This is a genomic window from Eikenella sp. HMSC061C02 (assembly GCF_001809035.1).
Classification (GTDB): domain Bacteria; phylum Pseudomonadota; class Gammaproteobacteria; order Burkholderiales; family Neisseriaceae; genus Eikenella; species Eikenella corrodens.
On the sequence record NZ_KV795559.1, the window covers coordinates 1 to 44,529 of the forward strand.

Consider the following 44,529-nt stretch of genomic DNA (forward strand, 5'->3'; position numbering starts at 1 on the left):
CAAAAAAAACTTTGTCAAATACCTAAAAACAAAATATCCAACAAATAAGATTAAGCCTCTAACACAAAACAAAATTTCATTAGCAGAAAATTGCGCAGCATCTCTACCGCCCATCTTACTCACCCATTCCCCTGCTAAGCAGCGTAAAATATACTCCGTTAAAACTCCCGATAGGTTTTCAGTATGAATTTCCCATTCCGCCAAGTTCCCTTCATCCGCCCGCGCAGGATGCGTAGAGACGATTTTTCCCGCCGCCTCATGCGTGAGCATACCCTCAGCGTTGATGATTTAATCTACCCCGTATTCGTGTTGGAGCAAGGTTCTAGCAACGAACCTATCCCCTCCATGCCCGGCATTGAGCGGCAAACCTTGGATAATCTGCTGCGCCAAGCTGAGCAAGCTTGCGAACTGGGCGTCCCGATGCTGGCCTTATTTCCTGCTTCCGTGCCACACAAAGATTTGACCGCCAGTGAAGCCTACAACCCGGAAGGCATCGTACCACGCACCGTGCGCGCTTTGCGCGAGCGCTTCCCGGAGCTGGGCGTGATGACTGATGTGGCGCTCGACCCCTACACCAGCCACGGGCAAGACGGCCTGATTGACGAAAATGGCTACGTATTAAATGATGAAACCGTGGAAGTTCTAATCAAACAAGCGCTATGCCACGCCGAAGCCGGAGCACAAGTGATTGCCCCATCCGACATGATGGACGGCCGCATCGGCGCCATCCGTGAAGCCTTGGAAGATGACGGCCACATCCACACCCGGCTGATGGCCTATTCTGCCAAATACGCTTCCGCCTTCTATGGCCCGTTCCGCGATGCAGTGGGCAGCAGCACCAACTTAGGCAAGGCCGACAAACGCACTTATCAAATGGACCCAGCCAACAGCAATGAAGCCTTACACGAAATCGCGCTCGACCTACAGGAAGGCGCAGATATGGTGATGGTGAAGCCCGGCCTGCCCTATCTCGACGTTATCCGCCGTGTGAAAGACCAATTCGGCGTGCCCACCTATGCCTACCAAGTGTCCGGCGAATACGCCATGCTCCAAGCTGCGATCCAAAACGGCTGGCTGGAAGGCAACAAAGTTATCCTTGAAAGCCTGCTCGCCTTCAAACGCGCCGGTGCCGACGGCATTCTCACCTACTACGCCATCGAAGCGGCCAAACAGCTGAAGCAGCAAAGCTAACTGCCCAGCCATATTAAAGGCTACCTGAAAACTGGTACACCGCTTTCAGGTAGCCTTTTATTGGCAGAATTACTCACTTCAAACAAACTTCAGGCAGCCTCTATATAGTAGATTAACAAAAATCAGGACAAGGCGGCGAGCCGCCAGACAGTACACACAGTACGGCAAGGCGAGGCAACGCTGTACTGGTTTAAGTTAATTCACTATACATGCACTCAGGCTACCTGAAACCCCTATTCCCCAGCCAATCTATTCTGCCGCCGATTGATTTCGCCCACCAGCCGCAGCAAAGCATAAGCACTTGCCGCCGTTAGCCAAGCCAACAGCGTAAACAGTAACAGCCTGATGCCCCATTCGCCGCCCTGTGTTTCCCAGCCTGCCGATATATCGGCAAATCGGCTCAGTGCCATGCTGCCAAGCAGGCAGAACCACCAAATTCTCAACCATATGCTATCCGGCTCACTATCCACCGGCCCGTTTACCCAGATTTCCTTCACCGCCTGATAGGGCAGAAACAGATGGATAATCGGCACGAAAAAACCGCCCACCGCCCAAGCCGGGCTCACCTGCATTCCCTGCGCCCCCAAAGCCCGTGCATTGCGGGCCGCTCGGTACAGCCAACATAAAAACACCAAACCCGAACACAACAGCAAACCCATCAGCACCCAAGCGCCAAACTCCGCCACCCCGCCAGGCTGTCAAGCACCTCGTCCGATATTTCCAGCCAACCCAATGCTTTCGGCAAAGCTGTTCCTGCCAGCAGCAGCCAGCTCAATAATTGGCTCAGACATACCAAGGCTGCCAGCAGCTGCACCAGCTGGGTAAGGCTGTCGGCTGGGCGAAACGTATATTCGCATTGTCGTTTGGTCATCATGTTGTCTTTCGGATTAAACAGTTGAGGCTACCTGAAAATCCTGCTTACACTTTTCAGGTAGCCTGAGCTTTTGCAAACCCCACTCTCCCATCGGCTTCGGCAGTTCGCATGCCAATCGTGCTATTTTCGCCGGGCAAGTAAAGGCTACCTGAAACCTATCTAAATCTTTTTCAGGTAGCCTTTTGCGTTCAATTTGCTGAGGCGGTAATCACACGCCCTGCTTCAGGCTGGCTTCGATAAAGTCGTCCAAATCGCCGTCGAGCACGGCTTTGGTGTTGCCGGTTTCGTGGCTGGTGCGCAAGTCTTTGATGCGGGAAGAGTCGAGCACGTAGGAGCGGATTTGGCTGCCCCAGCCCACGTCTGATTTGCCTTCTTCCAGCGCCTGTTTTTCTTCGTTGCGTTTGCGCATTTCCAGCTCAAACAGTTTGGCGCGCAGCATTTCTTCACACACGCGACGGTTGTCGTGCTGCGATCGACTATTTTGCGACTGCACCACGATGCCGGTGGGGATATGCGTCATGCGCACGGCGGAATCGGTTTTGTTGATGTGCTGCCCGCCGGCACCGGATGCGCGGAAGGTGTCGGTGCGCACGTCTGCCGGGTTGATTTCCACTTCGAAGCTGTCGTCCACTTCGGGATAGACAAACACGGAGGCGAAGGAGGTGTGGCGTTTGTTGTTGGAATCGAATGGGGAGTGGCGCACGAGGCGGTGCACGCCGGTTTCGGTGCGCAACAGGCCGTAGGCGTACTCGCCTTCCAAGCGGATGGTGGCGCGATTGATACCGGCAATTTCGCCGTCGTCCTGCTCCATGATTTCCACTTTGAAGCCTTTGCGCTCGCCATAGCGCACATACATGCGCAGCAGCATGCCGGCCCAGTCTTCGGCTTCGGTGCCGCCGGCACCGGCCGTGATGTCGATGAAGCAGTTGTTCACGTCGGCAGGCTGGTTGAACATGCGCTTGAATTCAAGCTCGGCCATTTGTTTTTCCAGCTCGGCTACGTCTTCCTCAATCGCGGCAAAGCTGTCTTCATCGCCCTCTTCCAGCGCCATATCGATGAGCAGGCGGTTGTCGTCGATGCCGCCGGCGATGTTGTCGAGCGTGAGCACAATGCCTTCGAGCACTTTGCGCTCTTTGCCGATTTCTTGGGCACGTTTGGGATCGTTCCAAAGCTCGGGGTCTTCAGAGAGGCCGACCACTTCCTCCAGTCGGTCTTTTTTGCCGTCGTAATCGAGATACACGCGAATTTCGCCGCTGCGTTTTTCTAAATCGGCGAGGGTGTTGTTGAGCAAGTTGATGCGTTCGGCTTCCATGATTATTGTCTTGGTGTTTAATGCGTTAAATTCAGGGGGCGTATTGTAACAGATTCAGGAAGAACGCCCGAAAAGCAGTGGTAGTATTTTTCAGGTAGCCTTTAATCCATGAGGCTACCTGAAAAAGCGCAGCCCCCGAATTCTCCTCTATTTAGAATTCGGGGGCTGCTTTTAGCAGATTTGTCTAAACTGTGTTCAGACCGGTTTGCTGCAACCGATTAGTACGGCTGTTTCAGGTCGAATTTTTTACCAGCAACTTGGCCGTAAATTACCCAACCGAAGAAGGTTACCAAACCGCCGCCGAGCATAGCTTCAGCACCTGAACCATACAGAGCGTAGAAGCTGTAGATGTTACCAATCAGGGCAACGAAAGTGGTTACTTTCATTTCACCTGCCGGCACGCTGCTAACTTTCTGCATTACATACAGGGCAGACATAGACAGTACGTAGGGCACAAGGTTGGTTACCACAGCGAGGTTCACCAATACGTCGAACTGTTCGCTCAAGCTCGGGCTCATGGTCATCAGAGAGAGCAGGGTTTGCACCACGCACAAGATGATCATACCTACCAGCGGAGTGTTAGATTTGGTAACAGAGCTGAATACTTTCGGGAAGTAGCCTTCGTCAGCACTGGATTTAAACACTTGAGCCACAGTGAACTGCCAACCCAACAGAGAACCAGTACAAGCCAGCACCATCAAACCCATTACCACTTTACCGATGGTTGGATTAAAGATTTGGGCAAATACCAAACCGAACGGGCCATCAGAAGCAGCCAAAGCAGGATTGTCTACAATACCGGCTACTACGTTGGTAGAAACGATATAGATTACCGCAGTCATCAGGGTACCGCCCAATACAGCGATCGGTACGTTTTTCTCGGGGTTTTCTACAGCATCGGAGTTTGCACAAGCAGATTCCAAGCCAAGGAATGACCACAGAGTGATTGAGATGGATTTCGGCAGAGCTTCAAACACACCGTAGTTATGCGGGTTCCAAGCAGCAGCGTATTTAGCGCCATCAAACCAGAACCAACCGATAATGGAGATACCAACCACCGGGATCACCACGCCCCACACAGTGAAGCTACCAATCTTACCGGTAATTGACGCACCACCAAAGTTAGCCACTGTGGTAACCCATACGAAGATAATGGTCCACATGGTTACTTGTTGCGGAGAAAGGTGCCAGTCCATCAACTGAGCAAGATAGCCCACTGCAGTGATGGCGATAGCGATGTTGGCGATTACCAGAGAAACGGCATAAGTATAGTTGGCAATAAAGTTACCGGATTTACCGAAGGCATACTCGGCATAACCACCCATACCACCGGGGTTTTTACTAAAGCGGCCGCACTTAGCGAACGCATACGCCAAGGCCAGAGAACCGCCAGCGGTAACCAGCCATGACAAAATAGAAATCGTACCAACCTGAGCCAATTTGGTCGGCAACATGATGATGCCTGAGCCCATCATATTTACCATGGTGAGAATGGTCAGTTGTACCACACCCATCTTGTTTTGAGAGGTTGACATAATACTTAATCCTTCTTAATGCGGCAGGCGGGTCTGGCCAATATTCCGGCAAAGCCTGCGCTGCCGCGCAATCAAATTTATCTAACAAAGGCTACCTGAAACCGTTTCAGGTAGCCTGATACGGCTTATTAGCCTTTAACCACTACGTGACCGAAGGCACGGCGGCTGCCGTCTTCCACGGTCTGCAGATATACACCTTGCAGCTCGGGTTCGAAACCAGGCAAGCAGTTGATGCCTTCTTCGAGAGCCAGGAAGTATTTCTGCACTGCACCGCCCCAAACTTCGCCCGGGATGGTACACAGTACGCCCGGAGGATAAGGCAGAGCACCTTCAGCAGCGATTTGACCAGCGATTTCGCTCAAGCGAACCAATTTCACTTCGTTGCGGATGAAGGCTTGCTGTGCATCGTAGGGCAGCATGGCTTGTTTCGGCCAGCCGTCGGCACGGAACATCTCGCTCTGCAACTGTTTCATGTTGTTGCGTTTGTAGAAGTCGTGCATTTCTTGGCACAGGCGACGGATGGTGTAGCCTTTGTAGTACTCGGCGTTGCGGCCGTATACAGTGGGCACCACTTCGCTCATCGGGCTGTCGGCTTCGATGTGTTTTTCGAAGCGAGAGATCAGAGCAACCAAGTGTTCCATCTTAGCCAGGTCTTCGGCCGGGGTCATCAGGAACAGAATGGAGTTCAAGTCGCATTTTTCTGGAACGATACCGTTATCGCGCAGGAAGTTAGCCAAAATGGTAGCAGGTACACCGAAGTCTTCGTATTCACCGGTTTCTACGTTGATACCAGGAGTGGTCAACAGGAATTTGCACGGGTCAACAAAGTATTGGCCTTTACCGTAGCCGGGGAAGGAGTGCCATTTAGCGCCCGGTTCAAATTCGAAGAAGCGCAGGTCGTTGGCAATCTTCTCGGTCGGGTAAGATTCCCACGGTTTGCCGTCGATGGTTTCCGGAATAAACGGTTTGATCAGCTTGCAGCTTGCACGCAGCATCTTACGAGCTTCAATACCTACGGTTACGCAGTCGCGCCACAGGTTGCGGCCTACCTCGCCATCCAAAACTCGAGCGTTCACATCCAGAGAAGCGAACATCGGGTAGAACGGGCTGGTAGAAGCATGAATCATGAACGCATTGTTGAAGCGTTTGTGGCTGCAATAGCGTTTCTGGCCTTTAATGTGGCTGTCTTTTTTGTGAATCTGAGAAGCTTGAGAGAAGCCGGCCAGTTGTTTGTGTACGGATTGGGTAACGAAGATGCCAGGATCGTTTTCGTTCAGTTCCAGCAGCATCGGTGAGCAGTCGCGCATCATCGGGATGAATTGCTCGTAACCTACCCAAGCAGAGTCGAACAGGATGTAGTCGCACAAGTGACCGATGCGATCTACTACTTGGCGAGCATTGTAGATGGTACCGTCGTAAGTACCCAACTGAATAATAGCCAAGCGGAACGGACGTTCTTCTTTAGCACGTTCCGGAGCAACTTTAGCCAGCTGTTCGCGGATGTAGGCTTCTTCGAAGCAAGCGTTGTCGATACCGCCGATGAAGCCGTAAGGATTACGAGTAGTTTGCAGATAAACCGGAATAGCACCGCCAGTGATCAGCGCGCCAATGGTGTTAGATTTGTGGTTGTTACGGTCGAACAATACCAAGTCGCCTTTAGCCAGCAGGGCGTTGGTTACCACTTTGTTAGAAGAGGAAGTACCGTTCAGAACGAAGTAGGTCTTGTCGGCATTGAACACTTTAGCAGCGTGTTGTTGAGCTGCACAGGCAGGACCTTCATGAATCAGCAAGTCGCCCAAGCGAACGTCGGCGTTGCACAAGTCAGCGCGGAATACGTTTTCACCGAAGAATTCGTAGAATTCGCGACCGGCAGGATGTTTACGGTAGAACTGACCACCTTGGTGTCCGGGGCAGTCGAACTGAGCGTTACCGATACCTACATACTGCTTCAGTGCGCCGAAGAAGGGAGGAGCAAGTTTAGAACCATATTGGTTTACGGCAGTGTCTACTTGGCGGCCGTAGTACTCTTCGTTGCCGCGGCCCAATTGAATCACACCGTTCACACGGGTCAACAGGCTTTCAGGTACGCTTTCACCAGGTTGCAGAGCAACAAATACCGGAATGCCGAAGCCGGTGGCTTCAACCTGCTCTACAGCCTTAGCTGCATCAGCAGTAGAAGCAACAACAGCACCAATACCTGCGAGGTCGGCACCTTGCACATCCACCACATCTAACTGAGTGGTGAAGCCCTGTTGAACAGACGGGCTAGCTGCTACTTTCAAAAACGTCATATCAAACTCCTATATGTTAAAAACACCACCGCCAAACCACAGCGGCAGCAATGGGAAAAACTCTTTATTTGGAGTGATGAGTGTATGTTTTGCGTTTTTTGTGTAGTTTTGTGAATCGGCCTTCTGGCTCTGCACCTCATCTAAACAAATTTTAGCACTTTGCTTTTTATTAACCAAGTAACAAACTGCTGAATTCCAATGCGTTTAAATGAATGTGGCTCACATCTCTATTTCTTCTATTGCTAACATAGCGCAATTCTTAAAATTTTTTTCTTACTGCGCGGCGAAATAGTAGCATAACTGCCAAACAACTGCCAAATGTTTTTCACTAGAAAAACAGCAGAAAACGCCTCTATTGGCCGTAAGTCTATTATTTGTAAAAATAAGTTATGTAAAAATTTCTTTACATGAAATAGGAAATATTCCTGTTCAGAAGGAAAATCCGGCTGAAAAAGCTAAAAAGGCTACCTGAAATTTCAGGTAGCCTTTTTATTAGCGCATTATTAAAACCATGTTATCAAATGGGCTGGGTATTTCTTTCCAGCCATTCTTTGGCTGCGCCTTCAGTGTGCGGAGCAAGTTTTTCGCGTACAAGAGCATGATAGTCATTGAGCCAAGCAGCTTCTTCATCACTCAGCATACTGCGTTCAATTAACTGCGTATCAATCGGGCACAGGGTAAGCTGCTCAAAGCATAGGTATTGGCCAAATTCGGTTTCCTTCGGCTGTTTCACGCGGCGATGCACCACCAGGTTTTCAATACGAATACCCCATTTGCCTGGACGGTACAAACCAGGCTCATTGGAGGTAATCATATTTTCTTTCATGTTATTGCACTTGAGGCCGGAGGTATTGTAGGCAATTTTCTGTGGGCCTTGGTGCACATTGAGGAAATAGCCCACACCATGTCCGGTACCGTGGCCATAGTCGCACTGCTCCTTCCATAGCGGTGCACGGCAGATGGCATCCAAAATCTGGCCAGATAGATTTTCCGGGAATATGGCTTCAGCCAATGCGATATGCGCTTTGAGCACGAGGGTGTAGTCGCGCTTCTGCTCGGCAGTAGGCTTGCCGATGGGGATAACGCGGGTAATATCAGTCGTGCCATCCAGATAGTGTGCGCCGGAGTCGATCAGCAGAATGCCCTGCCCTTTGATGGTGCTATGGTATTCGGGGGTGGCAGCATAATGCGGTAAGGCAGCATTTTCATTGAAGCCGGCAATAGTATCGAAGCTGAGCGAAATGTAATCGGCCTGACGGCTGCGATGGTCGATTAACATGGTGTCAATATCCAGCTCGGTAACGGTTTCACCCGCAGCCAGTTTCTGCTCTAGCTCAGCAAAGAAGCCGCATAGAGCCACGCCGTCGCGCACCATGGCATTTTTGGTGTGTTCGATTTCAGCTTCAGGCTTGCAGGCTTTAAACAGAGTGCTGGGATTGATGTTTTCAATAACACGTACGCCAGCGGGTAGTTTACCTAAAGTGTAAACGGCGGTGCGATCGGGATCGACCAGGAGGCTGCCACTGAGTTTACCCACGGCATCCACCACGCTGCGGTATTCGGCCACATCGATTTTGGCTTCGCTCAGCACTTTGTGGCAGGCATCGGTAAGTTTGGCGGGATTCACAAACAGAGTGGCCCGTTCAGCATCAATCAGCAAATAGGAGATAAACAGCGGATTGAACGGCACGTCGTTGCAGCGCAGATTGGTAATCCACACGATATCGTCGAGCGAAGAAACCAAATGGTGATCTGCGCCAAGTTCTTTCATGGCAGCACGCACACGTGCAAGTTTTTCCGACACGCTCTCGGGCTCGAAACGGGCTTCATGCACGAAAATCAGATTCTCCGGCAAGCCCGGGCGGTCGTGCCAGAAGCTGTTGAGCAGATCAATATCAAGCCGCAGATGGATGTTCTTCTTCGCAAAATCGGCTTGCATTTCATGCTTGAACGAGAGTGATAGACCATCTGCCGGGATACCGACTACAGAGTTTTCAGGTAGCCTTTCAGCCAGAGATTCAATCATAGTAGGATAGCCCTGGCCCAGTTTTTGCAACACAAAACCGCTGCCTTCAAGCTGGCGTTTAGACTGTTCCCAATAGCGGCTGTCCACCCACAATTCGGCAAAATCGGCGCTCACGGCCAGCGTACCAACCGAGCCGTCAAAGCCGGACAGCCAAGTGCGGCCGCGCCAATGTTCGGGTAGGTATTCGGAAATATGCGGGTCGGCGGAGGGCGCGATCCAAACATCGATCTTCTGTTCTTTCATCGCTTGCCGCAGTGCGGCGAGACGTTGCGCGTGAATATTACTCATAGCTTACTCCTTTGACAGTTGCTGGAAAGATGCTGCTGATGCAAGGTGTTGCTGCTTTAAACTTGCCCGGTTGAAGTGTGTATGGCTGCCGGTTATTGTTTTCATATTAAGTACTGCCGGCAGCTGTAAGGCTACCTGAAAATGGCTCGCTTGCAAAGCAGCAAATACGATTTTTCAGGTGCAAAGTTCACACTTCATCTTACTCAACAAAAAATATGAAAACCGCCATGGCAACCTGTACCAATAGCGGTTTTCATGATTGGATAGCTTCAAGCTACCTGAAAATTATTTCATCACAAATATTCTTCACAACCCATCCCGGCCAAACCCGGCTGGTGAAGAAAAATAATTCGTTTGAAATGATTTAATCCACATCACGCAGCATGCGGTTCAACATCGGCATCATCACCATCAGCAACACGCCACCGCCGATACCCAATGCGCCGAGCAGGACGTAAAACTCTACAGCTTTTTCCGGCACATAGCACTCGTCCACCAACACCCCGCCCAGAGTGAAACCCAGCGACAAGGTCAGGAAATTGAACGACACCATCTGTGTTTTAAACGATTGCGGTGCGATTTTTGTGGCAAACGACAGCGAAATCGGCGAAAGCAGCAATTCAGAAATGGTGATGGTGAGCAGCAGCAGCGCCATGATGATGAGCGGCATTACTTTTCCGGTGGACAAAAACGGGATAAAACACAGATATGACACGCCCAGAATGATCATGGCCATGGTGAATTTCATCGGCGTTCTTGGCTGACGGTAGCCCATTTTGGTCCACAAAGCCGCCATCACACCGGCAAACACAATTACCCACAAGCTCTGCAAAGCGCTCAGCCAAGCCACGGGGATTTCAAACCCGCCCACCACGCGCTGTGAAGTTTGGTCGAAATACACGGTAACCACCGTGAACACCTGCGACCATACCGCCCAGAACAAACACATTACAATAAACAGCGGCACATAGGCCAGCATATGCTGTTTCTCGGTTTTGGTAACCTGGGAATCGCAAAACAGACGTACGAAATACAGCAGGCTGGTGAGAATTACGGTACCCAACAGAACTTGTGAGAAGTTATCCAAGCGCAGCAGGCCAGTAGCGATGCAGCCACCGATTACTGCCAACCCGGCAGCAGCCACGCCCAGCGCAACGCCGTATTTCTGTTTGGGCAGCGGATTGGCCGGCGGCGTGTGAGGCAGGGAAACACGGCCACGCCAGTATTGCCACAAACCAAAAGCCATGCCCACGGCAGCAGCACCAAAGCCGTAGTGGAAACCGAATTGTACCTGCAATACGCCCACAATCAGCGGGCCGACAAAGCCGCCGATATTGATGGCAGTGTAGAAAATAGAAAAACCGGCATCGCGCAAATCACGAGTAGATTCAGTCTCATACAGCGAACCCACCATCGCACCGGCGGAAGATTTCACCCCACCGCTGCCCAAAGCAATCAGCAACAGGCCGATCACCAAACCGCTCATATTGGGCAAGGCAGACAATACAACGTGCCCCAGCATCACCACCACGCCAGACAAAAACAGCGTTTTTTCTGCGCCCAAGATGCGGTCAGACAGCCAACCGCTCAGGATGGTGGCCAGATAGATACTGCCGTTATACGCACCCACGATGCCGGCAGCCTTGGTTTCATCCATGCCCAAGCCGCCCTTGGAGACCTCGTAATACAGATAAATCAGCAGGATGGCCTGCATGCCGTAAAACGAGAAACGTTCCCACAGCTCAATGTGGAATAAAGTACCCAGCTGGCGCGGGTGGCCGAAAAATTTGCCTTGATCTTCTCCGCCTGTGGGGGAAGGAGTGGCAAGCTGCTCATTGGTTGGTGTAGTCATAAGGTGTTCCTTACTAATGATCTGTTTTTCTATGCCTGCATGCAGGCTACCTGAAAAATGCTGCGTTGCGCCCATCCAACCATGGCAAGCCTGCTTCCGGCCAAGCGGCGCTGTTGCAACAAAAAAAATAATTCCTCCTTTGGCAGAAAAATACGGGCGGTATCCAAATGAAAGCCGCATCCGTTTTCTCTTGCACAAAGGGGGACTTGGTGCGACAAATATTAGTATGCACTGCGCCTGTGTGCAAGCATAAATTTGCATTTCCCAACATTTATTTTCCCAGCGGCCAAACCAAAATGCTTTACAAGCGCCGAATACCGTGCCTTTCGGGGATTTTCGGGCAAACCAGATAGAGTGTGCGGCCTAGTGATTTTCTCGTTCTTAATATAGCGGTAAAGGCTACCTGAAAATGTGCGTTGGGGTTTTCAGGTAGCCTCTTCCAGCAGTATGGTGATGCCGCCCTATCCTATTTGGAAAATGGCGAAGCCGCGTTGCTGCGCCCAAACCGATTGGGGCGGCACGGCCCAATTTTCAGGTAGCCTTTGGCATGGTTGCGGACGGACACCAAGCCCGCAGTAGCAAACTATTGTCTGCCCTTTCGCTGCAAGCTGTGTAGCGGCCTGTTTCATCCCCGCCGGCTGCAATAGAAAGGCTACCTGAAAACTTTCAGGTAGCCTTTCTTGCGCCAACTATTTCAACTTGGCTGATTTATCCAATAAGCCAACCGATTAAATCGGCTGGGTATTTCTTTCCAGCCATTCCCTGGCCGCGCCTTGGGTGCGTGGGGCGAGTTTTTCGCGCACGAGGGCGTGGTAGTCATTCAGCCATTGGATTTCGTCTTCGGTCATCAGGCTGCGGTCGATGAGTTTGGTGTCGATCGGGCAGAAGGTGATCGGTTCCATGCACAAATAGCTGCCGAACTGGGTTTCTTCTGGGTTTTTCACTTTGCGGGTAACCAGCAGGTTTTCAATGCGGATGCCCCATTTGCCCGGACGGTAGAGGCCGGGCTCGTCTGAGGTGAGCATACCGGCTTTCATCACGTTTTGGCCGTTCACGGGCTTGAAGTAGGAAATAATCTGCGGGCCTTGGTGCACGTTGAGGAAGTAGCCCACACCGTGGCCGGTGCCGTGGTTGTAGTCGCGCATGGTGCGCCACATGGGGGCGCGGGTAATCACGTCGAGCAGCACGCCGCTGAGGTTTTCGGGGAAGATAGCCTGTTCGAGGGCGATGTGGGCTTTGAGCACGAGGGTGTAGTCGCGCTGTTGCTCGGGGGTGGGCTCGCCCACGCACACCATGCGGGTAATGTCGGTGGTGCCGTTGTGGTAGTGCGCGCCGGAGTCCACCAAGAGCAGGCCTTGGCCTTCGATATAGCTGAATTTTTCCTTGGTGGCGATGTAGTGCGGCAAGGAGCCGTTGGCGTTGAAACCGGCATGAGTACCGAAGCAGAGGCCGACAAAGTTGGGCTGCTGTTGGCGGTGTTTGAGCTGCATATCGTCAATATCCAGCTCGCTGATGCGCTCGCCGGCAGCCAGTTTTTGCTCGAGTTCGGCAAAGAAGCCGCACAAAGCCACGCCGTCTTGCACCATGGCTTCGATGTTGTGCTCGATTTCGGCATCGCTCTTGCAGGCTTTGAATTCGGTGCTGGGGTTGAGGCCTTCAATCAGTTTTACGCCGGCAGGCAGGTTGCCAAGGGTGGACACGGCGGTGCGGTCGGGGTTGATGAGAAGGCTACCTGAAAGTTTGGCCACGGCTTTGCCCACGTCGGCATAAGGGGCAACGGCCACATGGGCATCGGCCAATACTTTTTTGCTGTCGGCATCGAGCTTGGCTTCATCCACAAACAGGGTGGCTTCTTTGCCGCTAATCAGCAGATAAGACAGGAAAATCGGGTCGTATGGCACGTCGCTGCCGCGCAGGTTGGTAATCCAGGCGATATCGTCCAGGCCGGATACCAGGTGGTGGTCGGCACCGGCTGCCTGCATGGCTTGGCGGATACGCTCGATTTTCTGGGCGGTGCTTTCGGGCACAAACTGGGCTTTTTGGGCGAAGACGGGCTTATCGGATGCGCCGGGGCGGTCGGTCCAGATGTCGTCCAGCAAATCGATGTCGTGGCGCAGGCTGATTCCGGCTTTGCCCAGCTGGCTTTCCAAATAGCGTTTTTCGCTCAGCGACAATACATCGGGGGCAATGCCGACCACGGCGCCGGATTTCAGGTTTTTAATCAGGGAATCCACATGGGGCGTGCCGGTAACGAGCTTGCCCAGTACGGTGCCGGTGCCGGCTAGGCAATCTTCCGCGTGCTCCCAATAGCGGCCGTCCACCCACAATTCGGAAATATCGGCGGTGGTAATCAGCGTGCCGGCGGTGCCGCCGAAGCCGGTGAGCCAATAGCGGCCTTCCCAGCGGGCAGGCAGGTATTCGGAAAGATGCGGGTCGGCGGTAGGGATAATCCAGGCGTCGATATTTTTTGCTTTCATGGCGGCGCGCAAGGCAGCCAAGCGTTGGGCATAAGATGTGGTCATTTCAATTACTCCTTGTATCATCTGTATTTTTTAATTTCCCACTGCAACAGTAGGCGCAGCTACCCCGCCGGCCTGCAATTGGGTGCAATCGGATACGGGCGGAAGTGTGGAAAATTAAGTTTGAATCAGTTGAATGAGCGTCGCTCCGCAGAAACTTCGCTCCATGATGCTTTCGCTATGTTGAAGTTGCGTTTTCAGGTAGCCTCACTTGGGAGTCTGTTGAGGCTACCTGAAAAACGCTAGGCTTTAATCTACGTCGTGTAGCAATTGGTTGAGTTTTGGCAGCAATAGCAGCAAAATCGCAAAGGAACCGATGCCCAAACCGGCCAAGATGATGAAATACTGGGTAGCTGTATCATCCGTGTAGAGTTGGTCACCCAGCACCCCGCCCAGCGTGAAACCCAGGGAAAGGGTGAGGAAGTTGAATGCAACCATTTGGGTTTTAAACGCTTTAGGCGCAACCTTGGTGGCAAACGAAAGGGAAATCGGCGACAGCAGCAGCTCGGAGATGGTAATCACCAGCAACAGCAACATTAAGACAAAAAACGGCATCGGCGTACCGGAAGAGAGGAAGGGTACGAAGCCTAAGTAACCTAAACCAAGCAGCAACATGGCCAAAGTAAATTTCATCTGAGATTTCGGCTGACGCGTGCCCATTCTAGTCCACAAGGCAGCCATCACACTGGCCAGCACAATCACCACCAAACTTTGGTAAGTAACTAACCAAGCCACTGGTACAGTAAAGCTACCGAAAGTGCGCGGCACGGTTTTATCGAAATACAGGGTTACAGAGCTATAAACTTGGGAATAAATTGCCCAGAACAGGCACATGGCGATAAACAGTGGCACATACGCAATAATATGGCGTTTGTCGGCCTCGGTAGCCTGTTTATCATTAAACATCATAAAGAAATAACCAATACTGATGCAGCTTATTGCTCCCAGCAAAATACTGGAGAAATTGTCCAGACGCAGGATTTTGGTTGCAATCAGACCTCCAACAACAGCCACAATAGCCAAGGCCATACCGATGGCTTTCCCACGTTGCTCTTTAGGCAGCGGGTTGGGTAAGGGTAAGTCCGGCAGTTTGCTTTTACCTTTAATAAAAAGTGTCAAGCCAATTGCCATACCCACCACTGCACCGGCAAATGCCATGCGAAAACCCATATTGGATTGCAGGTAGCCTGCCACTAGCGAGCCACAGAAACTGCCGATATTAATGCCTGTATAGAAAATGGAGAAACCGGCATCGCGCAGATTACGGGTAGATTCATCTTCATACAGAGAGCCGACCAAGGTGCTACAGGCAGATTTCACACCACCGCTACCCAAGGCGATAAAAGGCAGACCGGCCAAACTACCCACACCGGAAATCATCACCAACAGGATATGCCCCACCAGCATGGTGGCAACTGCAAAGAATAAAGTATTTTTAGGCCCGATCACGCGGTCGGCCAACCAACCGCCGATAATGGTGGAAAGATAGATACTGCCGCTATAGGCGCCAACAATACCCACAGCCAGCGCCTTCGGCATAGCCAAACCACCTTGGCTCAATTGATAAGACAGATAAATTACCAGAATGGCCTGCATGCTGTAGAACGAGAACCGTTCCCACAGCTCAACTTGGAATAGTGTTCCCAGCTGATGCGGATGGCCGAAGAATTTTTTTTCGGTCGACGTATTCATTTTAACGCCCTTAAACATTACCTATATTCGTAAATACAGCAACATCCATCCAAATCATCTGTGCAGCACGGGGCTTTTGGCCATACTACTCCGGCACATCAAATCGTCTTTTTTACAAACCAACCCCATGCTTCACACAACGACCTTGCAAACTGTTGCTGTTTCGGGAACCTGCCCGAAGGCAGATTCCCGGGTCGCTCTTAAACACAAAGCTAGCTGATACATTAGTCAACATCGTGCAACAGGCGTTTGAGCATAGGCATCATTACGAACAGCACTACGGCTGAACCAATACCCATACCGGCCAGCATGATGTAGTAGCTGGTGGCCGTATCGGCAGTATAAAGTTTGTCACCCAACACACCGCCCAAGGTAAAGCCTAAAGACAAGCTTAGGAAGTTGAACGATACCATCTGGGTTTTAAACGCTTCAGGTGCAACTTTGGTAGCGAATGACAAGGAAATCGGTGAGAGCAGGAGCTCGGCCACAGTCAGCAGTACCAATATAACCATCAACACAACAATCGGCATTGGAGTACCAGTAGACAGGAAGGGAACGAAAGCCAAGTAAGCGATCCCTGCTACCAATGCGGCCAAGGCGAATTTCATCTGAGATGAGGGCTGGCGTTTACCCATTTTTGTCCACAATGCAGCCATGGTACTGGCCAGCACGATAACGCTTAAGCTCTGGAAAGTAACCAACCAAGCAATCGGCACTTCAAAACTACCAAACTTGCGCGGTACAGTTTCTTCAAAATATACAGTTACCACACTATACATCTGCAAATACATCGCCCAGAACAAGCACATCACCACGAACAGGGGAACATAGGCAAGCAGATGGCGTTTGTCGGCCTCGGTGGAGTTTTTGTCACCGAACATCACGAAGAAGTAACCAATACTGATCACGCACACCAACCCCAACATCACGCTGGAGAAATTGCTCAAATTGACCAAGCCTGAGCCGATTGCACCAGCAATTACGGCCAAAATAGCCGCCACGATGCCAATCACTTTACCGCGTTGTTCTTTAGGCAGAGGATTAGGAATCGGCGTTTCCGGCAATTTGCTGCGACCTTGCAACAGGGTAATCAAGCAGAGCACCATGCCACCCATGGCAGCGGCAAAAGCTACACGGAACCCGTATTTAGGCTGCAGATAGCCCACCAACAATGTACCAATAAAGATACCCACATTAATGGCTGTATAGAAAATAGAGAAGCCAGCATCGCGTAGCTCACGTTCTGATTCATCCTCATAGAGTGAACCCACCATGGCACTGGCCGTAGCTTTGAAACTACCACTACCCAAGGAGATGAACGGCAAGCCAACCAAACTGGCATAGCCGGGCAGCAATACGAGGAGGACAGTACCGCCAAGCATCACAACGGTGGCCAACAGCAGGGTATTTTTGGTGCCGAGCACACGGTCAGCCAACCAACCGCCCACGATGGTGGTCAAATAAATACTACCACCATACACGCCCACAATACCTGCGGCGAGTGATTGATCCATACCCAAGCCACCGCCTTGGGTAGCCTTGTAATACAGATAAATCATCAAGAGAGATTGCCCGCCGTAGAAGGCAAAGCGCTCCCACATCTCAATGTAGAACAGCGTACCCAACTGTCGCGGGTGGCCGAAGAATCTTTTTTCGGTCGACGTAGTCATCATAGCGTCCTCTTTAAATAGGGTTCACTTGAAAATCCGGCCAACCCGCCGAGTTACCTGGCGTTACAGCACTGAAACATTTGCCTTACAACATGAAAATGCCAGTGTCGGTATTCGTTGAATCGGCCATACTCTGTACAACGGCCACTTGCCGTTGCCGTTACAGTACCGCCGTCGGGTGATAAAGCTGCCGCCGAGCGGCACATGTTTTGACATCCCAGTTGGGGCAATACAGCACAATTGCTGCATCAACCGGGAAAATTTGTTAATGCAATCTTAATATTCGCAATAATATTCGTCAAGAAACATTAACTTTTTTCGTTGATGCAAGTCAAAAATGCCACAAGAACCGACATATCATGGTTGATGGCGTGCAAATAACCAGACCGCACATGAAAGATTTCTTTTATTAAATTATGTATTTACATTAACCATATTTATATACAAATCTTCCACAGACTGTCTTGGCAGCACACGCTATTTTTGAAAACTTTTGTAAACACGAAATGATAATAACCTTAAAGCCATGCTAACAAAATAAATCTAATCTTGTACTTCCGATGCATTCACCACCCAATGATATAAGCTTGATTACAATATTTTGGGTTCTCATACTGTTAGATGGCTATTCTACTTTTCAGGCAGCCTTTCTCTTGAAAAACTGACCGTTTGCCTGATATGTATACCATCTATCCACACCATAAGAGGAAAACCAACCATGATCAGCACCATCATTATCGGCTTCATCATCGGTATTTTGGCCAAATTCCTGTATCCGGGCGGGCAACGCTTGGGCATCATTATGACTACGCTGCTCGGCATCGGCGGTTCGGTGCTGGCCAGCTGGGTTGGGCAAACGATGGGCTGGTATGCCATCGGGCAGCCCGCAGGCTGGATTGCCTCCACGCTGGGTGCCATGGGTATTTTGGCTATCTTTGCAAGCCTGCGGAAATAAGGTCTCTGTCTCACCAAACAAACGAAAGCAGCCTCAACCGATAGCGGTTGGTAGGCTGCTTTTTTCGTGTTGGCGTGGTGTAGTAATTGTATTTGAGACCTATAGTGTTCACTCACCCGGCTGAATTAAAAGCTCGCCGTCTTATTTTGATTGAAATTTGATTCATCTATTTGCTCAATAAAAGGCTACCTGAAAAATATTGCTCATTTTCAGGTAGCCTTTCGCTTCTTTGCTGCTTTAGCCTTTCGGGGCGGGCGGTTCGATTTGCTCTTTCCAGCCGCACTCTTTCTGCGGGCAGACTTTTTCCACCCCCCAGCGTTTGGTGGTTTTGATGGTGAGCACCGGCCAATGGCATTTCGGGCACTCTTCGGCCACGGGCGGGTTCCAGGTGGCGTAGTCGCAATCGGGGTAGGTGTTGCAGCTGTAGAACAGCTTGCCGTAGCGCGATTTGCGCTCGATCAGGCTACCTTTGCCGCATTTGGGGCAGGCCACGCCGGTGTCTTTGGGTTTTTCCAAGGGCTCGATGTGTTTGCACTTGGGATAGTTGGCACAGCCGATGAATTTGCCGAAACGGCCTTTTTTATACACGAGCTGGCCGCCGCATTTGGGGCATTCGCGCCCTTCTACAATAGTGGGCTCTTCGGCAGCTTTGGCGGCTTCTTCGGCGGTTTCGTTGAGGTTGCGGGTGTAGTCGCAATCGGGGTAGCCGGAGCAGGCGATGAAGCGGCCGCGTTTGCCGAATTTGATTTGCAGCTTGTGCTGGCCGCATTTGGGGCAGGTTTCGTCCAGCTCTTCGGTGGTGATCTTGGCGCGCTCGATGCCGGCTTTTTCCTCAATCTGTTTGTGGAAGCCTTTCCAGAATTTGTCCATCACGGGAATCCACTGCCGTTTGCCGTTGGCAATGTCGTCGAGCTGGTCTTCGAGCTTGGCGGTGAAATCGTAATCCACGTATTGGGTGAAGTGTTCGGTGAGGAATTTGTTCACGATTTCGCCGGTGTCGGTGGGCAGGAAGCGGCGCTGGTCGATGGTTACGTATTCGCGGTCTTTCAGGGTTTTGATGATGCTGGCGTAGGTGGAGGGGCGGCCGATGCCGAACTCCTCCAAGGCTTTCACCAGTGTGGCTTCGTTGAAGCGGGGCGGGGGCTGGGTGAAGTGCTGCTCGCCGTAGAGTTTGTCCACAGGCAGGGCGTCGCCCACGGCCAATTCGGGCAGTTTTTTGTTGTCTTCATCCTCGTCGTCTTCATCGTGGCCTTCCTGATACACGCTCAGAAAACCGGCAAATACCAGCACTTGGCCGGTGGCGCGGAACACGCCTTCGCCCACGCCGATGTCTACGGTGGTGGCGTCGAATTTGGCTTCCACCATCTGGCAGGCCATGGTGCGCTGCCAAATCATTTGGTAGAGCTTGAATTGGTCGGCGGAAAGGAAGGGCTTTACGCTTTCGGGCGTGCGGTATACCGAAGTGGGGCGGATGGCTTCGTGCGCCTCTTGGGCGTTTTTGGATTTGGTACGGTACATGCGCGGCGATTTAGGCAGGAAATCGGCGCCGATTTTGTTGTCGATGTAGTGGCGGATTTCGGCTATCGCGTCTTGCGACAGGGTTACGCTGTCGGTACGCATATAAGTAATCAGGCCGACCGAGCCTTGGCCGACATCCACGCCTTCAAACAGCTGCTGGGCGGTGCGCATGGTGCGGTCGGTGGTAAAGCCGAGCTTGCGCACGGCGTCCTGTTGCATGGTGGAGGTGGTGTAGGGCGCGGCAGGCTTGCGGGTGGCTTTTTTCTTCACCACATCGAGCACTTGCGCCGGTTTGCCCTGCATGGCGGCCAACACGGCGGCCTGGGCGGCTTCGTTAGGCAGGGAGAACTGCTCCAGTTTACTGCCCTGCCATTGGGTGAGTTTGGCGGCGAATTTTTGGCGGCCTTTGTGGCTGTCGAGATGCACGCTCCAGTATTCCTGCGTTTCAAAGGCGCGGATTTCGTTTTCGCGCTCGCAAATCAGGCGCAAGGCGGGGCTTTGCACGCGGCCGGCGCTCAAGCCGCGCCGGATTTTTTTCCACAACAGCGGGGAGAGGTTGAAGCCGACCAGGTAATCCAAGGCGCGGCGCGCCTGTTGCGCGTCCACCAAGCCCATATCGAGCTTGCGCGGCTGCTTGAGGGCTTCCTGCACGCCTTTTTTGGTAACTTCGTGAAACACCACGCGCAGGGTACGCTCGTCCAGATTTTTGATGCCGCGTTTGGTTTTGAGGATTTCGTAGATATGCCAAGAAATGGCTTCGCCTTCGCGGTCCGGGTCGGTGGCCAGATAGAGGGTGTCGGCTTCTTTGGCGGCGGCCACGATGGCGTCGATGTGCTTTTTGCTCTTGGCCGGCACTTCATATTTCATAGCGAAATCGTGCTCGGGATCGACAGCGCCGTTTTTCGGCACCAAATCGCGCACATGGCCGAAGGAGGCCAATACTTCAAAATCGCCGCCCAGGTATTTTTTAATTGATTTGATTTTGTTGGGAGATTCCACAATCAGCAGGTTTTTCGACATAGTTTCCTCGCATAATACTTTTGTTTTTGACCACGCTGTAGCTACAGAAATATAGTGCTTTAGCCAATAAAAGCAAGGTTTCAGGTAGCCTTAATCCATCTTGGTGCAAGTGCGCCGTATTCAATCAAAGGCTACCTGAAAACCTTCATTTTTCAGGTAGCCTTTTTATATTAAAGAGTAGCGGCCTTTCTCAATTCATCACCGCCTGGCCGTGCAGCAGGGCATTAACCAAATCGTCGCTGATGAGCATCGGCAGCTCGGATTTGTCTGCCCACAATACCAAGAGCGACAGCACTTTTACATGTGCATCGGTGAGCGGTTCGTCTGCCTTGTCTGCCAGGTGCATCAGCGCCAGCAGCACAAATTCCCGCTGCTCCACAGAAAGCGCGCCGTTTTGCACTAAAAAGTGCAGCAAACCCAAAGCCTCGGGCGGCAAAGCGGCGAGTTCTTCGGGCAGATACACGCGCATCGCCTGCTCCTCGCGGAAATTGCGGTGCAGCGAGCGGCTACGCTCTTGGAGCACGTTCATAAATAATAGCGTATCACGAATTTCCTCATCCTGGAAACCCACCTGCTCCAAGAGGCTGCCCAAGGCCTCGCTGGGCGGGCAGGTGTCGAAGTCTTGGAAGTTGTTTATCAAGAAGGCAATTACATCAATCATTTGGTATTCCTGTTTGGAGCAATCCGTTGGTAACGGCCGCCGGAGAGCGGGGCAATTTGGCCGTTGATTTCTAATAAAGTCAGTTCGGCATACACATCGGCCGCGGGCAGTTTGAGCCGCTCGGCCAGGCTGTCGGGGTGTATCGGGTCGTAACCCATGGCTTGCAGCAGCGGTGAGAGTTCTGTTTCTGCCGGCTCTGGCGCGGTATCGGTCAAGACGGGCTGCTCGCTTGGGGGCAATTCGGCTTGGCGATGTTCGCTATCTGCGTTTTTGCTTTGCAGAAACTCACTACGTTCGTTTTTACTATGTAGAAACTCACTGCGTTCGTTTTCAGGTAGCCTTTTGGCTTGGACTGCCGTTTGGCGGTTAGTCGATGCGGTTTGCGGCAGCTGCGGGCATTCTTCCAGAATATCGGCCAGTGTTTCGGTAAGCTTCGCACCTTGCTTAATCAGCGCGTGGCAGCCTTTGCTGTGCGGGTTGTCGATGGAGCCGGGCACGGCGAACACTTCGCGCCCCATGTCTGCCGCCAGCCGCGCGGTAATCAGCGAACCGGATTCCAAAGCGGCTTCCACCACCAGCACGGCAGAGGAGAGCGCGGCAATCAGGCGGTTGCGGCGCGGAAAGTTGCCAGCCAGCGGGCGCGTGCCCAATGGAAACTCAGAGAGCACGCAGCCTTCTTCGGCAATGCGGTGCGCCAGGGCTTTGTTGGCCACGGGATACACGCGGTCGATGCCCGTGCCCCACACTGCCACCGTGCCACCCTGCTTGCGCAACGCGCCTTCGTGGGCGGCGCTATCGATGCCGGCAGCCATGCCGGATACGGTTACGATGCCGGCTGCGGCCAGCGCTTCGCCGAATTCGCCTGCAATCCGCATCGCTTGCGGCGTAGCGTGCCGGCTGCCCACGATGGCCACCGAAGGCCGATGCAGCCATTCAGTGTTGCCGCGAGCAAACAATAAGGGCGGTGCGGTGATGCCTTCGCCCAATTGCAATGGAAAATCTGCGTCGCAAGCCAACAATAAACGGCAGTTTCCCTGCTGCTCCCACGCCAACGCGGCTTCGGCAGCGGCCTCGGCCTCGTGGCGGCGGCTGCGCCAGGCTTCCTGCGCCGGACGGCTGGGCAGAATGGCGCCCACTTCCTGCTCGGCCGCCCACACGGCACCAGCCGAGCCGTAATGGCGGCACAGTTCGTAAAACGTTTCCGCGCCGATATACGGCATCAGTGCAAGCTGTATCCAAGCCAAACGTTCTGCGGAGTTTTCCATGTGTTTTACGTGTACGGGGGATGGGGTTGAAGAAGTAGATCAGCGGCGGCCGAGCGGTATCGAACAAACTTCAAGCAAGTTTCAAGCCAAGAATAGTGGATTTGAATTAATCTATTGTTTATGATTGATAATCTGTGTTTTCAAGCGCTATACGAGTGCTTGACGGTGGGGCGGCTTGGCGTTTCGCTATATAATGCGCACTTTGCATTGCCAAGGCCGTTTGTATGTCGCTCAAAACCGTGAAGAAATCCCTGCTCGTGCCGCATTCTGCCGAGCAGATGTTCGAGCTGGTGGACAAAGCGGAGGATTATCCGCAGTTTCTGCCGTGGTACAGCCGCACCGAAATCATCGAGCGCAGCGGCAACGAATTGAAAGCACGGCTGTTTATGGACTACATGGGCGTGCGCCAATCGTTTGCCACGCACAACCGCAACATCCCCGGCCGCGAAATCCGCATGGTGTTGCTGGAAGGCCCGTTTAAAAGCCTGAACGGAACTTGGCACTTCCTGCCCTTGGGCGACGATGCCTGCAAAGTGGAATTCGAGCTGCACTACGAATTTTCCAGCCGCGTGCTCTCCGCGCTCATCAGCCCCGTGTTCAGCCACATCAGCGGCACGCTGGTGGACGCTTTCGTGAAAGAGGCAGGCCGCCGCTATGCCTAGCAATCCCCCGCTCAATATCGAAGTGGCCTACGCCGAGCCGGGCAAACAACGCCTGCTGGCTTTTCAGGTAGCCTGCGGCACCTCCGCGCGGCAGGTCGTGCTGCAATCCGCATTGGCAACCGAATTTCCGCACGTTGACTTTGCCGCCGCACCCATCGGCATCTTCGGCAAAAAAGTGAAAGACAGCACCCCGCTGCGTGAAGGCGACCGCGTGGAAGTGTACCGCGCCCTGCTCATCGACCCGAAAGAAAACCGCCGCCGCAAAGCCGCCGCCAAACAGAAAAAAGAGGCTACCTGAAAACCAGGCAAACTATTTTCAGGTAGCCTCTTGTACAGGAAAATACGAGCACAATGCGCCCAATCAAACCCATCCGGCCGGCCGCCTACCGGCTCTAATCCTTACCTGCCTCAGCCTCAGTGCTCATGCCAAAAGTGAACACCCTATGCCCCTGCCAGACTCCGACCCATCCATCAGTAGCTTCGCCGCCATCCCCGCCAACAAACTGGAGCATTTCAAACAAGCCGCCACCGCAGGCGACAGCCAAGCCGCATTGAAATTGTCCACCCATTTCTATTTCTACGAGCAAAACCATGAGGCAGGCCTATACTGGCACATCAAAGCCGCCGAGCTGGGCCACCTGCAAGCCCAGGCCAACCTCGCCCACATTTTCTTCGACCAATACCAAACCGACCGGCAAGCAGCCACACTGCACAACGCAGAAAAATGGGCGCAGGCCGCCCTCAAAAACGGCGCCGGTGCGGATATAAACGAACTACTGCAAAACATCCGAGCCGCCAAAGCAAGATAAGGCTACCTGAAAAAGAACACAGCGAATTCCTGCGAAGCTAAATTTTCGATACACCAGCAACAGGCTACCTGCACCACAAGCAGCCTTACCCACCTCCCCATGTCCACATCCCCCTTCCAACTCAACCCCCAGCAGCTCGAAGCCGTGCATTATCTCGGCGGCCCCCTGTTTGTGCTGGCTGGCGCCGGCAGCGGCAAAACCCGCGTGATCACCGAAAAAATCGCCCACCTCATCCGCGAAGTGGGCTACGCTCCGCACAATATCGCCGCCATCACCTTCACCAACAAAGCCGCTGCCGAAATGCAGGAGCGCACCGCCGCCATGCTCGGCAGCCGCCAAACCCGCGGGCTCACCGTCTGCACCTTCCACTCTCTCGGTATGCGCCTCTTGCGCGAAGAAGCCCAACACATCGGCTACAAAAAAAACTTCTCCGTGTTCGACGGCTCCGACAGCGGCAAAATCATCGCCGAGCTGCTCGGCAGCAGCGGCCGCGACGCCGTTTTCCGCGCCCAGCACAAAATCTCCCTGTGGAAAAACGACCTGCTCACCCCCGAGCAAGCCTTTCAGGTAGCCTCCAACGAATGGGAACGCCAAACCGCCCGGCTCTACGCAGGCTATCAGGAAACCCTGCACAGCTACCAAGCCGTCGATTTCGACGACCTCATCCTCCTGCCCACCCGCCTGCTGCAAAACGAAGCCGGTATCCGAATCAAATGGCAGATGCGCCTGCTGCACCTCTTGGTGGACGAATGCCAAGACACCAACACCTGCCAATACACCCTCATGAAGCTGCTCACCGGCGCCGAAGGCCGCTTCACCGCCGTGGGCGACGACGACCAAAGCATCTACGCCTGGCGCGGCGCCAATATGGAAAACCTCCGCCTGCTCCAGCAAGACTACCCCGCCCTCAAAATCATCAAGCTCGAGCAAAACTACCGCTCCTCCGCCCGCATCCTGCGCGTGGCCAACCAAGTCATCGCCAACAACCCCAAGCTCTTCCCCAAAACCCTCTGGAGCCAATACGGCGAAGGCGAGCCCATTCGCATCATCGCCTGCCAAAACGAACAACACGAAGCCGAATACGCCGCCAGCAGTATCATCCGCCGGCGCAACCAAAGCGGCGGCAGCCTCAACTACGCCGACTTCGCCATCCTCTACCGCAGCAACCACCAAGCCCGCCTGTTTGAAGAAGCCCTGCGCAGCGCCCACATCCCCTACCGCGTTTCCGGCGGGCAAAGCTTCTTTGAAAAAGCCGAAATCAAAGACATCCTCGCCTACCTGCGCCTGCTCGCCAACCCCGACGATGACCCCGCCTTCCTGCGCGCCGCCACCACCCCCAAACGCGGCATCGGCGATGCCACCCTCAGCAGCCTCAACCACTACGCCGCCGCAGCCTTCTGCAGCCTCTACGCCGCCGCCAACACCGCCGAAGCCCTAGCCCGGCTCCCCGCTGCCGGCCGCGAAGCCCTGCGCCAGTTCACCGCCCTCATGCAAAGCTACCAAAGCCGCGCCCAAAGCGAGCCCGCCGGCAGCCTCATCCAAGAGCTCCTGGCCGACATCCGCTACGAAACCTACCTGCTCGAACACGAAGAAGGCAAAAGCGGCGAAATCAAATGGCGCAACGTGCAAGATTTATGCGCCTGGCTGGCCAAAAAAGGCGAACAAGACGGCAAAACCCTGATCGAACTCTCCCAAACCATCGCCCTGATGAACCTGCTCGACAGCCGCAGCAAAGAAGAAACCGACACCGTCACCCTCTCCACCCTGCACGCCTCCAAAGGCCTTGAATATCCCCACGTTATCCTCGCCGGCTGCGAAGAAGGCCTCTTCCCCCACGCCGACAGCGTAGAAGAAGGCAACCTCGACGAAGAGCGCCGCCTCATGTATGTCGGCATCACCCGCGCCAAACACAGCCTCACCCTCACCCACTGCGTTAAACGCCGCCGCCAAGGCGGCTGGCAATTCCCCGAGCCCAGCCGCTTTATCGACGAAATGCCCCAAGCCGACCTCAAAATCCTCGGCCGCAAAGGCGGCGAACCCATCGTGAGCCACGAAGAAGGCAAAGCCAACCTGCGCAGCATGCTCGATATGCTTAATGCCAAAATGGGGCAGAACAAATAAACACATAGCGGGCTGAAGTGGCTTCCTATACAAAGCAGTGAGCCACAGACAACACAAAAGCACAGCAAGGCGAACCAAGGTCGTAGCGGAAGTTCAATTGGTTTGCCATGCCACTAAAAGGCTACCTGAAAACGCAACTTCAACGAAGTTAAAAATGAGGGTATGCATTGATCGCTGAAGCCGTAGTTCTCTTCACCGTCTTCGATGGCGATTTCTGCCCATTCGCGGATGATGGCGCTGCGGTATTCTTTCTCAAAGCACAGGGCTTCGACTTCCTGCCAACTCTCTTCGTCCTGTGCCGCACTGATTTGGTCCAGGTAGGCAGCTAGCAGCCTTTACGCACTTCATCTGCGGCGGCGGCAGCACGAGCTGAGCCGCAGACGTTAGAGGATGCGATATTTGGCGGTTTGTAGGGGTTCTCATTAGAACGGCACTTAGCAGCTTCGGCTGCCTTTTTTATTAGCTTGGGGTATGATGGGAAGTGTTGGATTGTGTAAAGGAGATGAGAAATGAAAAAGCTTTTGCTGTGCTTATTGTTGATGATGTTCGGCTTTCCTACCCTTGCTCATGGACGGGATGTATTCTTATGGAACTTAGTTAGCCGACAGCCTTATAAAACGGTATGGCGGCAAGCTGTTGGCAATGCGGTAAGAAATACAGATGATAACTGGTGGCTGAAAGATGCACGAGGAACAGGCACACCAGTTCAGCAAGTAGTGGTAAACCGCACCACCTATTATCAGGCTTCTTTGTGTGAGCCGCATAATTGTGGCGATAATTTCATTTTGGTGCTGATCAACAATCAGCGAGTGGCCGCCATCCAGTTTAGGGCGGATGGAACTAATCGGGCTTATGGCAACCCAAATCAGTATGAACTGCAATATTTACTGCGCATGTATGAGAGAGAAGTCAGCCAATAACCAAATGAAGCGGCCAGCTATCACAAACTGAACGCGTGATGCGTTAATCACACATGAGCAGCCTACGGGCTGCTTGTGTGTTATCCGCTTGAAGTAACCGATTAAAACTTGTGGATAATTAATCTATCCGACTAGCCGGAACAACAATTAACAGATAACCAAAGGCTACCTGAAACCGCAGATAAACGATTTCAGGTAGCCTTTTTGCATTCCAGCCATGCTGTTTATTCCACCACAATCTGCGGGAAGCGGTTGCTGAAGTCTTTGCCTTTGGCGGCCACGGCCAGGGCGGTTTGCCAGGCGGCTTCGGTGTAGATTTGGGCGATGGCGGGGTGGGCGGCCTGCATTTGGGCGGCGCTGCCGCTATCCATGGCTTCGCGCACGGGCAGGCTCAAGGGCAGCTGGCCCAGCAGCGGCACGCCGAGGCGTTCGGCCAGCGCCTTGCCGCCGTCTTGGCCGAAAATAGGCTCGTGGTGGCCGCAATGGCTGCAAATGTGCACCGACATGTTTTCCAGCACGCCGAAAATGGGGATGTTGACTTTGCCGAACATGTCCACGGCTTTGCGTGCGTCGATCAGGGCGATGTCTTGCGGGGTGGTCACCACGATGGCGCCGGTAACGGGGATTTTCTGCGACAGGGTGAGCTGGATATCGCCGGTGCCGGGCGGCAGGTCGACGAACAGGTAGTCCACATTGTCCCATTCGCTTTGAAACAGCAGCTGCTGCAGGGCCTGGCTCACCATGGGGCCGCGCCACACCACGGCTTGGTCGGTATCGACCAGAAAGCCGATAGACATCACTTGGATGCCTTCGGCCGAGCGCACGGGGATGAAATGTTTGTTTTCCTGCTGCGGCTTGCGCTCGGGCACGCCGAGCATGGTGGGCTGGCTGGGGCCGTAGAGGTCGGCATCGAGGATGCCCACGCGCGCGCCCATGTTGTGCAGCGCCACGGCGAGGTTGGCGGCAGTGGTGGATTTGCCCACGCCGCCTTTGCCGGAGGCGACGGCGATGATGTTTTTCACGCCGCTGATGGTGCGCACGCCGGGCTGGACTTTGCGGGCGGTGATTTCGCTGCGGATGTTGGTTTGCACGTTTTGGGTGCAACCGGCTTCGGCCAGCGCGGCAGCGATGTTTTGCTTGAGCTGATCGGCAATATGGAGGACGGGAAAGCCGAAGCAAAGTTCGATTTGCAGGCCGCCGGCGGTTTGCTCGATGGCTTGCAGGGCATGGCTGCTGCCGACGGTGAGGCTGCTGTTGGGTATGGCGACGGCCTCGACAGCGGCGCGCAGGGTGTTATCGTTGTGCATGATGTTTTCCTTGAGGTGTGTGTGGATTGGGGAAACAGGCTACCTGAAAACGGGAAATGCCGTTTCAGGTAGCCTGTTTGGTTGGTGTTCTAGCGGGTTGGCTACGAGAACAGCCGTTTGGCCAGCTCGCTGCCGGGCTCGATGCCCACCCGTTTCATTTCGTCTTGCCGCGCCACCACATAGCTGCGGATTTCTTTCAGCCATTGGGTGGACAGCTCTTCGAGCTTGTCGTTGACCAAATCCAGGCCGAGCATGCTGGAGAGCTTCACGGCGATATCCATGAAACGGTTGAAGTTTTTCTCGCCGTCGGGAATGTGCGGGGCATCGAACAGCATGCTGATGCCGCGGTAGTTTTGGGTGGAGAGCAGGGTGGCGGTGAAGGCGCTGTTGTCGAGGGTGGAGATGGCAAACAGCGGCTCGCCTTTGGCGTCGTTCAGGTAGAACATGCCGTCGTGGGAAAGCTCGAAGCCTTGGCGCTCTATGGCGTTGCGCAATTCCACGCCGCTCACGTTGTTGCGGGACACCAAATGGATGGCGATGGTTTGATCCACGCGGGCGCACAGATCGTCCAGCGGGCGGGCGATGGAGAGGAAGGTGTCGATGTCGGTGAGCAGCAGGCCGCCGTCCATTTTCTCGGCAAAGGCGTTGGCCTGTTCGCCGAATTGTTCCAAATCGGCAATGCTGGCCAAGCCGTTGCGGCTGATGGCTTGCAGGCCGATCACGAAGCCTTGGTAGTACACGCTGGGAATCGGCTCGGCGATTTGGAAGCGGTCGTCCATGGTGCAGCCGGCGATACGGAAGCGGTGGCGGCTGGAAAGGCGCGGCATGGCGTGCAATTCCTGCGGCTCTTTCAGGGAAATGTAGCAGAGGTAGTCGAAACGGCTGTCGAACCAGGGCAGCTGTTGTTTGGCCAAATCCTGCAAATCGAGCAGCAGCTTGCGTTTGGCCGGCTCTTGGGTTTGCGAAGGGGCGGCAGCCGGCACGGGCTGGAAGTTGAAAGCAGGGGCTTCGGCGGCAGGCTCGGCCTGCAATACCGGCTCGGCAGGGGCGCTGTCGGCTGCGGCCGGTGTTTCGGCAACGGGGGTTTCGCCGGCGGGCTCGCTTGAGCGGCTGAATTTAACAAAAGCCGGCTGCAGGCGCGGGGCAGCCTCTGCTTCGGCAGCGGGAGCTTGCTGCTGGCCGTCACGCACGGAATGGGTGTGGCTTTCCATCAGCGCGTCCTTATCGGCATGGCCGAATTGGGCACGGATGGAATCGCGGTATTTCTTTTCCTGATAGGTGTTGTACAGCAATACGCCGAACACGGGGGCGAAAATAAGGATGGCAATAATCAGAATGGTGTTGGTGCTCATTGATACTTCCGAAGGGGAGCTGTCGAAACAGCGGAATTATATAGCGAAATGGCTTTCTTTCCCATAGACGGCCGTTTCAAACCCGGCCATATTGTGTTGGCTCGGTTTGATTTGAACGATTATTGGAGCGCTGACGGAAATAAGGCTACCTGAAAAATACGCGCTTCTGCTACGGCAACGGCTTCCGGTTTATTTGCCTTCATCCTGCCCACACTCTTTTTCTTCGCGTTCTTTTTCTTCCAGCTTCTGCTGTTTGGCGGTGAGCTCGGGCAACTCGAAGTGGATGTTCAGGCCGTTAGGCTGCACATTGGCGGCGCTGATGCGGCCGTTGTGTTTGCCGATTACATGGCGGGCAATGGCCAGGCCAAGGCCGGTGCCGGGTTTGTGCGCACCGCTGTCGGCGCGGTAGAAGGCGGTGAAGATGTGCGGCAGCTGGCGTTCGTCCACGCCCGGGCCGTTGTCGGCAATGTCGATGTGCCAATGGTGTTTGTGGCCGGAGAGGCGGACGTGGATTTTGCTGCCTTCGGGGCTGTAGGCCATGGCATTGCGCAATACGTTGTCGAAAGCGCGGTAGAGGTAGCCCTCGTTGGCGGAAACGGTGGCATCGGCATCGGCCGGGGCGTAGGCAAAATCGATTTGCTGATTGTTCTGCACGGCGATGGCGCGGCAGTCTTCCACCAGGTTTTCCAAGAAGGGCACGAGCTTGAGCGGGTCTTTTTCCATTTCCACGTTGGCGGTTTCCAATCGGGAAAGGGTGAGCAGCTCGCCCACGAGTTTATCCATGCGGGTGAGCTCGGATTCGAGGCGCTTGATGTTTTGCTCCTGTTTGTGCGGCTGCACTTGCAGCAGGGCGAGCAGAGCCTGCATACGCGCCAGCGGGGAGCGCATTTCGTGCGAAACGTGGTGCAGCAGGTGACGTTCGCGCTCCACCAGTTTTTGCAGGCGCCCGGCCATGTGGTCGAACTGGACGGCGAGTTTGGCCAGCTCGTCGCGCCGGCCGAGCAGCTGGTGGGAAATACGGGTTTCGAGATCGCCTTCGGCCAGGCGGCTCATGCCGCGCTCCAGCGTGCGGATGGGTTGGGAAATATTGCGGGCAAGGATATAGGCCAGAAGCAGGCCGACGATGATGATGAAGCTGAGGATGATGAGCTCGTGCCACACCGGCGCCATTTCCACGCCGGGAATCATCAGCGGGGAAGGCAGGCGGGTGGGCTGTTGTTTGTCCCAATCGGCCAGCATGAAGATGTATTCTTCGCCCAAGGGGTCGTAGGCCACGCGCACTGCGCGGGTGTTGGGGTATTCGGCGGCGAATTTGCGGGCGGCCAGGATGCGGGCGGGCTCGACCTGACGCTGGAAAATATCGGCTTTGCTGTCGCCGGAAATCACTAAGATGTTGTCGAACGTGGGGGTATTGTTCCAGTCTTGCAGGGTTTCGCGCACGCCGGAGAGGCCGCGGGTTTGGAATACGGTAACGGTGCTGTTGAGCAGGCCGGTTTCAAAGGCACGCTGCTGCTTGAAACGACTTTCGGCCATTCGGTCCTGCACCAGCCAGAAAGAGAAGCTGGCCACGAAAATGGCGGCGATGATGACGAAGAAAAAGGTGAGGAAAATCCGCTGGAACAGTTTCATGAATATGCTTTGGCGGGAAGGTTTGGCCGGCCACAAAACAATGCCGCCGTCAGTCGGTTTAGGCTTGGCGGCGGCCGTTGGGTGGATACTGCAAATGAAGAAGCGGTATTTTCAGGTAGCCTTTATCCTGTTTGATGCAGGCTACCTGAAAGCGCAAGCTTCAATAAAGTTCAAATCGAAATATCAGTTTTTCACAAACAGATAACCCAGGCCGCGCACGGTTTGGATGAGCGAGGCATCGCCCAGCTTGTGGCGGATGCTGGAAATGTGCACATCGATGCTGCGGTCGAACTTGGCCAGCTTGCGGTCGAGCGCTTCGAGCGAAAGGGTTTCTTTGTTCACCACCTGGCCGGCATGGCGCATCAGCACTTCCAACAGGTTGAATTCGGTGCTGGTGAGCTCCAGAGGGGCTTCGTTGATGGTGGCTTGGCGCTTGGCCGGATAGAGGGTAACGTCGCTCACAGAAATCACATTGGGCGTGTTGTTGTCCGGCTCGGCCAGGCGGGTGCGGCGCAGGATGGCGTTGATGCGCGCCAAGAGTTCGCGCGGCTGGCAGGGCTTGGGCACATAGTCGTCAGCGCCCATTTCCAAGCCGATGATGCGGTCGATGTCGTCGCCTTTGGCAGTAAGCATGATGATGGGGATTTTGCTCTGCTGGCGCACGGTTTTGAGCACATCCAGACCGCTCAGTTTGGGCATCATGGAATCCAGCACCACCACGTTATAGTTGCCGGAGAGAATTTCGTTCACGCCGGCTTCGCCGTCGGGTACGCTGCTGACTTCCAGCCCTTCGGCGCTCAGATATTCGGTTAAGAGCTCGGTGAGCAGGGCGTCGTCGTCTACCAATAAAACACGGTTCATGCTTACTCCTTAGTATTTTATGTGCCGTTGCGGCACGGAAATTTTGCCGCCGGGAATTGCCCGTCAATTTGGCCAACCAACGTGTTTTTTCAAGCTCCGTAGCCGGGATTAGGCTGGTTGGCTGTTGAATTTCAAGCGTCTTAACACTTTGCCTGATACGGGCGAACAAGCCAAATTCTTTTGCGTATCTTTGCGTAAGCCGGGCGGGATATCACGGATGTTATGCTTGTTTAAGCCCGGCAACAAATGGCACTTTGTTTTAATTGGGTTGCCGCTTCACTTTCAGGTAGCCTCATCTCTCGTCAAACCCCGCTGCCGCTGCGCGAAGCCGGGCGGCTGCCGCTGTTGCCGGCAGGGGCGGAAGCATTGCCGCAGGTGAGGTTGCCGGCGGCCTGGGGCATGGTTTGCACATACAGCTGGCACTGCTCGCGCAGGGGCTGCACCACTTCGGGCGCGGCACGGAAAGCGGCGGCGGTGCTGAGCAGGCCGGGCATTTGTTTGGGGTAGTAGCGGCCCATGTTCACCAGCCAATCGGTAGCTTCGCGCGGGCGGCCGTCTTGCTCCAAATAGAAGGCGCGCACGGCGGTGTTGGCATAGGGGCGGAACAGGCTGGCGCGCAGGGCGGCATCACGACCCCACTCGGGCAGCGGGCGCAACCAATCCACTTTGCGGATCAAGCCCATCTGTGCGTAGTATTTGAGGAAATAGTGTTTGCTTTCCAGCTCGCGCAGAGTATCCACCTGTTTGTATTGCGGATAGCTTTCGGTGGGATTGGCATAGGCGAACACCAGGCGATGGTAGGCAAAGCCGTATTGCACAATGATGGCGGCCGCCAGCGCGGCAAAGGCCATGCCGAAACGTTGCGGCCACTTGCCTGCCTGCACGATATACCAGCCGGGCGCTTTGGCCGGGGTGAGGCTCATCATCACGGCAAACGGCGTGAGGAAATACACATACCACAGCGGATACTCCAGCAGGCTGTGGCACAACGACACGGTCATCAGAGCCAGCATCAGCGCCGAAGACGCGCCCAATCCCTTTTTCAGGTAGCCCTTGGCCACCGCCAGCCAGCCGCCGAACACCAAGATGGCACCCGCCACGCCCATCTCGGCCAAGATTTCCAGCATACTGTTGTGGCTGTGGGTGAACAACACGCCCACATCATAATTGCGGAACTCCGGGCCGCGCATGGCCAGCGCGAAACTCTCGTGCGCATAGCCCTGCCAGCCAACGCCCAGCCACGGATGCTCGGTAAACACCGTCCACGCCTTCGCCCATTCCGAAGCACGCCCCGGGCTGGCCGCATCGCCCGATACCAAACGCCCCACGCCCGAAGATTGCACATCAGGAGCCAGCCACGTATCCACCAGCCAAGGCATAATCAACTGCGCCGCCAGCACTCCCAGCACCAACAGCCCCGTCAGCGCGCACCAACGGCGCAGCGGGCGGCCGCCCAACACATACAGCAGCGGCACCAGCAGCAGCAACGCCCCCACATACACCATAATCGTACGCGAAGTAATCACCCCGATTACCTGCAGCAAAAACACCGCCAGCGCCAAAGCAATCAGCCCCGGCAGCAGCCGCCTGCTCCACAGGTAGCCCAGCGCGAGCACACCCCACATCATATAGTGCCCCAAATGATTGCGCTGCCCCACTTGGCCGAACACAAAATACTTCTGCGGCGCGCGCATCATTCCCGGCAGCCAAGACGTGTGGCCGATAAACTGAAACACACACACCAAGCCCTGCAACACCGCCCCGCAAAGCAGCGCCCAGGCAAAAATCTCCACCACCCTGTCTTGCCCCAGCCGGGCTACCTGAAGCCGACAAGCCCAAGCCAGCAGCGCCATCACGCAAAACACCGCCGCCGTCAAATCCGACATTTCCGGATACGGCAGCCGCAAAATCCGCGCCTGCACCAGCCAAAATCCCGCCAGCAGCACAAAAAACACCATCGCCCCCGGCAGCCGCGCGCGCGCCGGATTGCGCCACAGCGTGAGCAATGCAAACAAAGCGGCAAACAGCAGCGAGCCGCTCTCAATAAACCAGCCCCCCTGCGGCCCCGTGCGCCAAGACGACAAAAACGGCACCACCGCCATCAGCGCCATGCCCAGCCACACCACCCAGCTTTCCTTAAACCGTTCCCACATCATGCCCGCTCCCGTTTGCCTGCTCGCATAAACATCAGGCACGACACAAAAAACAACACCCCCAAGGCCAAAGCCGCCGCCGCACAAACCCGGCTCGCCGGCTGCGCGTCAAACAGCCGCACCACCGCCTCCGCCGCATAAAACAGCACCAACATCCCGCCCAGCAGGAAAGTTTGCCTGTTGCGCCGCAACACCCCCGGCAGCAGCAGGCACAAAGGCAGCGCCTTCAAAGCCAGCCAAGAGCCGCCCGGGCGCAGCGGCGCCAGCCACAGCTCCCAAGCCAGGGAAAGGAAAATCAGCGCAAACAGGCTGCACACAGCCGCGCGGTAGGCAAAAGATTGCGAAATCGGCATTGCTTGTTCAAATTAAAAAAGAATCGGGTTGAATGAATAAAGAGGCTACCTGAAACCAGTAAAGGCAGGTTTTACACCCGCCTGCCGCAATGGAAGGCTACCTGAAAATGCAAACAAAGGGCTTGGCGGCGCTAAAGCTGAGGCTTTCAGGTAGCCTCATCCGCTTCCGTGGTTTCCGCCGTATCCGCATTCGGCTTAAACAGCCGGCACATCAGCAAACCCGCCTCATACAGCGCAATCAGCGGCACCGCCAGCAGAAACTGCGAAATCACATCCGGCGGCGTGACAATCCCCGCCACCACAAATGCCGCCACCACCACATAAGGCCGCGCCGTTTTCAGCGCCGCGAGCGATACCGCCCCCATCCGATACAGCAGCACCACCAACACCGGCAGCTCAAACGCCATACCGAAGGCCACAAACATGCCTAGAACGAAGGAAAGGTAGCGGTCGATGTCTGTCATCATGCTCACCCCTTCCGGCGTGGCCGAGGCAAACACTTTAAACACCAGCGGGAACACCAAAAAATAGCAAAATGCCATCCCCGCAAAAAACAGCCCCACGCTTGAGAGCAACAGCGGCAACACCAGCCGTTTTTCGTGCCGGTAGAGCGCCGGCGCCACGAAGGCCCACAGCTGGTAGAGCGTATGCGGCAGCGACACCAAAAACGCCGCCATCAGCGCCACCTTCAGCGGCACAAACACCGGCGCAATCACATCGATCGCCTGCATATGCGCCCCAGGCGGCAGGCTTGCCATCAAAGGCTTGGCCACCAGCGCATACAGCCGGTTGGCAAACGGCACTGCCGCAAACAGGCACAGCAGCAACACCGCCGCCACCCACATCAGGCGGCGGCGCAATTCCTTCAAATGTTCCACCAAAGGCTGCGCGTTCATCTGCCACCTCCCGCCTGTTTGCGCACCCGCAAACGCGGCCGCACCCGCACGCGCGGCTGCAGCTTGCGCCGGCACACGCGCGAGCGCTGGCCCAGCGAGGGCGTGTGGAAGCCCGGCGCGGTCGGCGTATCCCGCAGGGCGGGCAGGCCGTCTTCATCCAAGCCGAAATCCGCCGGCGTGCGCTGCGGCGGCAAACGCTCCCAGGCCGGCACATCCGGCGCGGCCGAAGAGCGCAAATGCTGCATTTCCTGGCGCAACTCGTTGGCCGTATCCGCCAGCGTTTCCTGCATCCGGCGCAAATCCGCCATATCAGCATGCTGCGCCAGCTCGGCTTTCAGGCTGCCGGCCAAGCGTTGGAGTTTGCCCGCCATCCGCCCGGCAGCCCGCGCCGCCTGCGGCAGCCGCTCCGGCCCGAGCACCACCAGCGCCACCAGTGCCGCCAGCAGCATCTCGCTGAACGCGAAATCAAACATCGCCTATTCGCCCGGCTTCTCTTCTTTGTGTTCAACAATCTGCTTGGGCGCAGCCGTTTCGCTCTCGCCCTCGCTGCCTTCGTTTAGGCCCTTTTTAAAATCGTGAATCGCCCCACCGAGGTCTTTGCCCACATTGCGCAGCTTCTTCGTGCCGAAAATCAGCACCACCACAATCAAAATCACCAGCCAATGCCAGCCGCTAGAAATACCCATCATTCTTTCCTTTCAATCCATTCAACGGCAGCACACATAAGGCTACCTGAAACAGGCGCGGCAGGTTTCGCCAAAACGTTGTTTCCGGCCGAATTAAACAACCCTGCCTCCAATCTGCAAACAGCCGCGATTGTAACAGCGGGCGCGGCAAACCGAAAGAACGGCGCGGCGGGCGGATGGGATGACAGTGCAGCAGTAGGCAAGCTGCGGGTGTTGGGCAAGCCATGCCATGCCAATTTCAGGTAGCCCTTGTTAGGGCTGCGGGCAGATAGCCAGCCTATTCCTACGGGGTTTCAGCTAGCCTGCAATATGGCGGGCTGCAAGTTATCCTGTTGGAACGGTTTTATCCTGCCAATCTGAATGAGGCTACCTGAAAACGGGTGGCAGCCCAAAAGCTGACTTGGCCACACCGCCATGTATAGTGAATTAAATTTAAATCCGGACAAGGCGACGAGCCGCAGACAGTACAGATAGTACGGCAAGGCGAGGCAACGCTGTACTGGTTTAAGTTAAATTCACTATAATCCCGCCAAGCCCATCGTTGCAATTTCAGATAGCCTTCCGCCGCGCCGCCAAACCCGGCCGTTCGCTATATAATGCTGATTCCTTCTTAATTGCTTACTCCCTCCCGCGCCATGCTCCATCTTTATTCTTCCAACCGCCTAGAATTCCTTGCCGAAACCGCCGTTGCGCTGATGCGGACTACGCCGCTGAAAGCGGTGTTGGCGCCGGAAGAAATCGTGGTGCAGAGCCAGGGGATGCGCCGCTATCTCAACCACTATTTGGCCGAGCGCAGCGGCATTGCGGCCAATTTGAATTTCAGCCTGCCGGCGGCACTGAGCTGGCAGCTCACGCGCCGCTTCCTGCCGGATGCGCCGCGCCTGAACCCGTTTGCGCCGGAAGTGTTGCGCTGGCGGCTGCTGCCGCTGTTGGAAAATGCCGATTCGACCCTGCCCGCAGTGTTGCAGGGCTACCTGAAAAGCAGCACGGCGGCGGCTTATCATTTGGCGGGGCGGCTGGCCGACGTGTTCGACCAATATTTGGTGTACCGCCCGCATTGGCTGGCGCAATGGGAGCAGGGCAAGCTCAACGGCTTGGGCGCAGACGAAGCCTGGCAGGCCGCGCTGTGGCGCACGCTCGCCGCCGAAGCCCCCGCCGCCCACCGCGCCGCGCAGCACGAACGGCTGCTGGCCGCGCTGAATCCGGCGCGCCTGCCGCAGCGTTATTTGGCGTTCGGTATTTCCACGCTGGCGCCGGTGTATCTGGATTTGTTGCAGGCCTTGGCCGAACACACCGATGTGCACCTGTTTGCGGTCAATCCCAGCCAGCAATACTGGGGCGACATCCAAAGCCCGAAACGGCTGGCCGCGCAAGCCGAACCCGCAGCCGAAGAAGCCGGCCACCCGCTGCTCTCCTCGCTGGGCAAACAGGGGCGCGACTTTTTCGACCGCCTGGCCGTGAGCACCAGCGCCATGGAGCAGGTGGAACTCTTCCCCGCGCCGCCCGAATCGCCCAGCCTGCTGCAACACCTGCAGGCCGACATCCAGCTGTTGAGGCTACCTGAAAAAGGCAGCGCGCAGATGGACGGCAGCATCGTGATCCAAGCCGCCCACAGCCCCCTGCGCGAGCTGCAAATCCTCAAAGAACACCTGTTGCGCCGTTTGGCGGACAACCCCGAGCTCCAGCCGCACCACATCGCCGTGCTCACCCCCGCCGTTGAAGACTACCTGCCCTTCATTCACGCCGTGTTCGGCGAAGCCGCGCCCGGCAGCCGCGCCCTGCCGTATTCCGTGGCCGACGTGCGCCTCAGCCGCAGCCAGCCTTTGATGCTGCTGGCCGAGCAGCTCATCGCCCTGATGCAGAGCCGATTCGAAACCGAACGCCTGCTGCCCCTGCTCGATGCCCAAGCGGTACGCCGCCATTGGCAGATTGATGAAACCGATGCCGAATTCCTGCGCCGCAGCGTGGCCGAACTCAACGTGCATTGGGGCGCGGATGCCGAAATGCGCGCCGAGCACAGCGGCAGCGGCAAAGTCTTCACTTGGCAGCAGGCCACAGAACGCAGCGTGCTGGGCTGGCTGCTGCCCGAGGGCGAAGGTACGTTGTGGCAGGGAGTGCACCCCTGGCCGGCTGATTTTGCCCGCCAGCCTGCCCAGGCCGCCTGGTTTGTGCTGCTGGGCAAGTTGCGCGAGCACCACCGCCGCTGGCAAAGCCCCGCATCCATCGAAGGCTGGATCGAACGTTTCCGCGCCCTCTTGGCCGATGCCGCGGGCGACACCCCCGACGAAGCCGACCAAGCCGCCTGGCAGCAAATCAGCCAGGCCTTGGCCGCCTGGCAGGAAGAAGCTGCGCTGGCGGGCTATACCGCAGCCCTGCCGCCCGACAACGCCTGCCAGCACCTGCGCCGCTTCTTCGGCCAAAGCAGCGAAGCCGCCTTTTTGCGCGGCGGCATCACCTTCTGCAGCATGGTGCCCATGCGCAGCCTGCCGTTCGATACCGTGTGCCTGCTCGACCTGAACGACGACAAATACCCGCGCCAAACCCCCGCCCCCGCCTTCGACCTCATCGCCCGCCACCCCCAATCCGGCGACCGTTCCCGCCGCGACGACGACCGCTACCTGTTCCTCGAATCCCTGCTCAGCGCCCGCAGCCACCTTTATCTTTCCTACATCGGCCGCGACCACCTCAAAGACGAAGCCCAAGCCCCCTCGCCGCTGTTGAGCGAACTCATCGACACGCTGGCGCAAATGGCCGGCCAAAGCAGCGCCGATTTCGCCGCCGCCCACGTGCGCCAACACCCCCTGCAAGCCTTTTCCACCCGCTACTTTGTCCCGCAACAGGATGGGGAAAGTTCAGCCGAACTTAGCGAAAACGGGCTTTCAGGTAGCATATCCGGCCTCCGCCAAGACTATGCCCAAGCCCTCAACCAACCCGCCGCCGAAGCCGCGCCCTTTATCGGCGATACCCTGCCTGAAGCTGCAGGCGAACCCACCGTATCGCTCGACAGTTTCCTAAACTTCTGGAGCAACCCCGTGCGCCATTGGCTGCGCCGTGCCCTGCAATGGAAAGGCCCCTATGCCGACCGCCCTGCCGATTCTGCCGAGCCCTACGCCATCGAACACACCGACGAAGTGAAACAGCGCTACCTCGACGCCCGACGCCACCGCGAAGACTTCGCCCAAACCGAAGCCAAACTGCAGGCCGACAGCCTCCTGCCCGCCGGCCTGCTCGGCGAAATCCTGCAAGAGCCCGAGCGCACCGCCGCCAAGCAGCTCGATTCCGAACTGCTCGCCAGCCCGCGCGAGCCCGACTTCCCCTTCCGTTTCGAGTACGGCGGCCACACCCTCGTCGGCAGCCTCACCCACCTGCACCAACACGGCCAAATCTTCTACCACGCCGCCGAACTCAAAGCCCCCGCCGAAATTAGGCTGTGGCTGCAACACCTGGTGTATTGCGCCGTTCACCCCAAAGCACAAGCCACCCACCTCGTCTCTCTCGACAGCCCGCAAACCCTGCCGCCGCTGCCGCAAACGGAAGCCGCCGAGCAACTTGCCCGCTGGCTCGACTACTACCTGCTCGGCCAACAACAGCCGCTGCCCTTCTTCCCCCGCACCAGCCTGGCCGCCGCCAAAGCCTGCACCGCCAAAGACCTCTCTGCCCAAGGGCTACCTGAAGCAGCCCTCAAAGCTGCCCGCAGTAAATACCGCGATAGCCGCGACTACCCCGGCCAAAACCAAGATCGCGAAGTCGCCCAAGTGTACGGCCGTGATGAAGACGAGCCGATTAACAGTCCCCTGTTCGCCCGCCTCGTTTTAGAGCTGCTCGCCCCGCTGCATTTATGCATCGCGCCCAAAGAGAGCAAAGGCAAAAAAGCTGGTTAAACAGGCGGGCTGCACCGGGAACACACCACACCAAAATAGAGGCTACCTGAAATTTACTTAGCCGCATTCGGCTTGCAAACAAGTTTCAGGTAGCCTCACTGCAAATTGCGCTATAATTTAATACGCTGTATTTAAATTGTATTTTTAAATTTTCGCGCAAACTGTTAAAAAATTTCCTCATCTATGCCAAATTTCTATTGACAACTCCCCGCCTCCTCTCTAAAATGCGCGCTTCCTTTCCCCGATAGCTCAGTCGGTAGAGCGACGGACTGTTAATCCGCAGGTCGCTGGTTCGAGCCCAGCTCGGGGAGCCAAAGGGTCGTTAGCTCAGTCGGTAGAGCAGCGGACTTTTAATCCGTTGGTCGAGCGTTCGAATCGCTCACGACCCACCAAATTTTAAAAAGCCTAAACATCCCGTTTAGGCTTTTTCTTTATCCCCCGCCCATCATGCCCGTTCGCCAAACCCTCCCCGCCCGCCGTTTATCTGTTGCTCCGATGTTGGACTGGACAGACCGGCATTATCGCTACATGGCACGCCAAATCAGCCGCCACGCCTGGCTCTACACCGAAATGATTCATGCCGGCGCCATCATCCATGGCCAGGCCGAGCGTTTTTTAGGCAAAGACGAAAGCGAAAACCCGGTTGCCCTGCAGCTGGGCGGCAGCAACCCGGCCGATTTGGCCAAGGCCGCCGCCATCGCGGCAGGTTGGGGCTATGACGAAATCAACCTCAACTGCGGCTGCCCCAGCCCGCGCGTGCAAAAAGGCGCGTTCGGCGCCTGCTTGATGAACGAAGTGGATTTGGTGGCCGATTGCCTCAACGCCATGCAGGAAGCCGCGCCCGATTGCGCCGTAACCGTGAAACACCGCATCGGCATCGACCGCCAAACCGAATACCAAACCGTATGCGATTTCGTGGGCACGCTCTCCGACAAAACTGCCTGCCGCACCTATATCGTCCACGCCCGCAATGCCTGGCTGGAAGGCCTGTCGCCCAAAGAAAACCGCGATGTGCCTCCCTTGAAATACGACTATGTTTACCGCCTCAAACAGGATTTCCCCCATTTGGAAATCATCATCAACGGCGGCATCAAAACCAATACCGAAATCGCCGAACACCTGCAACACGTCGACGGCGTGATGATTGGCCGCGAGGCCTACCACAACCCGATGCTGATGCAATCGTGGGACAGACTGTTTTACGGCGAAAGGCTACCTGAAACCGATTTCAACACCCTTATTCACACGCTCTACCGCTATATGCAGCGCTCGCTCGCCGCCGACCCGGGTCTCACCATTCGCCACATGTTGCGCCACTACCTCGGGCTGCTGCATGGCCGCAACCATGCCCGAGTGTGGCGGCAGATGCTCTCCGATGCCACCTTGCTGCAAAGCAACCGCCCCGAATTGATTTTGGAAGCGTGGGAGAAGGTTTCCGCCGGGGTTTAACTGCATAAACAAAGGCTACCTGAAAAGTCAGGTAGCCTTTTGCTTAGGTGAGCGTTTGAGTAGCGGCATGATACAAGACCGTATGAACAGGCTGCCAGTGCGGGCTACCTGAAAGCCATCTAGCAACGCAGCCGCCAATAGCAACCGTGTTTTAGCTTCGCAGAAACTCAGCCTTGGCTACGCCAAGACATGGTTTTAACTCCGTTGAAGCTTACGCTTTCAGGTAGCCTCTTTGGGTGCAAACATCACCTAGCCGCTGGTGCCCACTGCCGCCGCATCCTGCGCTTCGGTTTGGGTATCGTCCACGTCTTGCAAGGCTTGGTAGGCGGGGAGCAGGAGTTTGGCAATCAAGGAAAGCTGCTGCCAGAGGGTGTGGGCGTGGGGGCTGGCGCTGCCATCGGGGCGCAGGGCGGTGAGTTGTTGGCGCAGGGCGCTGTAGGCTACCTGAAATTCGGCTTCGGTCAGGTTGGGCAGCTGTTCGAGCAGGCGGGCGGTTTCATTAGCGGCCCTGGCGAAGGCGGCATTGAAATCGGGCTCGATTTGGCCAGGGCTGAGGCGGCTGCGGTAGGCGCCGAGGGCGGAGATGTAGCCGTTGACGGCGTAAACGGTTTTGAGCAGGGTGAAGCCGCCGGGCAGGTGCGCGGCGTATTTTTTCGGCTCGCCGGACATGTCGGAAAGGGTGCTGCTCAGTTGGGCGGCGCGTTCGTGGGCGCGGCGGCGTTCGCTGCGGTAGGCGGCATCGTCGCACTGGCCGCCTTGCTGGAGCTGGTCGGTGATACTTTTCAGGTAGCCTGCGTTGCCGGCGAGGGCACGTTGGGCGGTGCGGGCGAGGGAAAGGTAGTGCCAGTCGGGCCAGAGCATGGATACGGCCCACCAGGCCAGCACGCAGCCGACGATGGTGTCGAGCAGCCGCCAGGGCAGGGCGTCGATGCCGTGCAGGCCGGCGATGTAGAGATTGGTGATGGCTTGGATGGTGATGAAGAAGGTGGAGTAGCTGTATTTATTGGTGCGGAAGAAGAAAAACAGGGTGCTGGAAACAGCCACCACGGCCAGCTGGGTGGCGAGTGAGGGGGTGAAATAAGGCAGCAGCGAGCCGACGGCCACGCCGGCCATCGTGCCGACCACGCGCTGGATAAGGCGGCTTTTGGTGGCGGAATAGTTGGGCTGGCACACGAATACGGCGGTGAGCAGCACCCAGTAGCCCATGGGCAGCTTGAGGCTTTCCACTAAGGCGATACAGAGGAACACCACAATGGAAAGCCGCACGGCATGGCGGAATACGCCGGATTCGAAGCTGAGGTGGCGGCGCAGGATATTGAGATGGCTGCGCCAGCTACCGGCATCTTCGCGCACGATGCGGGTTTGCTCGCTGGCTTCGGTGTATTCTGCTTGCTCGCCGGCCAAGTGGGTGAGCTGGTAGTTGATGCCGTAGAGGTTGTCGATGAGGCGGCGCAGGCTGCGCGGGCTCTTATCGGCTTGGGTGGATTGGTGGTGTTTGAGCGAGCGGCGGATGCCTGCGGCCAGTTTGTCCAGCTTGGCATTGTCCGGCGCCGTGCTGCTGTGTTGCAGGCTGTGCGCCACATCGCGGCAGGCCTGCGCCTGCCATTCGATCAGCCGCTGGATGCGGAAGATGAGGTCGCTGTGGCTGAGCTCGGCCACAAAACGGCGGTATTCTCCGATGTAGCTGGAGCTGGCGCGCTCGTGGATGTCTTGCGCGGCAAAGTAGTAGTGCAGCATGCGGGCAGTGCGCGGGTGGCGGTGCTGGCCGCGCATGCGGTAAAACAAGGCGCTGCGCACTTGGTTGAAGGCGGCGATTACTTTGCCGTTTTGCATGGCCAGCGCGATTTGCCGCTGCTCGATCTGGTCGGTGTCGTCGGGGTCGAAGAATTGGGCTTTGATGTCGAGATAGCCCGCGAGCTCGGTATAGGCGGCGGCCATGCTGTCTTGCACGGGGCGGTGCGGCAGGATGAGGTGCAGCAGCAGGGTGTTGCCGCTGTAGAGCAGCGTGCCGCACAAAATCAGCAGGGTGTTGGCATACCAAACCATGCTGTGGTTGATGGTGAGGATGGTATAGAGTGCTACCACCAGCGTCCCGAAGGAGATGGTGCGGTAGCGCAGGCTGATGGCGCCGGACAGGGTAAACACGAAAGTGAGCAGCGTCATCGCGGGCAGAAACAGCAGCGGCTGGCCGAACGTAAACTGCACGGTAAGCGAGGAAACGCTGAAGGCGGCAATGGTGGAGAGCAGGTTTTGGATGCGGCCGGTGAGGCGGTTGTCTAAATCCACCAGGCCGCCGGCAATCACGCCGAGCACCAGCGGCATACACATCAGCGGCTTCTGCCAATACCATACGGCCAGCACGGCCATGCATACGCTAACCAGCATTGGCAGCGCGGCCAGCACTCGCACGGAAAGCCATTTGAGCCGAGATGGGATAAGGGGCATGGTGGATAAATAGAGGATGAGTGGGAAAGGGCGCTATTTTAGCGCAGGCGGGCGCGGCATGATACGGCTGCACCTTCGGCAGTGGGGCAGGGTTTTCAGGTAGCCTTGCAATACGGAACACGAGTACCCCTATCGTGTTTGTCCGCACCGCAGCAAGTATGGCCGCCTGCTTTTGTAGCGAAAAAGACGGACGGCAGGCTACCTGAAAGCAAAGTTTCAGTAAAGTTCCAACCGAGCAGGCGGCTTCAGATAGCCTTGGGTATGCACGAAGGGGCTACCTGAAAGCGCAAACTTCAACGAAGTTATAGTGGATTAACAAAAATCAGGACAAGGCGG

34 protein-coding genes and 2 tRNA genes are annotated in these 44,529 nt (G+C 55.8%); 13 read left to right on the plus strand and 23 right to left on the minus strand.

Features of this window, described 5'->3' with window-relative positions; translation table 11 throughout:
* Window positions 1-187, plus strand: a 187-nt coding sequence (locus HMPREF2541_RS12400; protein WP_210387147.1) for a hypothetical protein, incomplete at its 5' end; no start/stop codon positions are given.
* The gene (hemB, locus tag HMPREF2541_RS07035) at window positions 184-1,191 is read left to right on the plus strand and encodes a porphobilinogen synthase (RefSeq protein WP_070542575.1); all 1,008 of its coding nucleotides are present in this window, start codon (window positions 184-186) and stop codon (window positions 1,189-1,191) included. The genes HMPREF2541_RS12400 and hemB, both read left to right, overlap by 4 nt.
* A gap of 233 nt (window positions 1,192-1,424) precedes the next feature.
* On the opposite strand, the gene HMPREF2541_RS07040 is transcribed toward hemB, so the two are convergent.
* From HMPREF2541_RS07040 to HMPREF2541_RS07065, 6 genes are all read right to left on the minus strand, one after another.
* Window positions 1,425-1,850, minus strand: coding sequence for a DUF4328 domain-containing protein (locus tag HMPREF2541_RS07040; protein WP_070542578.1), 426 nt, complete (start codon window positions 1,848-1,850; stop codon window positions 1,425-1,427).
* A complete protein-coding gene (locus tag HMPREF2541_RS07045; RefSeq protein WP_210387148.1) occupies window positions 1,850-2,065 on the minus strand; it encodes a hypothetical protein in 216 nt (71 codons plus the stop codon). The genes HMPREF2541_RS07040 and HMPREF2541_RS07045 overlap by 1 nt, the downstream gene beginning before the upstream one ends.
* Window positions 2,066-2,273: 208 nt before the next feature.
* Window positions 2,274-3,377, minus strand: coding sequence for a peptide chain release factor 2 (prfB, locus tag HMPREF2541_RS07050; protein WP_003824699.1), 1,104 nt, complete (start codon window positions 3,375-3,377; stop codon window positions 2,274-2,276).
* A gap of 218 nt (window positions 3,378-3,595) precedes the next feature.
* A complete protein-coding gene (gene potE, locus HMPREF2541_RS07055) occupies window positions 3,596-4,912 on the minus strand; it encodes a putrescine-ornithine antiporter (RefSeq protein WP_070542585.1) in 1,317 nt (438 codons plus the stop codon).
* A 128-nt stretch (window positions 4,913-5,040) separates the two neighbouring features.
* Complete coding sequence (locus HMPREF2541_RS07060; RefSeq protein ID WP_003824702.1) at window positions 5,041-7,203, minus strand: ornithine decarboxylase; 2,163 nt, start codon at window positions 7,201-7,203, stop codon at window positions 5,041-5,043.
* A gap of 517 nt (window positions 7,204-7,720) precedes the next feature.
* Window positions 7,721-9,517 (minus strand): aminopeptidase P family protein, encoded by a 1,797-nt coding sequence (locus tag HMPREF2541_RS07065; protein ID WP_070542588.1) that lies wholly within the window; start codon window positions 9,515-9,517, stop codon window positions 7,721-7,723.
* Between the two features lie 215 nt (window positions 9,518-9,732).
* Between HMPREF2541_RS07065 and HMPREF2541_RS12185 the strand changes: the two genes are divergently transcribed.
* The gene (locus tag HMPREF2541_RS12185) at window positions 9,733-9,885 is read left to right on the plus strand and encodes a hypothetical protein (protein ID WP_168161099.1); all 153 of its coding nucleotides are present in this window, start codon (window positions 9,733-9,735) and stop codon (window positions 9,883-9,885) included.
* Here the strand turns inward: HMPREF2541_RS12185 and HMPREF2541_RS07070 are convergent.
* The 4 genes from HMPREF2541_RS07070 to HMPREF2541_RS07085 all read right to left on the minus strand — a co-directional run bounded on the left by HMPREF2541_RS07070 (window position 9,882) and on the right by HMPREF2541_RS07085 (window position 17,250).
* The gene (locus HMPREF2541_RS07070; protein ID WP_167746784.1) at window positions 9,882-11,369 is read right to left on the minus strand and encodes a peptide MFS transporter; all 1,488 of its coding nucleotides are present in this window, start codon (window positions 11,367-11,369) and stop codon (window positions 9,882-9,884) included. The two genes, HMPREF2541_RS12185 and HMPREF2541_RS07070, sit on opposite strands and share 4 nt — an antisense overlap.
* A 728-nt stretch (window positions 11,370-12,097) precedes the next feature.
* A complete protein-coding gene (locus tag HMPREF2541_RS07075; RefSeq protein ID WP_070542590.1) occupies window positions 12,098-13,891 on the minus strand; it encodes an aminopeptidase P family protein in 1,794 nt (597 codons plus the stop codon).
* A 246-nt stretch (window positions 13,892-14,137) separates the two neighbouring features.
* Entirely contained in the window at window positions 14,138-15,580 is a 1,443-nt protein-coding gene (locus tag HMPREF2541_RS07080; protein WP_083296785.1) for a peptide MFS transporter, read from the minus strand.
* Between the two features lie 224 nt (window positions 15,581-15,804).
* Window positions 15,805-17,250: a peptide MFS transporter gene (locus tag HMPREF2541_RS07085; RefSeq protein ID WP_051385033.1), complete on the minus strand. Its 1,446-nt coding sequence runs from the start codon at window positions 17,248-17,250 to the stop codon at window positions 15,805-15,807.
* Between the two features lie 718 nt (window positions 17,251-17,968).
* Here HMPREF2541_RS07085 and HMPREF2541_RS07090 point away from each other — a divergent pair.
* Window positions 17,969-18,205, plus strand: coding sequence for a GlsB/YeaQ/YmgE family stress response membrane protein (locus HMPREF2541_RS07090; protein ID WP_003824718.1), 237 nt, complete (start codon window positions 17,969-17,971; stop codon window positions 18,203-18,205).
* A 237-nt stretch (window positions 18,206-18,442) separates the two neighbouring features.
* On the opposite strand, the gene topA is transcribed toward HMPREF2541_RS07090, so the two are convergent.
* The 3 genes from topA to dprA form a co-directional block, all read right to left on the minus strand.
* The gene (topA, locus tag HMPREF2541_RS07095) at window positions 18,443-20,743 is read right to left on the minus strand and encodes a type I DNA topoisomerase (protein ID WP_070542596.1); all 2,301 of its coding nucleotides are present in this window, start codon (window positions 20,741-20,743) and stop codon (window positions 18,443-18,445) included.
* A gap of 190 nt (window positions 20,744-20,933) precedes the next feature.
* Window positions 20,934-21,404 (minus strand): Smg family protein, encoded by a 471-nt coding sequence (locus tag HMPREF2541_RS07100; protein ID WP_003824720.1) that lies wholly within the window; start codon window positions 21,402-21,404, stop codon window positions 20,934-20,936.
* A complete protein-coding gene (gene dprA, locus HMPREF2541_RS07105; RefSeq protein WP_070542599.1) occupies window positions 21,401-22,669 on the minus strand; it encodes a DNA-processing protein DprA in 1,269 nt (422 codons plus the stop codon). Before dprA ends, HMPREF2541_RS07100 begins: the two co-directional genes overlap by 4 nt.
* A gap of 224 nt (window positions 22,670-22,893) precedes the next feature.
* Between dprA and HMPREF2541_RS07110 the strand changes: the two genes are divergently transcribed.
* The 5 genes from HMPREF2541_RS07110 to HMPREF2541_RS07130 all read left to right on the plus strand — a co-directional run bounded on the left by HMPREF2541_RS07110 (window position 22,894) and on the right by HMPREF2541_RS07130 (window position 27,181).
* Complete coding sequence (locus HMPREF2541_RS07110; protein WP_003824723.1) at window positions 22,894-23,331, plus strand: type II toxin-antitoxin system RatA family toxin; 438 nt, start codon at window positions 22,894-22,896, stop codon at window positions 23,329-23,331.
* The gene (locus HMPREF2541_RS07115; protein ID WP_070542603.1) at window positions 23,324-23,629 is read left to right on the plus strand and encodes an RnfH family protein; all 306 of its coding nucleotides are present in this window, start codon (window positions 23,324-23,326) and stop codon (window positions 23,627-23,629) included. The genes HMPREF2541_RS07110 and HMPREF2541_RS07115 overlap by 8 nt, the downstream gene beginning before the upstream one ends.
* Window positions 23,630-23,774: 145 nt before the next feature.
* A complete protein-coding gene (locus tag HMPREF2541_RS07120; RefSeq protein WP_070542606.1) occupies window positions 23,775-24,140 on the plus strand; it encodes an SEL1-like repeat protein in 366 nt (121 codons plus the stop codon).
* Between the two features lie 99 nt (window positions 24,141-24,239).
* Window positions 24,240-26,261, plus strand: coding sequence for a UvrD-helicase domain-containing protein (locus HMPREF2541_RS07125; protein ID WP_070542610.1), 2,022 nt, complete (start codon window positions 24,240-24,242; stop codon window positions 26,259-26,261).
* Window positions 26,262-26,770: 509 nt separating this feature from the next.
* Window positions 26,771-27,181: an Ivy family c-type lysozyme inhibitor gene (locus HMPREF2541_RS07130; protein ID WP_070542613.1), complete on the plus strand. Its 411-nt coding sequence runs from the start codon at window positions 26,771-26,773 to the stop codon at window positions 27,179-27,181.
* 224 nt (window positions 27,182-27,405) lie between these two features.
* Here HMPREF2541_RS07130 and apbC read toward each other — a convergent pair whose 3' ends face one another.
* From apbC to tatA, 9 genes are all read right to left on the minus strand, one after another.
* A complete protein-coding gene (gene apbC / locus HMPREF2541_RS07135) occupies window positions 27,406-28,488 on the minus strand; it encodes an iron-sulfur cluster carrier protein ApbC (RefSeq protein ID WP_070542615.1) in 1,083 nt (360 codons plus the stop codon).
* A 101-nt stretch (window positions 28,489-28,589) separates the two neighbouring features.
* Entirely contained in the window at window positions 28,590-29,840 is a 1,251-nt protein-coding gene (locus HMPREF2541_RS07140) for a cell division protein ZipA C-terminal FtsZ-binding domain-containing protein (protein ID WP_083296786.1), read from the minus strand.
* 189 nt (window positions 29,841-30,029) lie between these two features.
* On the minus strand, window positions 30,030-31,469 hold the full coding sequence (locus HMPREF2541_RS07145) for a sensor histidine kinase (RefSeq protein ID WP_070542617.1): 1,440 nt from the start codon (window positions 31,467-31,469) through the stop codon (window positions 30,030-30,032).
* Window positions 31,470-31,652: 183 nt separating this feature from the next.
* On the minus strand, window positions 31,653-32,330 hold the full coding sequence (locus HMPREF2541_RS07155) for a response regulator transcription factor (protein ID WP_064084367.1): 678 nt from the start codon (window positions 32,328-32,330) through the stop codon (window positions 31,653-31,655).
* A gap of 302 nt (window positions 32,331-32,632) precedes the next feature.
* The gene (locus HMPREF2541_RS07160; protein ID WP_070542623.1) at window positions 32,633-34,486 is read right to left on the minus strand and encodes a PglL family O-oligosaccharyltransferase; all 1,854 of its coding nucleotides are present in this window, start codon (window positions 34,484-34,486) and stop codon (window positions 32,633-32,635) included.
* Window positions 34,483-34,830: a DUF2069 domain-containing protein gene (locus HMPREF2541_RS07165; RefSeq protein ID WP_371125766.1), complete on the minus strand. Its 348-nt coding sequence runs from the start codon at window positions 34,828-34,830 to the stop codon at window positions 34,483-34,485. The genes HMPREF2541_RS07160 and HMPREF2541_RS07165 overlap by 4 nt, the downstream gene beginning before the upstream one ends.
* Before the next feature lie 152 nt (window positions 34,831-34,982).
* The gene (gene tatC, locus HMPREF2541_RS07170; RefSeq protein WP_049258177.1) at window positions 34,983-35,732 is read right to left on the minus strand and encodes a twin-arginine translocase subunit TatC; all 750 of its coding nucleotides are present in this window, start codon (window positions 35,730-35,732) and stop codon (window positions 34,983-34,985) included.
* Window positions 35,729-36,205: a Sec-independent protein translocase protein TatB gene (gene tatB, locus HMPREF2541_RS07175; RefSeq protein ID WP_070542625.1), complete on the minus strand. Its 477-nt coding sequence runs from the start codon at window positions 36,203-36,205 to the stop codon at window positions 35,729-35,731. Before tatB ends, tatC begins: the two co-directional genes overlap by 4 nt.
* Window positions 36,206-36,208: 3 nt before the next feature.
* On the minus strand, window positions 36,209-36,418 hold the full coding sequence (gene tatA / locus HMPREF2541_RS07180) for a Sec-independent protein translocase subunit TatA (RefSeq protein WP_023887973.1): 210 nt from the start codon (window positions 36,416-36,418) through the stop codon (window positions 36,209-36,211).
* Between the two features lie 614 nt (window positions 36,419-37,032).
* On the opposite strand from tatA, the gene recC reads away from it, so the two are divergent.
* The 4 genes from recC (at window position 37,033) to dusA (ending at window position 41,748) form a co-directional block, all read left to right on the plus strand.
* A complete protein-coding gene (gene recC / locus HMPREF2541_RS07185) occupies window positions 37,033-40,299 on the plus strand; it encodes an exodeoxyribonuclease V subunit gamma (protein ID WP_371327085.1) in 3,267 nt (1,088 codons plus the stop codon).
* Window positions 40,300-40,537: 238 nt separating this feature from the next.
* A tRNA-Asn gene (locus HMPREF2541_RS07190) sits at window positions 40,538-40,613 on the plus strand.
* 2 nt (window positions 40,614-40,615) lie between these two features.
* Window positions 40,616-40,691 (plus strand) — tRNA-Lys (locus HMPREF2541_RS07195).
* A gap of 55 nt (window positions 40,692-40,746) precedes the next feature.
* Window positions 40,747-41,748: a tRNA dihydrouridine(20/20a) synthase DusA gene (gene dusA / locus HMPREF2541_RS07200; RefSeq protein WP_035581209.1), complete on the plus strand. Its 1,002-nt coding sequence runs from the start codon at window positions 40,747-40,749 to the stop codon at window positions 41,746-41,748.
* 249 nt (window positions 41,749-41,997) lie between these two features.
* On the opposite strand, the gene yccS is transcribed toward dusA, so the two are convergent.
* Window positions 41,998-44,193 carry a YccS family putative transporter gene (yccS, locus tag HMPREF2541_RS07205; RefSeq protein ID WP_070542630.1) on the minus strand — a complete coding sequence of 732 codons (2,196 nt, stop codon included), beginning with the start codon at window positions 44,191-44,193 and terminating at the stop codon, window positions 41,998-42,000.
* Between the last annotated feature and the right edge of the window lie 336 nt (window positions 44,194-44,529).

What these genes read in the sequence shown, in the direction of transcription:
- hemB (WP_070542575.1), top strand. Translation starts at nt 184, where the DNA reads ATGAATTTCCCATTCCGCCAAGTTCCCTTCATCCGCCCGCGCAGGATG.
- HMPREF2541_RS07040 (WP_070542578.1), bottom strand. Translation starts at nt 1,850, where the DNA reads ATGGGTTTGCTGTTGTGTTCGGGTTTGGTGTTTTTATGTTGGCTGTAC.
- HMPREF2541_RS07045 (WP_210387148.1), bottom strand. Translation starts at nt 2,065, where the DNA reads ATGATGACCAAACGACAATGCGAATATACGTTTCGCCCAGCCGACAGC.
- prfB (WP_003824699.1), bottom strand. Translation starts at nt 3,377, where the DNA reads ATGGAAGCCGAACGCATCAACTTGCTCAACAACACCCTCGCCGATTTA.
- potE (WP_070542585.1), bottom strand. Translation starts at nt 4,912, where the DNA reads ATGTCAACCTCTCAAAACAAGATGGGTGTGGTACAACTGACCATTCTC.
- HMPREF2541_RS07060 (WP_003824702.1), bottom strand. Translation starts at nt 7,203, where the DNA reads ATGACGTTTTTGAAAGTAGCAGCTAGCCCGTCTGTTCAACAGGGCTTC.
- HMPREF2541_RS07065 (WP_070542588.1), bottom strand. Translation starts at nt 9,517, where the DNA reads ATGAGTAATATTCACGCGCAACGTCTCGCCGCACTGCGGCAAGCGATG.
- HMPREF2541_RS12185 (WP_168161099.1), top strand. Translation starts at nt 9,733, where the DNA reads ATGAAAACCGCCATGGCAACCTGTACCAATAGCGGTTTTCATGATTGG.
- HMPREF2541_RS07070 (WP_167746784.1), bottom strand. Translation starts at nt 11,369, where the DNA reads ATGACTACACCAACCAATGAGCAGCTTGCCACTCCTTCCCCCACAGGC.
- HMPREF2541_RS07075 (WP_070542590.1), bottom strand. Translation starts at nt 13,891, where the DNA reads ATGACCACATCTTATGCCCAACGCTTGGCTGCCTTGCGCGCCGCCATG.
- HMPREF2541_RS07080 (WP_083296785.1), bottom strand. Translation starts at nt 15,580, where the DNA reads ATGAATACGTCGACCGAAAAAAAATTCTTCGGCCATCCGCATCAGCTG.
- HMPREF2541_RS07085 (WP_051385033.1), bottom strand. Translation starts at nt 17,250, where the DNA reads ATGACTACGTCGACCGAAAAAAGATTCTTCGGCCACCCGCGACAGTTG.
- HMPREF2541_RS07090 (WP_003824718.1), top strand. Translation starts at nt 17,969, where the DNA reads ATGATCAGCACCATCATTATCGGCTTCATCATCGGTATTTTGGCCAAA.
- topA (WP_070542596.1), bottom strand. Translation starts at nt 20,743, where the DNA reads ATGTCGAAAAACCTGCTGATTGTGGAATCTCCCAACAAAATCAAATCA.
- HMPREF2541_RS07100 (WP_003824720.1), bottom strand. Translation starts at nt 21,404, where the DNA reads ATGATTGATGTAATTGCCTTCTTGATAAACAACTTCCAAGACTTCGAC.
- dprA (WP_070542599.1), bottom strand. Translation starts at nt 22,669, where the DNA reads ATGGAAAACTCCGCAGAACGTTTGGCTTGGATACAGCTTGCACTGATG.
- HMPREF2541_RS07110 (WP_003824723.1), top strand. Translation starts at nt 22,894, where the DNA reads ATGTCGCTCAAAACCGTGAAGAAATCCCTGCTCGTGCCGCATTCTGCC.
- HMPREF2541_RS07115 (WP_070542603.1), top strand. Translation starts at nt 23,324, where the DNA reads ATGCCTAGCAATCCCCCGCTCAATATCGAAGTGGCCTACGCCGAGCCG.
- HMPREF2541_RS07120 (WP_070542606.1), top strand. Translation starts at nt 23,775, where the DNA reads ATGCCCCTGCCAGACTCCGACCCATCCATCAGTAGCTTCGCCGCCATC.
- HMPREF2541_RS07125 (WP_070542610.1), top strand. Translation starts at nt 24,240, where the DNA reads ATGTCCACATCCCCCTTCCAACTCAACCCCCAGCAGCTCGAAGCCGTG.
- HMPREF2541_RS07130 (WP_070542613.1), top strand. Translation starts at nt 26,771, where the DNA reads ATGAAAAAGCTTTTGCTGTGCTTATTGTTGATGATGTTCGGCTTTCCT.
- apbC (WP_070542615.1), bottom strand. Translation starts at nt 28,488, where the DNA reads ATGCACAACGATAACACCCTGCGCGCCGCTGTCGAGGCCGTCGCCATA.
- HMPREF2541_RS07140 (WP_083296786.1), bottom strand. Translation starts at nt 29,840, where the DNA reads ATGAGCACCAACACCATTCTGATTATTGCCATCCTTATTTTCGCCCCC.
- HMPREF2541_RS07145 (WP_070542617.1), bottom strand. Translation starts at nt 31,469, where the DNA reads ATGAAACTGTTCCAGCGGATTTTCCTCACCTTTTTCTTCGTCATCATC.
- HMPREF2541_RS07155 (WP_064084367.1), bottom strand. Translation starts at nt 32,330, where the DNA reads ATGAACCGTGTTTTATTGGTAGACGACGACGCCCTGCTCACCGAGCTC.
- HMPREF2541_RS07160 (WP_070542623.1), bottom strand. Translation starts at nt 34,486, where the DNA reads ATGATGTGGGAACGGTTTAAGGAAAGCTGGGTGGTGTGGCTGGGCATG.
- tatC (WP_049258177.1), bottom strand. Translation starts at nt 35,732, where the DNA reads ATGAACGCGCAGCCTTTGGTGGAACATTTGAAGGAATTGCGCCGCCGC.
- tatB (WP_070542625.1), bottom strand. Translation starts at nt 36,205, where the DNA reads ATGTTTGATTTCGCGTTCAGCGAGATGCTGCTGGCGGCACTGGTGGCG.
- tatA (WP_023887973.1), bottom strand. Translation starts at nt 36,418, where the DNA reads ATGGGTATTTCTAGCGGCTGGCATTGGCTGGTGATTTTGATTGTGGTG.
- dusA (WP_035581209.1), top strand. Translation starts at nt 40,747, where the DNA reads ATGCCCGTTCGCCAAACCCTCCCCGCCCGCCGTTTATCTGTTGCTCCG.
- yccS (WP_070542630.1), bottom strand. Translation starts at nt 44,193, where the DNA reads ATGCCCCTTATCCCATCTCGGCTCAAATGGCTTTCCGTGCGAGTGCTG.